A 54431-nucleotide genomic window follows, 5' to 3' on the forward strand; every position below is an offset into this window, starting at 1 on the left:
GTCAGTAGGCTTTCATCGAATACTGCATACATAAGAAGATCTCACCTCTGAGTACTTAGTACTCGTCGCTGGACAGCAACGGTGGGATCTTCTTCTATTTTTTTGGAGCCAACTCCTGTCCTACAGTAACTTTATACTAGCCTCTTTTTTTATGTCTACACCAGGAACTCCTTCCCAACACCTACTAAAACCTTACACTAACGGGCTCCCTTAGGAGGAGCCCATGGCATGGAGTAGTTTGCCCAGTGCCCGCTTTTCAATGCGGGAAACATAGGACCGGGAGATCCCCAGCTTTCGCCCGATCTGCCGCTGGGTCAGCTTTTCCTGCTGGCCCAGGCCAAAACGGAGTTCCAAAACGGTGCGCTCCCGGGGCGAGAGGCAGTGGAAGTGCTCCGCGAGGCGGTCCCGGTCGATATTGAGCACCACCGCATCCAGCACTTCATCCTGTTCCGAGCTGAGGATATCCATCAAGCTGATCTCGTTGCCTTCCCGGTCTGCCCCGATGGGATCGTAGAGCTTGAGTTCCTGGCGGATACGCCTGGTGGAGCGCAGGTGCATTAAGATCTCGAGTTCACTGACAAACGGCGCTGAACTTGGGCAAAGGCTTCAGGCGTGATGATGGCTGGACAGGGAATCAAAATCCACTCTTCCCGGGGCCGGAGCCTGGTGCGGCCGCTGGAAGTGTCCCATTTGTTCTGGTAAAACTCACCGATGTAGGTGCGGTTGGTGAGGATCTGCCTCACCACCTGCCTGTGCCACTTGGGGGCCCCCCGCTTCGTGGGCACCTTGGCCAAGGTTAAGGCCCGAGCGATACTGGAAATGCCCTTAAATCCAGGGGGTGGATCCAAGAACCAGGAATAAATCCGCCGGACCACCGCGGCCTCCCCCTGGTTGATCACCAGCTGTTCGCTGCGGGGATCGAAGTCGTAACCGTAGATCTGAAAATCCCGCAAAACCCGTCCCTGCCTGGCCTTTTCCCTCCTGCCCCTGCACATCCGCTCGTTGATCTTGGCCTTTTCGAACTCGGAAATCGCCCCCCGCAGGGCATAGAACAAGTTGCCCTCCGGGGTCTTGGCGTAGCTGCCGTGCACAAAGACCAGGCGCACCCCATGGCGGTCCCATTCCTCCGTGAGCAGCAGCTGATGCAGGAGTTTGCGGGAGAGGCGGTCCGGGTCCAGGCAGATCACCTCCCGAATCTCCCCGGCCTCAATGCTTTGCCTCAGCTTTTCCAGGGCAGGCCTATTGAGCGTCTCCCCGGAGATCCCCTCATCGGCGAACACCTGCCACTGCCCCTCTCCGGCAAGTTTTGCGCACTCCCTGATCTGGGCGGCAATGCTGAACCCATGCTTGGCCTGCTCTTCCGTGCTCACACGGGCATAGATTGCCTTCAGGCACCTCACCTCCCTGCCATTGATCTATGTTGCCGGCGGGCCAAGAATGATATAATGAAGGGCGGTAAGGAGGTTGACCATGCACAAACTAAAGTTAGCTATTTTCGATCTCGATGGAGTAATCGTGGACACAGCTAAGTACCACTACCTAGCCTGGAAGCGCCTGGCCAAGGAACTGGGCTTCGATTTTAGCGAGCGGGACAATGAACGCCTCAAGGGTGTAAGCCGGATGCGCTCCCTGGAAATCCTTTTGGAAATCGGCGGCCTAAGGAAAACAGAGGAACAACAACTCCAGCTGGCGGAGAAGAAAAACCGCTGGTACGTGGAATACATCCTGCAGATGGATCAAAGCGAGATTCTCCCCGGAGTCCTCCCCTTTCTCCAGGAACTGAAAGAGAGCGGAGTGAAAATCGCCCTGGGTTCCGCCAGCAAAAACGCCCGTACCATCCTGGAGCGGCTGGAGATCACGTCGTTGTTCGACGCGGTTGTAGATGGGAATCTGGTGACCAAGGCCAAACCAGATCCGGAAGTATTCTTGCTGGGGGCGGAGCTTTTGGGCATTGCCCCGGAGGCAGCCGTGGTTTTTGAGGATGCCCAAGCGGGGGTGGAAGCGGCACTGCGGGCTGGGATGAAAGTGATCGGCGTGGGGGATCCCCAGATGCTGAAGCACGCCCACCATGTTATTTCCGGCTTTGCCAGCTTCGATTTGGCTCAGCTCCGGGAGGTCTTCGCCCAGGCGGATCGGTGATCTGCCGCTTTTTCGCGGGCTGTTGTGCAAACGATTGCCAGGATGCGGAAAGTGGGGTAGAATAAGTTAAAGCCAGCGCGGGAGAGTGATAGTTCTGAGACCACTTCTGGGAATCGACGAATGGAGTGTAAGCGAAGAGGGATTCCATCCAGAGTCCAACAGGTTCATGGAGAGCATCATGAGCTTAGGCAACGGATACATGGGCCTGCGCGGAAACTTCGAGGAAAGCTATTCAGGGGATCACCTCCAGGGAACCTACATCGCCGGCGTTTACTACCCCGACCGCACGGTGGTGGGCTGGTGGAAGGTGGGCTACCCGGAGTACTTCGCCAAGGTGTTGAATGCGGTCAATTTCATCGGCATCGATGTGCAGCTGGACGGCAGGGTGCTGGATCTACATACCTGGCGGCCCAGCAAGTTCCGGCGCACTTTGGACATGTACCGGGGCGAGCTGGTCCGTTCCTTCCAGGTGGAAGATGGGGAAGGGCGGGTCTATTCCGTTGAGGCCCGGCGTTTTGTCAGTAAAGACCGGCGGGAGCTGGCCTGCATCCGCTACAGCCTAACACTGCTGGTTGATCCCCCGGGCCGGGGAGCACAGGTCAAATTCACCCCCTACCTCGAGGGCAATGTGGTCAACGAAGACGCCAATTACGGCGAGGATTTCTGGCAGCGGGTGGAGGAGTTCAGCGGGGAAGACTATCAGCTGGTCACCATGGAAGTGAAAAAATCTGGCTTTGTGGTGGCGGCAGCCAGCACCTTCCGCCTCTACCGGGGCCAGGAGGAAGCGGCTGTGGAGGTCCGCCCCACGGCGCGCCCGCGCTATGCCGGGGCAGAGGCTGAGCTTACGGTGCACTCTGGCGAGACGGTTTCTCTAGAAAAGCTTGTGGCGGTTACCACCAGCCGCGACCATCCCCGGGAGCTGGTCTCCCAGCGGGCCCTGGAGCTGGTGCGCCGCTACTGTTCCCACAACTACCGGGAGCTCTTTGCCCGCCATGCCCAGGCTTGGGCCAAAACCTGGGGGGAAAGCGATATTGTCATTGAGGGGGATCCCGCTGCCCAACAGGGCATCCGCTTCAACATCTTCCACCTGCATCAGACCTACACAGGGGAAGACCCCCGCCTGAACATCGGTCCCAAGGGATTCACGGGGGAAAAGTACGGAGGGGGCACCTACTGGGATACGGAGGCCTACTGCCTGCCCTTCTATTTGGGCACCAGGGAGCCGGAGATCGCCCGGAATCTGCTGCTCTACCGCTACAACCACCTGGAAAAGGCCAAAGAAAACGCCCGCAAGCTGGGGCTCAAGGGCGCCCTCTACCCCATGGTCACCATGAACGGCGAAGAGTGCCACAACGAGTGGGAGATCACCTTTGAGGAAATCCACCGCAACGGCGCCATCGCCTACGCCATCTTCAACTACGTGCGCTACACAGGCGACGGGCAGTATCTGGAGGACTATGGCCTGGAGGTTCTGGTGGAGATCTGCCGCTTCTGGGCCAGCCGGGTGACTTTCCAGCCCAGAAAAGGCGTGTACATGATTTTGGGTGTCACCGGCCCCAACGAATACGAAAACAACGTGAACAACAACTGGTACACCAACCGCATCGCGGTCTGGTGCCTGGAATACACCATGGAAGTCCTGGCGGAGCTGCGCCGGGCCAAACCCGACAGCTACCGCAAGCTGGTGGACAAACTGCAACTCCAGCAGTCTGAGCTGGAACACTGGAGCGATATTGCCGCCCGCATGTACTATCCCTACGTGGAAGAGCTGGGGGTGTTTGAGCAGCAGGATGGATTCATGGATAAGGAGCTTCTCACCGTGGCGGATCTTTCCCCGGAGGATCTGCCCCTGAACCAGAACTGGTCCTGGGACCGCATCCTACGCTCCTGCTTCATCAAGCAGGCCGATGTGCTGCAGGGCCTGTTCTTCCTGGGGCATCTGTATGATCTGGAGACAAAAAAGCGCAACTTCGATTTCTATGAACCCATGACGGTTCACGAATCGTCGCTGTCGCCCTGCGTCCATGCTATCATCGCCGCGGAGATTGGCTACCACGACAAGGCCTACGAGCTTTACCTGCGCACCGCGCGCCTAGATTTGGACAACTACAACAAGGACACCGATGACGGTCTGCATATCACCAGCATGGCTGGCACCTGGATGGCCATTGTGTACGGATTCGCCGGCCTGCGCATAGAAAACGACCGCCTCACGCTGCGGCCGTTCCTACCCGGTCGCTGGAAGAGCTATTCCTTCGGCCTGCTCTTCCGGGGCCACCGCCTGAAGGTACAGGTCACCCCCTCCGAGGTGGTGATCAGCCAGGAGGGCGGCGCCCGCTGCGACCTGGTGGTCCACGGCCAGCCCTACGGGGTGGAGGCGGATGGGCAGATCAGCATTCCCCATTGACAGTGAATTCTCATTTTCAATGCACCTGGCCGCATAGGTAGCTAGGCGGGTGTTTTTGCCGGGATCAAAAGTGTTGATGGCCTTGATGAGGCCGATCACACCAATGGAGATTAGATCTTCCGTGTCTTCACCGGTGTTGTCGAACTTCTTTACCACATGCGCCACGAGACGAAGGTTCCGCTCGATGAGAATGTTGCGGGCACCTTCGTCTCCTGCTTCTTTTTTCAGGAGCAGTTCCCGTTCCTCTTCCGGCCGGAGGGGCTTGGGAAAGGCGCTCCCGCTGGTAATGAATCCCGTTAAGAAACCAATTCCTTCCACGAGCAGCGAGCCAAAGGCGCTGATCAGTGAGGAAAACAAAGCTGGTGCCCCCCTTCTCCCTGCACTCAAGCCTTATATTCTATGAGCACCCCGGGAGAAGTGTGCCTGTTCCGCCACTTAGGACGCCAGGTATTTCTTCAAAGGTCCGTGGAGAAGCAGGCAGAGGGCGGCACTGACTGCCCCCTGGAGCAGATCGCCGGGCAGTGAGGCCAGGGCCGGTCCCCAGCCGTAGATGATGCTGCCCGCGAGGAAATAGCCCAAAACCATCAGGGCCGCGGCGGGGCCCACTGCCCAGGCGGCCTTCTCCCAGCGCCCAATGAGCCAGCCCGCGGCCAGCCCCTCCAGGCCTTTGATCAGCAGTGTCCAGGGGGCCCAAAACCCGTAGCCCAGCAGAAGATCCGCGAGGGCTGAACCAAGGCCGCCGGCTGCCAGCCCTGTGAGCGGACCGAAGAGCACACCGGAGAGCAGCACCACGGTGTCGCCGATGTTGACATAGCCCTTCACCCCCGGCAGGGGAATGTTCACTACCATAGTCACCACAGCCACTACCCCCACTAAAAGGGCAGTTAGAACCATCTTTCTCGCCTGCATGCAGCAAACTTCCTTTCTCCTTGGCTTCCCCTCAAAAAGAAGAAGGAGTCAAAGCGCCTCGACTCCTCCGCATTCTCAGTTGAGCGGTTTGCCCTTGAGCCTGAAAATCTCTTCCTTGAGCATGTTGTTTTCCAAGAGCAAGGCGTGGTAGCCCCACTCCAGCTCCTTTTTGGCCTGGACCAGCTCCTGGTTGTTCCTGGCGATACTGTGCAGCTTCGTTTCGTAGTCATGCACCAGCCGGGATAGCTCCAGGTGCTCCCGCTCCAGCCGAGCCAGCTTCTCCTGCAGCGCCGTGGGCTGGTCGCCCCGCTTGAAGGATTCTAAGCCTGCCCGCCAGATCATGAGCACCGCTCGCCAAAGCGACGGTGCCTTGGTTATTCTCTTCAAATCTCTCACCGATAGCCCCCTTGCTTGGGCAGTGGGTTACGCTTGGAGCAGATGATCGATCTCATGGTTCACCCAGCTGCGCAGGTCTGTACAGACGGAATAATAGTTCCAGGTGTTTTCCGCGCGCCTCTCCACCAACCCAGCCCTGTGCAGCCGCTTGAGATGATAGGAAACCGTAGGTTGGTTAACGCCGAGCACTTCAGCCAACTGCCCGACACACATTTCCTGCCCCTGAAGCAAGAGGAGTATCTGCAGTCGAATCGGGTCCGCGAGCACATGAAAGCGCTGCGCGCATGTTTTGATCCGCTCCATCACCCGACCCCCTTGTGAAAGATTTCATAATATCATTCTATCTCACTTGGGGCTGCAGATCAAGCAGGCCCCAGGGGGCCGGGTAAGTATTTATCTCACCCGTTGTTCTATTTTCTTCAGCAGGTGCACCGCGCGGGCCTGCTCAGCCAGTTTCCTGGAGAGGTGGTAGCAGTGCTCCGCCAGCTCTTCCTCCCCACTGCTTTTATATTCATCGCCCAACTTCAGCAGGTTCTTGATCTTCTTGCGCGATTCTTGAGGCAGTCTGTATAAAATCTCTGCCTTCCAAAGCTTCCACCGTTTCGGCGGGTCAATTTCCATGCGGAACTTCACACTCCATTGAGACAATTTTTAAACATATAATAGCACAAAACCGCCGCACCTTCAACGGGGCCCCTCGGTGCGAAATTCGCAAGAGGGCAGAGCTCAGCGGCTGCCGCCGGCCAGGTAGAAGCGATAGGCTCTGCTGGCCCAGTACACCGTGACTGTGTACAAGGGCACGGTGAGCAGCCTGGCCACAAGCCGCATGCCCAGAAGTTCAAAGAACCCCCCACCAAACATCTGGGACAGCCACAGCGTGTTGAGGAGCACACCCGTGATGAGATCTGTGAGCAGTACGATCAGGCCCACCTGCAGGACCGTGAGCTCATTGCGCTTGCTGTGCAGCAGCAGCCCGGGAATCAGCCCGGTGAGGCCCATGCTTAAGGTCAACCCAGGATGGTAGGGCCCCCCAAAAGAATTGATCAAAAAGCCCACCAAATCCGCGGCCACGCCGGCCAAAGCTCCCCCCGCCGGTCCGAAGAGGACACCTGCCAGCATGATGGGCGCCTCCCCAAAGCTCAGGCGCAGGGCATTGGCGCCGGCAATGGGAACAATCACCCCAAAAAAGCGGGTGAGCACAATGGACACCGCCGTGAGCACGCCCACATTTGCCGCTAACTTCGCGTCCAGCTTCATTGCTGCCGCCTCCTAGTTGCCGGCCACGGCCAGCCCGCTGATGATCAGGGAAGGTGAACCCACATTGCCCCTCACACTGGGTACTTCAAACTCCAGGTCAGACCCGATAGCCTCTACGGATTCCAGCAGCTTAAAGAAGTTGCCGGCGATGGTAATCTGATCCACGGGCCGGACGATTCTCCCGCCCTCCACCAGGTAGCCGAAGGCGCCCAGGGAAAAGTCGCCGGAAACGGGATTGGCACCGGAGTGGGTTCCCTGCACATCAATGATGATTAGGCCATCATCCAGGCTCTCCACTAGCTCAGGATAAGCATATTCCCCCGGTTCAATGAAGAAGTTGGTGGGAGCAATACCCACGGGCGATTTAAAGGAGGGCCGGGAGGCGTTGCCGGTAGAGTCCACCCCATCTTTGCGGGCCGTTTTCAGGTTGTGCAGGAAAGTGGTTAAGCGGCCAGCTTCAATCACCCGTTTGGTGCGGGCTGCCACCCCTTCGCCGTCAAAGGGAGCAGATCCGGCACCGTTTTCCAGCAGAGGGTCATCAACTAAGGTGATCAGGGGACTGGCGATGGTCTGGCCCAACTTGCCCTTGAGAAGCGAAAGCCCCTTTTGCACCGATTCGGCGGAGAAAACAGGGACGAAAGTGGCCAGAAGCTCCCGGGCCACATCCCGCCGCAGCAAGACCCGATAGCTGCCCGAGGACACGCTGGAAGCCCCCAAGAGGGATACCGCTTCCTCCACCGCTTCCCTGGCCATCTTATCAGCCTGGAACGTGGACCAATCCCGGTCAAACAGGACTTTATACCCCGTTTTGACCTGGCCGTTTTGGCGCACCACAGCACTGAGGTAGCTGAATACCCCATTGCTTCTGTACCCCTGTTCCAGGCCCCTGGTGTTGGCGATATAGACCTCGGTCTGCCCGCAGCCTGTCACGGCGTTGGACACTTTGAACACCCGTTCGTCCGCGGCCAAAGCGGTTTTTTCCAGCTCCAGGCAGAAGGCCATCATCTCCTCTGGAGAGAGGCGGTCCAGATCTTCATTGTAACACACAACCTGGGGATAACTCGCTGAACCCTCGTGGAAAACCACTTCGTCGGCGGATTCGATGATCTGGGCATTGGCCTTGACCCCCTGGACTAGGAAGTCCACGGAATCCTCATCCAGTTTTTCCACATAGGCATAGCCCACTTTGCCCCCGAAGCGGGCCCGCAGGCCCACACCCTGCTCTACGCTGACCCGGTAATCATCCACCTGACCATCAAACACCCGCACGTTCACACTGCGGGAACGGGTGGCGTAGACTTCCAGTTCCTCCAGGCCGTTGGCCTTCCCAGCCGCGAAGACACGTTCCTTAAACTCCCGAAAATCCATCAGTTGGCCTCCTTCCGTCCGCCTACAGTCATCTCTGTTACCCTGATGGTGGGCTGACCCACATCTGCGGGGATGGAGCCGCTCACCGAACCGCACATACCCTGGCCCGTGGCCAAGTTGGAGGCCACCATGTCGATCTTCTGCAGGATCTCCGAACCCCTGCCGATGAGGGTGGCTCCCCGCACAGGTTCGGCGATCTTGCCGCCCCGCACCATGTAGCCCTCCGCCACCGCGAAGTTGAACTCACCGGTGGCTGGGTTCACTGAACCGCCGCCCATGCGCTTAGCGTACAAGCCGTATTCGGTGTTGGCGATGATCTCCTCGCGGGTGGATTCACCGGCACAGATAAAGGTATTGGTCATGCGGGAGGTGGGGGCGAATTTATACGACTGCCTCCGGGCATTGCCGGTGGGTTCCATACCCATGCGGCGGGCGTTGAGGCGATCGATCATATACCCTTTGAGTATGCCCTTCTCGATGAGCACATTTCTTCTGGTTTTGGTACCCTCATCGTCGATGTTCTGGGACCCCCAGGCGTTGGGGATGGTGCCGTCATCCACCGCGGTCACCAGCTCGCTGGCGATCTTTTCCCCGAGCTTGCCGCTGAACTCGGAAACCCCCTTGGCCACGCTGGTGGCTTCCAGGCTGTGGCCGCAGGCCTCGTGGAAAATGACCCCGCCAAACTCGTTGTCGATGATCACCGGATACTTCCCACCCGGCGCGTAATCGGCATTGACCATGGTCACCGCGCTGTGGGCAGCATCCCGGGCGATTTCCTCCACATCGATGCGTTCAAATAGTTCAAAGCCCATGTGCCGGCCGGGGCCGCGGAAAGCCGACTGTTTTTCCTCGCCCCGGGTGGCCACCGCGTTGATGGACAGCCGGGTCCGCACCCTGCGGTCCTCCGCGAGTAGGCCCTCGGAATTGGCAATGAGCACATTCTGATCCACATCCAGGTAGTGCACCACAACCTGCGTGATCTGCTCATGGAAGCCCGCCGCGGCCAGGTGGGCCTTCTTCATCACCTCAACCTTGTCACGGTGGGGAACCTGCCTGGGCTCCAGGCGCACCGGGTTGAACCTATCCACGGCCATCCGGGCCAGGACCACCGTCTTGCCCTGGGGAACCCCAGGCAGCGCCGCCGCGGCCTCCCTGGCCGTTTTCATCAAGCTCTCCCGCCTCAGGTCATTGGTGTAGGCATAGACCGAGCGCAGACCTTGGAAAATGCGAATCCCTACCCCGTGGTCCCTTCCGCTCACTGCCTCTTCCACCGCACCGTCCAGCATGCGGATCTGGGTGTTGAAAGTGTCTTCCATGAAAATCTCGGCAAAATCACCGCCGGTGGATAGGGCGGCCAACAGCACGTCCGTGATTACGCTTTCCGAAAGCAAGCAAAACCCTCCCAGTTCTGTGATATAATTGTGACGCTAGATTACTTGAGAGAGGATGTCGTTCATGTCGCCAAGTGACATCATCTGGAGATTAGCGGAACGCCTGACTGAACTTCAGGCCCTGTGCGAAGAAAGCATCGGGCAGCTGCATCCCAAGAAGAACCTGGATCTAATCTCCAGCATCGAAGAATGCGAGCGGCTTTGCCGCACCCAGCTCAATATTCTCAACCGCGTGGCCAAGCGCTACTAGCCCAGGCTGCAGACTGGGCAGGTAGACCAGGTGACTGCCGCAGGAGCAGTCCGAGGAACCGAGGCCTGGTGCAGGTAGAGCCGCTCCGGGCAAACGCAGTAGCTGCTCCGCGCAGCGGCATTCCCCTTCTTTCGGGGCCCCGGGAAACACGACAAAACCCAGCAGCTCCGCAGCGGCGCGAAAATAGTCGATGTGCCAGTGCAGCTTCTTAGCTGCCCGGCGGTGCCTGGCGATGCGCTGCTGGAGGTGGCGCTGGGCGCTCCCGCTGTAGGCATAGACACCTGGGGGAAAGGAAAAGGTCCCCAGTTTGCCAACCGTGAGGGAAACCCGGCGCGGCAGATACAGCCAGAGCACATAGACACCGCTGTTCACCATGCTGCAGCCCCTTTCCACCTGCTCTAGTTTAATTCTCGCTGATGCAGGTTTTTCCTTTAGCAACCAGAAATAATACAGTTAAACCTGGAGGATAGGAGGGAAATTGGTGGATGTAAAAGACGTTTTTCGCAGCTTGAGCGAAGCACCAGGTGTATCAGGCTACGAGTTCGGGCTGTTGGAACTGATCAAGCAGGGCTGTCCCTGGGCGGACGAGGCTCGCACCGATAAACTAGGCAATCTGATCTTGCTCAAAAGGGGCCAGGGACCAGAACCCAGGCCCAAAGTGATGCTAGCCGCCCACATGGACGAAATTGGGTTAATCATCACCAAAATTGAGAAGGAAGGCTTCCTGCGCTTCAGTACTGTTGGCGGTTTTGACCAGCGGGTGCTGCTGGCCCAGGAAGTTGTAATCCACGGCAGGAAAGGAACACTCACGGGTATCATCGGCGCAAAGCCGCCCCATATCCAGGCGCCGGGGGAACAGGGCAAGGCGGTGAAGATGGAAGATCTGTTCATCGACGCCGGTTTTGCCAGCGCAGAAGAGGCTAAGCGCCAGGTGCGGGTGGGCGATCTGGTCACCCTGAAGCGCCGGGTTTCCCAGCTTGCGGGCTCCTTCCTCTCCGGCAAAGCTTTTGACGATCGGGCGGGAGTAGCCGCCATTTTAGAATGCTTCCAGGTCCTGTCCACCGTCACGCACCAGGCGGATGTGTACGGTGTGGCCACCGTGCAGGAAGAGGTTGGCCTGCGGGGGGCAGTGACCAGCACCTACGGTATTGTCCCCGATATCGGGATTGCCATAGATGTGGGCTTCGGTGATTCCCCGGGGCTGAGCGAAGAGGAAACCATCAAGCTGTCCAAAGGACCGGGCATTGCCATCGGACCCCATGTTCATCCCAAGCTGCATGCCCGCATGGTGGAAACGGCCAAGGAATGGAACATCAGCTATTCCCTGGACCCCTCGCCCTATCCAGGAGGAACCGATGCCTACGCCATGCAGGTGGCTCGCAGCGGAGTAGCCACTATTTTACTGTCTATTCCCCTGCGTTATATGCACACCCCCGTGGAAACCCTGGATTACCGGGACATCCAGGCTACAGGGCGCTTAATGGCCATGTTCATTGCCGGCCTCGATCATGAATTTGTGGAGGGATTGACATGCTTTTAGCCCGCCTAACCCAAGCCAACGGCGCGCCTGGGCAGGAAGACGAGGTACGGGACCTGATCCGTGCCGCAATCGAACCCCATGTCCAGATCGTGAAAACAGATGCCCTGGGCAACCTCTTGGCCATTAAAAACCCCGATGCTCCCGGACCCAAGGTGATGCTGGCCGCGCACATGGACGAAGTGGCCTTGATGGTTGTGGGGATTGACGGGGACGGCTATCTGAAGTTCCGCCCCATCGGCGGAGTTGATCCCAGGGTTCTAGTGGCCAAAACGGTAGTGGTGGGCAGGAAAAAAGTGCCGGGCGTGATCGGCAGCAAGCCCATCCACCTGCAGAGGCCCGAAGAAAGGGAAAAGGCCTTTACCATCAGGGAAATGGTCATTGATATTGGCGCCAAGAACAGAGAAGAGGCGGAGAAACTGGTGCAGCTTGGGGAAATCGCCTATTTCACCACCGAATACGAAGAGCTGGGCGAAAACAGGGTGAAGGCCAAAGCCCTGGACGACCGGGTGGGCTGCGCCCTGCTCATCCGCCTGCTGCAGGAAGAGGTCTCCTTCCCCTTGATTGCCGCCTTTACCGTTCAAGAAGAAGTGGGCCTGCGGGGTGCCGGCGTGGCCGCCTACCAAGTGGAACCTGATCTGGCCCTGGTTCTGGAGGGGACCACAGCCTCCGATGTGCCGGGGACGGACGACCATAAACAGGCCACTGCCCTAGGGGAGGGACCGGCCATCTCGGTTATGGACCGCTCGGTGATCCCGAACCCCGAACTCGTCCAGGAGCTCTTGGCCCTGGCCGCGGAAAAGGGAATCAAAGTGCAGGTCCGCCGCAGCACCGCCGGGGGCACAGATGCCGGCCAGATTCAGCTGTCCCGGGCCGGGGTAAAAGTTGCGGTGATCTCCGTACCCTGCCGCTACATCCACTCTCCGGCGGCAGTGATGTGCAAAGACGATTTTGAAGGAGCATACCAGCTGGTTAAGCATTATCTAGCACGGCTTGAAGAAAGGGCGGGATTGAGTTGAAAGCCATCATTGAGCAGCTAACACAGGCCTTCGGCCCTTCGGGGTATGAGAGGGAAGTTACAGACTTGATTCGAGAGCTGGTCAAAGACCACGTGGATGAACTCCGCACAGATGTTTTAGGCAACCTCATTGCCATCAAGCACGGCTCCTCCGACGGCAAGAAAATCATGTTCGCGGCCCATACCGATGAAATCGGGATTGTGGTCACCTACATCGACGAGGACGGATTCCTGCGCTTCTCCCCCATCGGCGGAGTGGGCATCACAACCCTCGTGGGCAACCGGGTCCGCTTTGCCAACGGAACCATGGGCGTCATCTACCAAGAGGGCAAGACCGAGTGGAAAGAGCTGACCCTGGACAAACTGTACATCGATATTGGCGCAGCAACGAAAGAAGAAGCTCTGGAGAAGGTGAGCATCGGGGAGTTCGGCATCTTCCACCGGGAGTTCGCCGACCTGGGGAACCGCCTGGTGGCCAAAAGCATGGATGACCGCATTGGCTGCGCGGTACTGGTGGAAGCCCTGAGAAGGATCGAAAAACCCAAACACACCCTGTACTGCGTGTTCACCACCCAGGAAGAAGTGGGCCTGAGGGGCGCCCGCACCGCGGCCTTTGGCCTTGACCCTGACCTGGGCATCGCCCTGGACGTGACCCTCACCGGCGATACCCCTGAGGCCAGGCACATGGCCGTCAGCTTGGGCAAGGGGGCCGCGATCAAGGTCAAGGATTCCTCCCTCATTGCCCATCCCAGGGTTAAAGACCTCCTGGTGGACCTGTGCGAAGCAGGAGGGATCCCCTACCAGATGGAAGTACTGGAACGGGGCGGCACCGACGCGGGGGCCATCCACCTGACCAAGGAAGGGGTCCCTTCGGGAACCATCTCCATCCCCACCCGCTATGTGCACTCGCCCTCGGAAATGGTGGATCTGGGAGATGTCCAGGCCTGTGTAGATCTGGTTGTGGCCCTGGCCGGGGCAGACCTGGACGGCGTGATCTAATCCAGGGCACCAAAAAAGAGCTGCTTGCTGCAGGCAGCTCTTTTTTTGATCACCATCCCTCAAATCAAAGATCCAGATCCCGCCTGACATAACCCCAAGCGCCGGCGGCACAGAGGAGTACCGCCAATCCCAGCAAAAGCAGGGCCGTCTGAACCTCAAAGGGCTCCACGGGCAGCTGGGGATTCCAACCAAAGGGCGAGAGCTTGACCGCCCACTGGGGCAGGTTGATCAAGACGCCGAAATAGACGGCGAATACGGAATAGGCCACATAAGCCCAGAGCAGGACGGTGAAGCGCGGACAGAAGCCCACAATCACCACCGCCGCGCCCAGCATGACCAGCATGCCGGGGAGCTGTGCCAAGCTGGCCACAAGGACTGAGGTTAAGGGCGGCCCCTCCCCCAGCACCGCCTGGACAGCTAAGCCCAAGCCCAGGCCCGAAGCCAGCATGGCCAGGGCGCTCACCAAAACGCCCAGGAGCAGAAAACCCAAAAGCAGATTCAGGCGGGAGACCGGCAGGGCCAGAAGGCTTTCCAGGCGGCCTGCTTTTTCTTCTTTGACCAACCGCACCACAGGGAGGAGGGCGGGAATTACCGCCAGCATAGCCGTGACGTCAATCACCATACTCAAAAACTGCTCCGTCAAGGAATAGCCCTGGACCGAGGGGAGGATTTCCCGCAGGAATTCGTTCCCCGCCAGAAACTCTTCCAGATCAGCGAAGACCGAACCGTAGGAGGCGCCCAGGAGAAGCAGGGCACAAAGCCAGCTGATGATGGCGCTGCGCTGCAGGCGGAGGGCCAACCCGAAGGGGCTGCGCAAGAGCCTGGAAGCCCGCTGCCTGCCGGCCCGGGCCCGGAGATAACCGGAGCCCAGGTCCCGTCCCCAGTTCAAGCGGAAGGCACCGGTCCACAGAACCCCAGCGGCGGCCAGCATGATCCCCACAGGCCACCAGTAATTGGCCACATACACTTGGGTGCGCAGGATCAAACCCAAGGGAGTGGCTAAAGACAACCATTCCCGGCCCAGATCACCCAGGCCCCTCAGTACATAGAGCAGGCCCAGGACTGATAGGGAAAGAATTAGGTTGGCCCGGGAAGTCTCTGCCAGCTGGGCAAAGAGAGCGGTCAAACCCGCAAAAAAGAAACCGGTGGTGCCCACCGCGGTGCCGAAGAGCAGAGAGCCCGCGAGATCCACTGACTCCACCCCCGGGACCCACAGGGCGAGCCCGGTGGCCAGGGCCAGACCTGCATTTTGCATCAGTGCCAGAACCAACGGGGCGGCCAGACTGCTCAAGGAGCCCACGGGCAGGGAGAGCAGCAGCTCGTGCCGGCCATCTTCTTCCGAGCTTCTGGTGAGGGCCTGTACCACCAGGATATTCATGATGGCCGCAAGCATGGCCGCAAAGAGCAGCATCTCGTGGCCCACCATGGCGCCGATGGTGTAGTTGTCCAGGCCCCAGCCCGGTCCCAGCATGAAGGTCATGGCCGGGTTGCGCATGGTCTGGGCCATGGCGGCGCGCTCTGCCGGGCTTTTGTAGATCTGGGCATACGAGACCACAACCAGGAAGTTGAGGAGCACGATGGCCAACGCCCACAGCACCACCTGACGCCGCTCCTGGCGCCAGAAAAACCTGCTTAAGGTCAAGGTGCCCGCAAAGTTGCGCTTCATCGCCGGGTCTCCCCTTCGTAATGGCGGATGAATAGATCCTCCAAGGTGGGCGGGGCGCACTCCAGCCGCACAATCTCAAACCTGCTCAGATGGGCCATCACCGCGCCCAGTTCCTCGGCTTCCACCGAGAAGTACGTAACTCCACCCCGCTCCTGAAGGTCATGGACGCCGCTGAACTGCTCCAGGCCCTCCAGGGGCCTTTTGGTCTGCACAGCAACGTGTGTGCTGGTCAGATGCCTCAGCTCGACCAGGGTGCCGCTTTCGATAATCACGCCGTCCCGGATAATGCTGACCCGGTCGCAGACCTTTTCCACTTCGGAGAGAATATGGCTGGAAAGGAGCACGCTCCGTCCCTGGGCCCTCAACTCCTGCAGGCAGTCCTGGAACACCTGCTCCATAAGGGGGTCCAGGCCTGAAGTGGGCTCATCCAGGATCAGCAGTTCCGCCCCGCTGGACAGGGCGGCAATGAGGGCAACCTTCTGCCGGTTTCCCTTGGAATAGGTGCCGCATTTGCGGCTGGGATCGAGGTCAAACCGCTCCAGGAGCTCCCCGCGGAGGCGCTCGTTTCCTGGCCCCCTAAGGCGCGCCAAAAGATCCAAGACCTCACCGCCTGTGAGGTTGGGCCACAGCTGCACTTCCCCGGGCACATAGGCCACCTGCCGGTGGATCTCCACCGCATCTTTCCAGGCATCTCTGCCGAAAACCGTTGCTGTACCGGCAGTGGGCTTGAGCAAACCCAGCAGGATGCGCATGGTGGTCGTCTTTCCCGCGCCGTTGGGGCCGATAAAGCCGTGGATCTCCCCCCTCCGCACAGCTAAGTTCACACCCTTGAGGGCAGAGATGTCTCCAAAGTTCTTCTTCAGCTCCACCGTCTCCAAAACGGTCACAGCCGGACCTCCCTTCGTAAAAAAGTGCCCTCTTGATCCAAAAGGGCACCGGGTTCACTGCAAGACTTTGCTTTAGACTAGAGCAGGCTCTTAACTCTTTCCACCTGGTTGGTGATGATGCCGTCGATGCGGCACAGTTTCATCCGCTCAACATCTGCCTCTTCATCCACTGTCCAGACGTTGACCATCATCCCGTTTTGCTGAGCCGCGGTGACAATTTCGGGAATAACGGCGTGATGATAGGGATGGAGCACCGTGGCCCCGATGCTCTTGGCATAGACCCAGGGGTTTACCAGGGCCGCTGTGTAGAGGATCGCGGTGCGGGCCTGGGGCTTCAAACCCACCAGGTGAGCCAGGGCATAGTGGTTAAACGAGGATATAATAGTGCGTTCCCAGAAGTCATAGCGATCCAGCAGCTGCACCAGTTGTTCGTTGAGTTGCTCAAAGCCCAACCCAGTCTTGACCTCGATGTTGAGCAGGACATCTTTGTCCTTCAGCAGCTCCAGAACCTTCTTCAAGGTGGGGATTTTTTCACCTGCAAACTCGGGGGCAAACCAGGAACCGGCATCTAGAGCCTGCAGTTCCGCCAGGGTAAAGGCCCCTACAGGGCCCTTGCCATCTGTGGTCCGGTTCACCGTGTCATCGTGGATCACCACGATTTCCCCGTCACCGGTGAGGTGCACGTCAAGTTCAATTCCGTCCGTCCCGGCCGCGAGGGCCAACTCGAATGCTGCCATGGTGTTCTCCGGGGCTTTCGCCGAGTAGCCCCGATGTGCTATTACGATCACGCTTATCATCTCCCGCCTTTTAGTGCTTCCAGATCTATCCTGCCGGCGAAAACCTTGGTGGCCGGCCCGGACATAGAGACATGATTGCCTGCACTCCACTCAATGGTGAGCTCGCCGCCGGGGAGCACAACCTCCACCGGTGACTGGACGAAGCCTTCCCTGATGGACACCACCGCGGCTGCACACGCGCCGGTTCCGCAGGCCAGGGTGGGCCCTGCCCCCCGCTCCCACACCCGCACTTTCAGCCGGTTGGCACTCACAACCTGGACGAACTCGATGTTGGCCTTCTGGGGCCACACCGGGTGGTTTTCCAGGGTTGGGCCCCACATGGCCAGGTTGACCTCATCTACGTCGTCCACAAAGACCACCGCGTGGGGATTGCCCATGGAAACAGGGTGGCAGATCCATTCCCGCCCAGAGGCCGCAAGGGACAGCGGCCCCTCCAAATCTGGCTCACCCATATCCACCCTGTACAGTCCACCACTGGCCACAATCTCCTTCACCCCGGCCAAAGTGCCGATGCGCAGCGCAGGTCCTTCCGCCAAAGCCTGGTCCAGCAGATAGTGGGCCATGCAGCGGACGGCATTGCCGCACATTTCAGCCTCGGAACCATCGGCGTTAAAGATGCGCATGGTGAACAGCCCAGCCTCTTTGGTGATCAGCACAAGGCCGTCTGCTCCGATCCCAAAGTGGCGGTGACAGAGCAATCTTGCTAGCTCTTCGCCTTCCGGTAGCAGTTTTCCTCCAAAGTCTTCCATGAAAATGAAGTCATTGCCCAGGCCGTGGTATTTGCTAAAAGCATATTCCACCCTTCTCCCTCCCCACTACAGCAGATGAAAGGCGACCTTGTTAATGGCAGCCTCAATATCCCGCAAGTCTTCTTCGGTAACCAGGTGATTGAGGTGAATTTGAACGGCCCGGCTCAACAGGGCTAAGGTCTGGGGGCAGGTCTCGGGGGAATAGTCCACGCTGCTCCCCTCCGCCAAACTCCAGGGATAACTTCTACCCCAGGGATCCCGCTTGGCCATGAGGAACTCCCAGTTCACGTAGATATGCTGATCGCGGGCCCTGCGGTCCCAGACCTGGAAGGCCGGGATGCCTTCTGCGGTGAGAGCCTGCGCGGTTAGCCTCGCCTTTTCCTCGTCTGCCACGTAAAAGATCAGGCTGACTCCCAGATCACGCTCTGTGCCGAACACGGGGGAAAGTTCGATCTTCTCCTGGTTGCGGAGCCGTTCCACCAGTTTGCGCTTGTTCTCCCGGGTAGCGCGTACAAGATCTGGCATTTTCTCCAGCTGGCCCAGGGAAAGGGCTGCCTGCAGCTCGGTGAGGCGGTAATTCTGGCCGGGGAAGGCGGGTATCTTTCGTTCCAGGAAACGGAACTGATAGCCGGCCCCATCGTGGTACAAAACCGCCCGCTGCCACAGCTCCTCGGAGTTGGTAACCAGCATGCCCCCCTCCCCCGCGGCAATGACTTTGGATTGCTGCAGGCTGAAGCAGCCCACATGGCCCAAAGAGCCCAAGGGACGGCCGCGGTAAGTGCCTCCATTGGCCTGGGCCACATCCTCAATAACCATGAGGTTGTGCTTTTGGGCCACGGCCAGAATCTCATCCATGGCCGCGGAAATCCCCCGCATGTGCACCACAATGACCGCCTTGGTGCGGGAAGTGATCTTGGCCTCGAGATCCTGGGGATCCAAGGTCAAACTGGAATCCACCTCCGCCAAAACAGGTACAGCGCCCACTACAGCCACCGCGGCAGCGGTGGCCACCCAGGTATAGGCGGGGATGATCACTTCATGACCCGGTCCCACGCCCACGGCGATCAGCGCGCAGATCAGGGCCGAAGTGCCCGAATTGACCGCCAGGGCATAGTCGGTACCCACAAAGCGCTTGTACTCCTCTTCCAGGGCCGCGGCCTCAGATGTTTCCAGACCGTCGGGGAGGTAACGGAAGATGCGCTTTTTCTCCAACACCTGAAGAACCCTGGCCTTCTCTTCGGCTCCCAAGGCCTCACTGCCCATATATTTGGACACCCACGGCTTGGTCCTAACGGGAGGACCTCCGTGGATCGCCAGTTTCTCCACGCTCACCACTCCCATCCTCATCACTTCTAACTGTTCTGGAGGTCTGCCCCGATTCCTCTTGGAAGGAAAAAACCGGGCAGAACCCCGGCTTTTATTATACTCCATTTTCTTTAGGCTGTCTCTTTTTTCCGCAGGGCCCGCACCCGCTCCCACACAGCTGGATCCAAGGGCCGGTCAAAGGCCCGAAATCCCGCCAGGGTAAAGCCCAGCTTCTTGGCGAGGCCGCGCATCAGCTCCAGGTGCTCCAGGCTGAGGTCAGCCCCTATGCTCATGTGCTCGTAGCGCCCCTCCAGGGCCAGCATCATGGTTTCAGACATGCAGGCAAAGGCCGTACCCTTTTCAAAACCGAAATTCCAGCCCAGATCGGGGCTGCCGGGCAGGGCAATCACTCCGCCATCGATTACCAAGACATCGGGGCGCTCCTCCAGCACCTCCTTACTCACGTTGCTGGGTCTGGACATGTCACAGACCACCGCACCCCGCTTGAGCACATCGGGGGTGATCAGCGCTTCCAGGCTGCTGGTGGCCGCCAGAATCAGATCGGCCCGGGGCAGGTGCGCCCGGCTGTCCACAGTCAAGGTCAAGGGAGCGCCGCTGGCCAGCACTTCCCGGGCAAACTCCACCCACACGCTCAAGGGCGCATCTTCCGCCGGTACAGAGTCCAGCTGCGCCGCAAAGGCGCCCAAGCTGCCCGGGGCCAATTGGCGGCCGGAACCGGCAAGGGTGCGCAGGTGCTGGATGATCTCCACCGCCACCTTGAGCATGCGGTATTCGCTTTTTTCCGGACGGGCAGGGTTGCCGATCAGGATCAGGTTCTGCACCTGCTCACTCAGGAGAATGGCCAAGGCCTTACCGATGGCCCCACCGGCCCCCACCACCGCCCCGGTGGCGGTGGCCATTTCCAGTCCAACCTCTTTGGCAGCTGAAACGGCCGCTTCCACACCGGAAACCACTGTGTAACTGTTGCCGGTGGTCAGGGCCACATCGGTGTAGGGCAGGAGCTGCCTACCCCCCATGGTCACAACGGAGGTGTAGGCCCCCAGTCCCACAAGGCGCGCCCCCCGCTCCACGGCTAAGTCAATGGCAGCCAGGATCTCCCGTCTGGACTGTTCCTTATCCATGGCCAAGAGCTGGGCGGCGGTTTTGGGCACGCAGATGAAATCGCCGTAGGCACTGCGGCCGCAGTTGTCCACCACCCTTGTGCTGGCCACCACAAAAGGTTCCACCAGATCATTCCAGCGGGAGCTGAGATCCTCCAGCTGTTCAGCTGTTAAGTCCGCCAAGCTGGCGTCGAATTCAGAGTAATTGTCCAAATCCACGGGGTGCACCAAGAAGGCGAAGCGGCCATCGCCCGGTTGGGGACGGGCCTCCTCCACCGTTTGGGGCTGAGCCGCACCGTTCAAAGCAGCCGGGCGGCTGTAGCCGATGAGGTGACCCAAAAAGGCAGCGGTGTTTCTAGAGGCGAGAAGTCCGCAAGCCCGTTCCACCGCCTGCACCACCCGTTCGATCTCCGTCTCGCCCATGGTCAGGGGGGGCTCGATGCGGATCACACTGGCACCGTTAAGGGTGGGGGCCACCCGCACCCGCTCCACGTTCAAAAGGTAAGAGGCCACCATGGGGGTGAGCAGCTCCTGCTCGGCCATAACCCCCAGCAGGCTGTGGGGATAGGGATCCCGGGAATTGACAAACTCGATGCCCAGCATAAAGCCGCGCCCGCGGATGGCCTTCACCACCTGCGGGTACTTGGCCGCGACCCGCTCTAGGCCAGCCTTGAGCTTGGCCCCTTTTTCCCGGACGGACCGCAGGAGGGCACCATCGTCTTTGGTCAAGAGCTCCAGGACGGCCAGGCCCACCCGGGCGCCCAGGGAGTTGCCGGCAAAGGTGGAGGAGTGCTTCAGGCCGAAATCCTCTGTGTAGACCTCTGCCCGGCAGAGCACCGCTCCGATGGGAATAAGGCCTCCGCCCAGGGCCTTGGCCAACACCATCACATCGGGCGTAACCCCTTCTTCGGCGCAGGCAAAGAGCGCGCCGGTACGCCCCAAACCAGTTTGGATTTCATCGAAGATGGTCAGTACCCCATGGCGGGCACAAAGCTCCTGTACCTGCTTCAGGTAGCCCTGGGGCGGCTCCACAATGCCCCCTTCTCCCTGAATGGGCTCCACGATAAAGGCTGCCGTATCCCCGGCGTGTTCTGCTAGATAGCTTTCCAGGGCCTCCAGATCCCCGTAGGGAATGTGGCGAAAGCCCGGAACCGGAGCCCCGAAGGCGCTTTGGTAGTTTTCATTGCCGGTTGCCGACAGGGCGCCCAGCGTTTTGCCGTGGAAGCTGTTTCTGGTGGAGAGGATCACAGGTTTGCCCGTTTTGGCCCGCACCAGTTTGAAGGCGGCCTCCACAGCCTCGGCCCCGCTGTTGGCAAAGGTGACATACTGAAATCCGCTGGGGGCGAGGGCAATCAAGCGGGCGGCCAGCTCCCCCGCGGCTTCCAGAAGGGAGGGCTGGATGAAGCTGGGCTCCTGACGCGCCTCCAGTTCATGCAGGGCCCGCCAGATCTCGGGAGGGTTGTAGCCAAAGGGCAGCGCGCCGTAGGCGGCAATGCAGTCAAGGTACTCCTGCCCCGTATGGTCATAGAGGTAAGGGCCTTGGCCCCGCTGAAAACGCTTATCCAGACCGATATCCTGGAGCAGTTTTCCCAGGTGCGGATTGACAAATTCTATGTACGGATGCATCCTTGTACCTCCCCGGAGTATTGAGCACACTTTGTGCACAATGCTAATTATACCAACTCTAGGCAGGGATTTCAATGAAAAAGTTAAACATTAGGAGAGGAGGGCCCCTACGGGGAGCGCCCCGCGGGAAATCACTAGGGGGGTACAGGATGAGAAGAAGCCTGGCAGTACTGCTTTTGTGCCTGCTGCTCTCGGCGACAGCAGCAGCTAGCATTCACGTTTTTTACCTGCCGGAGAGCGGTTTTCTGCGGGTATCGGGGGAAGTGATTCTCAAACCGGAGACCGCATCCCAGTCACTGCTCCTCTTCCCTGAGGCCCACGTCACCGAATTCTGGGCCGACAGTCTGGTGGAATACAGCGTGGAAAGATCTGCCCACGGCACCGCGGTGATCTTTGCCCTGCGGGAGCTGGGTCCCCAAACAATCACCTTCTCCTACGAGGGGTTGGTGGAACCGCAGCTGCACGAGGCGGTGCTGGGGCGGGACCAGCTCTGGCTGCCGGAGTTCACAGCGCCAGTGGAGGAATGGACGGTGGTGCTGCAGCTCCCAGAAGAATGGGAAGTGGCTGCGGGAGAAGTGGTGCAACTTGATGCCGAAGGTACCTTCCAGCTGATCCATTTGGCGCCCTCAGCCGGGTATCCCACCGTGAAGCTGCTTAGCAGAGCCGCTGCCCTGGAGGAGCTGGCCCAGAACGGCGAAGCCGCTGCAGAACCGGTTGAGGAGGAAGAAGCAGAGGCGGAACTTCCCACGGAAAGTCCCCGCCCCACGGGGATCGCCTCCCGGATCCAACTGCAGATCAACAGGTTCACCAGGGCTTTGAACCAGCGCAGCCTGACTGAACTGAGCGAGCTGCTCAGCCCAGCGCTGCAGGAAAAAGGGCTGGCCCAGTATCTAGCCAGCCTGCCCATGTATTTCGGCACAGTTACCAGTGAAGTTGTCCAGGTGCCCGAGGATCCCAGCGGCACCTATGTGGTAGTCTTTTCCACCGAGCGCGGCCCCCGCTATACAGCAGCCATGGCCTGGCAGGAGACCGCCGGTTTCCTGCAGATGTACCACTTCCACCTCACGCCCGCGGCACCGGATGTGCCCCAGGAAATCCGGGATTCCTGCGCGCAGTTTGTGCAGGATCTCCAGGCTGCCCTGGCCGACCAAGACCGGAGTGCGCTGGAGGCCCTCTTCGCGCCCGATCTGCGCCAGGATCCAGCGGCAACCGCGGACCTGCTGTTCGCTCTGGCGGAGGGCGCCCAGTGGGAGATAGTCCAGATCAGCCTGGAACCCTTCGCGGTGATTGTGGTGGTACCCACGGGTTCCACCAGCCTACTGCTGCAGCTGGATCTAACCCCCGGCCTCTACCACTGGCTGCTCAAGGGACTGCAAATTGTGCCCCTGCCTTAGCGTTTGGACACGATGTACGACATGGCAAAGGCCAAAACTAACCTAGGCACCAACAGCAGCAAAAGCGGTGCCCCCAGGACCAGGAAGATGATGGTATCTTCCACCAGGGCATGGGCTATGGCCATGAAGGTGCCGATAACCTTTGCCTCCCTGGCGCTCACCTGCCCGGTGCGCACATGGTTGATGATCAGGCCCGAGCCGTAGGTCAAGCCGAAGAGCATGGCCACCACCAGCGGAAAAACGCCCTCCTCGCCAACGCCAATGCGCCTAAAGGGCTTAGCCGCGTAGTGGTTCAGCTTCTGCAGCCAGCCGTTGCCCTGGGCGATCTCCAGAACGATCATCAAAGGAACAACTATCAGTCCGATGGTGATAACTCCCCTGACTCCCTGCACAAATCCTTCCCACAGCACCGTCACGACAGCACCACCCCCAAGAGCCAGCCCACCGCCAGCGAGCAGCCGAGGCGGATGAAGAAAATATAGCTTAAGGGGCTGCCCGCCTTTTTGCTGATGGGCAGCTCCACCAGCAGCGAATGGCAGAAGGTGAGCATCACCGCGCAGATGGTGATCTCCTGCCAGCTGAGGGTGAGGGCCATGATGCTGCCCGCCGCGGCGTAGAGGTTGATGAAATAGCCGCTAAAAAGCACCACAGCAGCATCTCCCGACAGCCCAAACCAGCTCAGATAGGGGGCAAAAAGCGCAGTGATGCTCTCCAAAAGGCCGCTGGCCTTAAAAAGAGCCACCACCACCGCCGTGGGCACCACCACTTTAGCCAGTTCCCAGGTGGTCTCTAGCCCCGCTTTAGCACCCCTTTGAATCATGTTCGCTGTGATCTGCATTCCTTGCCACTTCTCCTTCCCGCATCCTTTTCCACAAAGACAGCATTTCCTTAGGCAGTGGACAGGTGAACACGCACTGCCCCCCAGTGCGGGGATGGATGAACTCCACCCGCCAGGAGTGGAGGGCCTGCCCCGGCAGCTCCGGCAGGGCCTCACCGTAGAGGGGATCTCCCACCACGGGGTAGCCTAGATGGGAAAAGTGCACCCGGATCTGGTGGGTGCGCCCGCTTCCCAAGCGCGCCCGCACCAAAGTTGCCTCCTGGCCCCGGCGCAGCACCTGGTACACCGTCCTGGCCGCCTTACCCTGGGGGTCCGCCGTCCGCTTGACCCCGTGGTCCTGCATCCGGGCGATGGGTGCCTCAATGACACCCTGATCTTCCCGGAGCTGGCCCCGGACCAGCGCCAGGTATTCCCTAACCAGCTCCCGCCGGCGCAGCTGCTGCACGAGCCCATGGTGGGTATAGGGTTCTTTGGCCACCAGGATCAGTCCGGAGGTGTCCTTATCCAAACGGTGGACCAAACGCACCTTGGTCTTCAGGCCCAGAACCTGCCAGTAATGGGCGATGGCATTGGCCAGCGTGCCTTCTTGATAGCTCCCGGTGGGGTGGGCCGCCATCCCCGGGGGTTTGTTCACCACCAAGAGATAATCATCTTCATAGACGATGTCTAAAGGGAGCGCCTCCGGCTGCAGCTCCGTAGCCTCATCGAAAAAGACGATCTGGATCTGATCCCCGGCCCGGACCCTTCTGCTCAAGTAATCCCTCTGGCCGTTGAGGAAGATCCCGCCGCCCTTCTTCATGCGCCTGAGCAGGCCCCGGGTGAGCCCCAGCCGGCCGCAGACGATATCCCTAACCATGAGCCCCTCTTCCTGCTCCTCTACAATGGCCGTAAGCACATAGGGATGGTCTAGCATGCCGCCCCTCCCCTGCTCCGCAGCCTCTGGATGGTCAGGGCCGCCGTGAAAAAGAGGGTTGCCACCAAGACCACCGTGGCCCCCGGCGGTGCACCGAAGAAATAGGAGATGTACAGGCCCAGGAAGGAAGAGACCAAACCAAACAGTGCCGCCAGCAGTATCTGCAGCTTAAGCCGCTTGGTGACGAGCCCCGCGGTGGCCGCGGGCGTGATCAAGAGGGCCACAACCAGCACAACTCCCACCGCTTGGATGGAAATGACTATGGCCACGGCAGTCAGGGCCAGCAGCAGGCTCTGGAACAGCACCACGGGAAAACCAGCGGCTTCAGCCCCCAGGGGGTCAAAGGAAGCCAGTACCAGCTGGGGGAAAAACAACACTAAGACCACCACAAGCAGCAGGGCAAAGGCGGCAATTAGGACAATCTCCCTGGCTTGGATGGCCAGCACCGAGCCGAGGAGCAGACTGTTCAGATCGCCCATGAAGCCGGGGCTTGTGGACAGAAGCACAATGCCCAAAGCAAAGACACCGGTGAAGAGAATGGCCAGGGCCGTATCGTTCCTCACATTGGAAACCCGGGTCAAAACCACAACCCCCAGGGAAGTTACAAGAGCAAAGAACAGGGCACTGACGTGGATGCTGATGCCTAAAAGCAGTCCCACGGCGATGCCGGTGAAGGCGGTGTGGGCAATGGCATCACCCATGAAGGCCAGACCCTTGAGCACCACAAAGGTACCGATGGCTGCCGCCACGACGGCCACAAGTCCCACGCCCACAAAGGCCCGCACCATAAACCCGTACTGCAAAGGCTCCAGCAAGAGTTCAAGATTCATGCAGCATAACCTCCCCACCCTCACCCACTTTGGGAAAGTGCCTGGCGAACAGCTCCACCATGATCTCCTCCGTCAAAACTTGAGCGGGGGTACCCACCGCCAGCACCCTGCCGTTGAGGGCCAAAACTTGATCAAAGCACTCGGTCAAGCAGTCCAGGTCATGGGTGGCGGCAATGATGGTCTTGCCAGCTTTCCTCAGCTCCACCAAAAGATCCGCCAGCTCGTGCTGGGCTTGGGCATCAAGGCCCGTTGTGGGTTCGTCCAAGAGGATCAGGTCTGCCTCCTGAACCAGTGCCCGGGCTAGAAATACCCGCTGCCGCTGCCCCCCGCTGAGGGCGCCGATCTGCACCTTCTCCAGGCCTCCCAGACCGAAGAACTCCAGGGCTGAACGGCTGGCGGCATAGTCTTCCCGGCGCAGCCGGCCCCAGAGGCCCTTTCTCACCAGCCGTCCCTGGAGCACCACTTCCAGGACAGTGATGGGAAAAGCCCAATCCACCTCTTCCCCCTGGGGCAGGTAGGCTGCCCTTTTACGCCCCTCCTCTGGGCTCTGCCCAAGCAGGGTCAGGGCGTCGTAGCTCACAGGTTTGAGCAGGCCCACGGCGGTTTTGAGCAGGGTGGATTTACCGCCGCCGTTGGGGCCGATAATGGCCGCTAAAGTCCCCCGGGGCACCTGCCAGGACACATCGCGCAAAACGATGCGCTCCTGGTAGCCTGCGGTCAGGTTCTGGATATCCAGGGCTAACTCCGCTGCTTGCACCTTCATCTCCAGGCCTCCACTAACGTCTGTAAATTGTACGCCATCATCTGCAGATAGGTGGGCACCTCACTGGTGAGGCTGTCGCTGTAGAGCACATGGACCGCGGCCCCCGCTTCCCGGGCCAGGGCCTGCATGTAGCGGGTGCCGCTGCTGATCTGCGGTTCGGTGAACACCACAGGCCTATCCAGCCTGCCCAAAAGCTCCACCAACCGCCCTAGATCCCGGGGATTGGGCTCTGCCTCCGGGTTTTCCACCAGGAATTCCACCACGGCAAAGCCGTAGCGCTCAGCCAGATGGCCAAAAGCGTTGTGGTAAGTGATGATCACCCTGCTTTCTGCAGGGATGGTCTCCAGCTCAGCCCGGAACCTCTCGTCCAGGGCCCAGAGCTCCTGGATGTACGCCTGGGCGCGCCCGGCAAAAAAGTCGCCCAGCTCCGGCCGCAGCTCCGTTAAGGCCGCGGCGATCCTTTCCACATAGGCTACGGCATTGGGCACGCTGAGCCACAGATGGGGATCGGCTGTATGCCCGTGACCGTGACCGTGATCGTGGTGATCCACATCAGGGACCAGCCCCTCCGAGAGCTGGAGCAGGGGGATCCCTGGCCGGGCAGCGCTTTTCACCAAGGGCAGCAGCCAATCATCGAAACCTGCCCCGTTGGCCACCACCAACTCGGCCCTGGCCACCAAACCCGCCTCCCGGGGCGAGGGTTCCCAGGTATGGGGATCCGCCCCCAGGGGTACCAGAGAACTTACGGTCACCGCCTCTCCCCCCACCTGCTCCACGAAATCCTGCAGGATGGAAAAGGTGGCCACCACCTGCACGGGCCGGGCCGCGAGGAGAGGAGTGCTCCCCCAAAACAGTCCCCAGATCAGAACAGCCAACAGCACGCCGCGGACGTTTCGCTGCACACAATCACCCACCTTTCCAAAACGAGAGCAGCCTACCTAGGGGGGCTGCTCTGCAGCACAACACCTTCCGCCTGCAGCCAGCAGCTGCCCAAAGCCGCGGGCAGCAGGCAGGACTGGCCCGCCGCCAGCTCGGAGACGGAACCTTGACACCTAATCTCCGCCCTCCCCCCTAGAGCAGTTAAAACCTGGAACCTATCTTCCAGCTCAAGGAGAAGCCCTTGGGGTTTGTCCAGCACGGCGAAGTGAAAATAACGGGAGCAGCGGGCCAGCTGGTAGCCTCCATCAAGGGCTCGGGGCGAAAAATCGATCACATCCAGCGCCTCTTGGATATGGAGCTCGCGGGATTGCCCTTGGGCATCGACGCGGTCCCAATCGTAGACCCGGTAGGTGGTATCGGAATTCTGCTGGATCTCCGCGACCAGGCAGCCTGCCCCCAAAGCATGCACCAGTCCCGCGGAGACGGGGTAGATCTCACCTGGCCGGACAGGGACCTTGTTTAGGCAGGCTAAGATGGCCTGGCCCCCCTCCTCAATGGCCTGGGCGAACTGACCTTTGGTCACGCCGGGCTTCAGACCCCAGACGATCCAGGCACCGGGCTCGCTGTGCACTATATACCACAACTCGGTTTTGCCCCACGGCTCGCCCTGCGCCTGGGCATAGTCATCGTGGGGATGGACCTGCACCGAAAGGTCATCCTGGGCGTCGATGAGCTTAAACAAAAGGGGAAACCTCCCCGAGGCGGGAACAGCGCTGCCCAGCAGCTCTTCACCATATTCTTCCATCAATTCCACCAGGTTCTTGCCCGCCAAAGGCCCCCGTTCCACCACGCTGGTGCCGTGGGGATGTGCGGCCACATCCCAGCTTTCGCCGACGGATCCGGGAGGCAGGGCCCGTCCCAGGATCTGTTCCAGCCGCCTGCCTCCCCAGATCTTCTCTTTGTAGATGGGGTGAAACGTCAAAGGATAAAGTTCAGGTCTCATGGAATGCCTCCTACTTCAACCGCTGCTCCAGCTGTTTCCTGGCCTCCTCAAAGCCCGGCTTGCCCAGGAGGGCAAACATATTCCGCTTGTACATCTCCACGCCGGGCTGATCGAAAGGATTGACCCCCAAAAGGTAACCGCTCAGGGCACAAGCCTTTTCGAAGAAGTAAATCAGTGCCCCGAGGTAGAAGGGGCTCAGCTCGGGTACATCCACCACCAGGTTGGGCACTCCCCCGTCGGTATGGGCCAAGAGCGTGCCCTGAAAAGCCTTCCGGTTGATTTCAGCAAGGGTTCTGCCCGCCAGGTAGTTGAGTCCGTCCCGGTCGCCGGGATCATGGGGTACCTCCAGCCCTGCCCCTGTTTCCACCCAGATGGTGGTGGCAAAGAGGCTGCGGGCACCGTCCTGCATAAACTGGCCCAGGGAATGGAGATCGGTTGTGAAGTTGACGCTGGCTGGGTAGATGCCCTTGTGGTCCTTGCCCTCGCTTTCGCCAAACAGCTGTTTCCACCATTCGCTGAAATAGTGGAGGGAAGGTTCGTAGTTCACCAAAACCTCGATGCTCTTCCCTTTGCGCTGGAGAATGCTGCGCAGGGCCGCATACTGGTAGGCACCGTTTTCACTGAGCTCCGGCCGGCTGAACCAGCCCCGGGCCGCGGCCGCACCCTCCAAGAGCGCCTCGATGTCAATGCCGGCTGCGGCGATGGGCAGGAGCCCCACCGGCGTCAAAACGGAAAACCTGCCCCCAACATCGTCGGGTATAACAAAGCTGGTGTAACCTTCCGCTTCCGCCATGGCCCGCAGGGCACCTTTGGAGCTGTCGGTGGTGACGTAGATCCTCTCCCTGGCCCCTGCCGCCCCATATTTCTTCTCCAAAAGCTCCCGGAAAAGGCGGAAGGCGATGGCAGGCTCCGTGGTGGTGCCGGATTTGGAGATCACGTTCACGGAAATGTCCAGGTCGGCCACGAGCTCCAGCAGATCCTCAAGGTACTTCCCGCTGATGTTCTGCCCCGCAAAGAAAATCTGGGGCCACTGGCGGACCTCGCTCCTCAGCACGTTGTAAAAGGAGTGGGATAGCGCGGAAATCACGGCCCGGGCTCCCAGATAAGAACCGCCGATGCCGATCACGATCAGGGCCTGGCTCTGCTGCTGGATCCGTTGGGCGGCCTCCTTCAGGCGGGCCAGTTCCCCACGATCAAACTTGGCCGGAAGATCGAGCCAGCCCAAAAAACTGCTCCCGGCACCTGACCCCTCGTGCAGCTGCCTGTGGGCCAGGGCCACCGCAGGTGCCAGGTGCTCTAGTTCATCTGGGCGCACAAAGGGCCCCGCGTAACTGTGGTTAAAAAGAAGTTCTCGCACTTCTAGAATCCTTCCCTTCTCAAAGCTCTTTCCCTTTCTACTCAATACGACACTGCGGGTGAGGTACCTTCCCTGCCATCCCACTTTGTGGTAGACTAAAACCGGAGGTGAAACAACTTGGATGTGGCAATAATCGCAGCCATGGAAGAAGAAGTGGCACAGCTGCGCGCCCAGCTGTCCCAGGCACAGGAAGTGGCAGCGTTCTTTGTGGATCTGCCCATTTACCGGGGCCAGCTGCTGGGTCTGGATGCGGTGCTCGCGCGCTGCGGCATTGGAAAAGTCAACGCCGCCTTGGCGACTCAATACACCATAGATCATTTCAAACCCCGGGTGATTCTAACCTGCGGGGTAGCGGGGGCCATCAGCCCCGAGGTGCGTATTGGCGATGTGGTCATCTCCACGGGAGCTCAGCAGCATGATGTGGATGCCCGGGGGTTTGGCTATGAGCGGGGAGTAATCCCGCGGCTGGCCACAAGCCTCTTCCCCGCGGATCCCGATCTGGTGGAATTGGCAGCGGAAGCAGCCGTGGAAAAGCTGGGGGCTCAGCGGGTACATCAGGGCCTGGTGGTCTCAGGCGATCTCTTTGTCCATTCCCGGGAGCAGAGGGAGGAAATCCTCCGGTTTTTCCCCGGGGCCCTGTGCACAGACATGGAAGCCGCGGCCATCGCCCAGGTGGCAGCGGCAAACGGCATACCCTACCTCAGCTTGCAGGCCATGTCTGATCAAGCTGATGAAGAGGCGGGCCAGGCCTTCTACCAAACCCTAGATGAAGTTCTGGCGGGCTTGAACCAAGTCGTGCTAGGGCTGCTGCAGCGGCTGAGGGCCCAGCTCTGACTGCTCAGCATGGCGCCACTCCCAGAAATGCAGGATGGCCTGGCTGAGCCTTTGGGCCAGTGCCGAGCGGAACTGGGGATCGCCAAGTTTGGCGAGGTCAGCTGGATTGGACATGAACCCCACTTCCACCAGGACAACGGGGGGCCTGGCCTTTAAAAGCAGGAGCGTGCTGCGGGGTATGGGTGCCCGCTCATTGAGCACCTGCACCTTGGCCAGCTCTTCCAGCACCAGCTGGGCGTAGCGCTCACCCAGGTAGCTGTCTTTCATGAAAAACACGATGGCCCCAGCTTCGCTGGAATCCTTAGCCGCATTGGCGTGCACGCTCATGCCCACCTGGGCCTGGTTCATGAGCTTAAAACGGCCCAGGAGATCCCGGCGGTGGCGGGTGCCTTCACTCACCAGGTGGCTCACATCGCGATCAGAATCCCGGGTGAGCCCCACCTTCAGGCCCCTGCTTTCCAGGATTGCGGCCATCTGCAGCACGATGTCCAGCACATAGTCTTTTTCATAGAGCTCACCTGCCCCAATGGCCCCTGGGTCGATGCCGCCGTGCCCCGCATCCAGCATCACATCATAGACGATCTCTTGATGCAGGAGGCTCAAGGCGTGTAGACCCAAGGGATAGTTGTGGTAAAGGGCCAGCAGGATCACCACACCTAAGGCGGCTAGAATACACCAGCCCACACCCTTGGGCAGGATGAGAATGTACAAACGGGACATGCTTGGGCCCCCTTTCCTTCCCATGTATATTCTGGAAAGGGTTGCCCTAGCAGAGTATCGACTCTAGAAAGGAAGTGAAAGGGATGAAGAGAGTACTGTGTTTGGCGCTGATTTTGGTCCTCCTGTTCAGCAGTCTTGCCGCCGCGGCTAAGCTTCCCGGGGAAATCTTGGAAGAAGCCGCCGCCGTCCTGAAAGAGATGACCCAGCAGCCAGACTCTGAACAGCTCCAGAGCATGCTGCGCACCGCCCACGGAGTCGCCATCTTCCCGTCGGTTATCAAGGCGGGGCTGGGCGTGGGCGGCAGATACGGCGAAGGGGTAGTGCTTAGGCGCGATGAGTCCACAGGCAAGTGGTACGGCCCCTATTTCGTAGAAATGATGGGCCTCTCCTATGGACTGCAGATCGGTTTGCAGAACATCTCCCTGGTTTTGGTGGTGGCCACGGAAGAAGGCATCAAAAGCCTGCAGGAGGGGCGGATCACCTTAGGCGGCAACATCTCCCTGGCCGCGGGACCCGTGGGCCGCTCTGCGGAGGCGGGCACCGACATCCAGCTGAAAGCGGCCATGTACAGCTACTCCATGAGCCGCGGCGTTTTTGCTGGCGCTTCTTTGGAAGGTTCCACCATCAACAACAACGCCAGTGCCAACCGGGTGTACTGGGATGGGGACATGACTCCCCGCCAGATGCTCAACCAGGAAGCTAAAGGGGAGGCGATCCAAGCGCTCCTGGATGAGCTGAACCGCATCAGCACAGAAGCACCGGAAGGATGAGGCCATGAACGAGATTAAAGTAGAGAGCTTTTCCCTGGACCACACCAAGGTTCAGGCACCGTATGTCCGGCAGGCGGAGATCTTCCACACCCCCAAGGGTGATGTCATCACGAAGTACGATCTCCGCTTCACCCAGCCCAATCAGGAGATTATGTCCACCGGCGCGGTGCACGCGCTGGAGCACTTCCTGGCGGGATTCCTCCGGGCAGAACTGCAGGGGGTGATCGACCTTTCCCCCATGGGCTGCCGCACGGGGTTCTACCTGATCAAACTGGGCCAGGCCAGTGAAGCTGAGGTTGCCCAGGCCCTGATTCGCGCCTTGGGGAAAGTGCTGGAAGCAGAGACAGTCCCGGCCCGCAGCCCCGTGCAGTGCGGCAACTACCGGGACCTCTCCCTGTTCGGCGCCAAGGAATACGCCAGGGCGGTGAAAGAAAGGCTGGCAGAAAGATACCAAGCGGCGAAGAGCTAGCCGCGCTAAAGGGGAACCCAAGCTCAGGCCCGGGTTCCCCTTTTTTGATCGCTTGCTACTTCTTCTGCAGTTTGGCCCAGGTATCCTTCAGGGGTACCGTGCGGTTGAAAACCAGCCGCTCCGCCGTGGAATCGAGGTCGGCGCAGAAATACCCGAGCCGCTCGAACTGGAACTTGTCGCCGGGCTGAACATCCTTCAGGCTCAACTCAACCCGGGCATCGCTGAGAACCTCCAGGGAGTTGGGATTGAGGTTCTCAAAGAGATCGCCCTCGTTGGGATCCTCCTTGTTGAACAGGTGATCGTAGAGGCGCACCTCCGCGGGCAGGGAATGCTCCGCCGCCACCCAGTGCAGCGTGGCCTTCACCTTGCGCCCATCCGGAGCGGATCCGCCCTTGGTCTCGGGATCGTAAACGGCCCGCAGTTCCACCACATTCCCGGCCTCATCGAGGATCACGTCGGTACACTTGATGAAATAGGCGAAGCGCAGGCGTACCTCCCGGCCCGGAGCCAAGCGGTAGAACTTCTTCGGCGGATCGAGCATAAAGTCATCCCGTTCGATAAAGATCTCCCGAGCAAAGGGAACCAAACGGGTGCCCGCTTTCGGATCATTGGGGTTGTTCACCGCTTCCAGGTACTCCACCTGGCCCTCTGGGTAGTTTTCAATCACCACCTTCAGGGGACGCAGCACCGCCATGGCCCGGGGTGCCTTTTGGTTGAGATCATCCCGCAGGCAGTGCTCCAGCAGGGCGTAATCTACGATGCTGTTGGCCTTGGCCACACCGATGCGCTCGCAGAAATCCCGGATGGCTTCAGGTGTGTAGCCCCGGCGGCGCAGGCCGGCCAGGGTGGGCATCCGGGGATCGTCCCAGCCCCGCACAATGCCCTTTTCCACCAGCTGCAGCAGTTTGCGCTTGCTCATCACGGTATAACTCAAGTTCAAGCGGGCAAACTCGATCTGCTGGGGATGGGGTTTGGGATAAACCTGTTCCAGGATCCACTCGTAGAGCGGCCTGTTGTTCTCGAACTCCAGCGTGCAGATGGAATGGGTAATGCCCTCGATGGCATCGGACAGACAGTGGGTAAAATCATACATGGGATAAATCACCCACTGGTCACCTGTGCGGTGGTGGGGCACCTTCTTGATGCGGTATAGCACCGGATCCCGCATGACCACGTTGGGCGCGGCCATATCGATCTTGGCCCGGAGCACATGGCTGCCCTCTTCGAACTCGCCGTTTTTCATCCTTTCGAAGAGCTCCAGATTCTCCTCCACGGAGCGGTTGCGGTAAGGGCTTTCTTTGCCCGGTTCGGTCAGGGTACCCCGGTACTCCCGGATCTGCTCCGCGCTGAGCTCACAGACGTAAGCCTTCCCCTGTTTGATCAGCTCCACCGCGAAATCGTAAAGCTGGGGGAAATAATCGGAGGCGTAGTACAGGTGCTCGCCCCAGTCAAAGCCCAGCCAGCGCACGTCCTCCATGATGCTTTCGATGTATTCCACATCTTCTTTCTCCGGGTTGGTATCATCAAAACGCAGGTGGCAGGTGCCGTTGTAATCCTTGGCTAAGCCGAAGTTTAGGCAGATGGACTTGGCATGCCCGATATGCAGGTAGCCATTGGGCTCCGGTGGGAACCTGGTGACCACCTTCTTAACCTTGCCCGAAGCCAGGTCCTCTTCAATAATGCTGCGGATGAAGTTGCTGGGGGTGGTGTTGGTATCCATCGGCATATCCTCTCCTCTAGCTTTCCTCTTATCCACTCTAACATAATCACACCGGCTGTCAAGGTGTTCCATCCCCCGCAGGTCGGGCCCCCCGGACACAGATGCACCGACCGGCGGTGGCGCTACCCATGCGGGCGCTTGCCGCCAAGCCCTCTCCGCGGCAGAAGGCGTGGAGAAAACCAGCGGCAAAGGCATCGCCGGCCCCTGTTGTATCCACAGGCTCCACAGCCGGGGCAGGCACAAAGCCCAACCCCTCCTCCGCCGCCCACAGACAGCCCTGGGCGCCCAGGGTGAGCACCACCCGGGGGTAAAAGCGGAGGAGTTCACGGGCCACCGCCTCCGGTTCCCTGGCCCCGGTGAGGACACGGCCCTCATCCAGATTGGGAAAAAGCACCGCCGCCCCGCGGGTGAGCCGCAGAAACCTTTCTCTACCAAACTCCGCCAAAAGGGCGTAGGAAGCGGGATCCACCGAGAAGGGGATGCCCCGCCGACGCGCCCTGTCCAGAAGCTCTGCTGCCGCTTCGCGCAAAGGCTCGGAACCGAAGAAGGAATAGCCGGTAAGGTGCAGATGGCCTAAGCCGGTGAAAAAGCGTTCAGATAGATCGATGGGCTCAAAGAGGAGGTTGGCCCCCCGGGAGGTGACCATGGTCCTCTCCCCCTGCTCATCCACGAAGAGCAGAATCATCCCGCTGGGACCGGGCTTTTCCACGAGAAAAAGCTCGATTCCCAGGCTGTCGAGCTCCGCAGCCAGCTGGCTGCCCAGTGGATCGCTGCCCACGGCTCCCGCCAAGCGCACCTGACTGCCCAAGCTGGCCAGCCAAGCCGCGACGTTGGCCGCGGAACCCCCTCCCCGGCAGGTGATCTCCCCCGTAACGTCACTGCGGGGCTGCAGGGGCCCGTGGGTTCTGACGGAAATATCTAAGACCAGGTCTCCGAAGACCCCGATCATGGCTGACCCGCCCGGCAGTAGGCCTTGGCCAGCTGCGCGCCGAGCTTGAGGTTGTTCTTCACCAGGGCGATATTGGCCCGCACTGTCTCGCCCCCGCTGATCTCGTGCAGCCGGCGGAGGATAAAGGGAGTCACGTCCTTGCCGGTAATACCCTGGGCGGCACATTCTCCGAGAATCTGCTCCAGCCAGGCGTTGAACCGCTCCCCATCCAAGGCATCCTCCTCGGGAATGGGTGTCACCACAACCATGCCGCCGGGGATGCCCAGCCTTTCTTTGACCCGGAAGGCCTCCACGATCTGCTCCGGCCCATCCAGTCGGTAGTCAACCTTCAGGCCGCTCTCCCTGAGGTAAAAGGCGGGAAAGCTGTCCGTTTGATACCCGATGACGCTGGTGCCCTGGCTTTCCAGAACCTCCAGGGTCTTGGGGAGATCCAGCACCGATTTGGCCCCGGCACAGACTACCATAACACTATACATCGCTAAAGCCTGCAGATCGGCAGATACATCAAAGGTCTGTTCCGCGGCCCGGTGCACCCCTCCGATGCCGCCGGTGACAAAGACTTTGATGCCTGCCCAATGGGCGATCTGCATGGTTGCAGCCACGGTTGTGGCCCCATCCAAACCTAAAGCCGCCAAGAGGGGAACATCCCGCAGACTGGCCTTGGGCACACCGCCGGACTGGGCTAAATAGTGGATCTCCTCTTCGGATAGCCCCACCTTAAGCTGCCCCCCTAAGATGGCGATGGTGGCCGGTACTACCCCCTCCTCCCAAAGCAGCCCTTCCAGCTCCAAGGCCAGCTGGTAGTTTTCTGGATAGGGGAAGCCGTGGGCGATAATGGTGGACTCTAAAGCCACCACCGGCTTGTTTTGCGCTAAAGCGTTACTTACTTCCGGGCTCAACTTGAGCATGGCCGTTCCCCTCCGCCAAAAGAACTTCTAAAGTGGGCTTGATGCCCCAATACTCCTTAAACTCGGCATATTCCCGGGCCGCCTGCCCGCGCTTTTGGTGCCCGCCCCGGAAAGCCCTAATCAACAGGTTCTTGGGCGTGTGCTCCAGGTCAATGAACTCCATGATCTGTACAGCATAGCCCTGCATCTCCAGAAGCTTTCCCCTGGCGGCATCGGTGAGCAGCGCCGCGGTGCGCTCCTTGAGGATGCCGTGCTGCAAAAGCACTGACTGGGTCCCCTTTTGGAGCTGAGTGAAGATTTCGTGCTGGCAGCAGGGGACCGCCAAAATTACCCGAGCGCCCCACCGCACAGCCTGGGCCAGGGCGAAATCGGTGGCCACATCGCAGGCATGCAGAGAAACCACCAGATCCACTTGACCCTCCGCGGCAAAGTCCCGGATATCGGCGCAGACAAACTCCAGGTGCTTGTAGCCGAGCTTTTTGGCCATCTCGCTGCAGAAAGCCACCACATCTTCCTTCAGGTCCAAACCCGTTAGGCGAACGGGCAGCTGCAGCTCCTCCACCAGATAGTGATAGAGGGCAAAGGTAAGATAGGCTCTGCCGCTGCCGAAATCCACCACGTTCAGCACCCCGCCGTCCCGTGGCTGGAGATGGGGCAGGCAGTCCTCCACTATCTCCAAATACTTGTTGAGCTGCCGGAACTTGTGGTAGCGCTTGGCCAAGACCCGTCCGGCGCTGTTCATCACCCCCAGCTCCACCAAGAAGGGATAGGGGGTGCCCTCCTGGAGGATGTAGCGCTTGGGACGGTCGTGGGCCAGGTTCGCCTCTGCCCTACGCTGGGAAGGCGGCTGGCGCAGGATCTTCCCTCCCCCCTTTTTGCCCAGGAGCACCTGGTAATCCGCCTCCTCCGTACAGAGGAGGGCTTGGCGGAAGTCGTCCTGCAGAAGCCCGCAGATCAGCTCGCCGGCCTCCCCGGGCAGGAGATTGCGGTGCTGCACCTTATCCCCCAGGTGGTAAGCAGCTTGGTAGTGTAAGCGGCCCCTTAATTCCAGAGGCCGCAGCGACACCCGTTCATAGGGAATGGATTTGCGGCGCCGCTTGCTCAAGACCGCCCTGAGCAGAGCGCCTCGGGGCAGCAGCTCTCCTAAAAGCTGCGCCAGTTCATCATACTCCTGCATCCTGCCTCACCTGCCTATCCCGCCACCAACTTTTCGATGATGGGTCGGAAGAAGTCCTGCTGTTCATGGATCCAAAGCAGCATGGCCATGTTTTTGTCCGCCAGGGAAGTGCTGCCCAGATCCAGGTAATGGGCGATGAACAAAAGCTGAATCAGGTAGATGATATGGAGGAAGGCAAATCCTTCAGTTCTGGTGAGTGGTTCCACCGAACAATACCCTACGATCAGCTCCCGGACAAAGCCCAACCATTCCCGGCGCCTTTGGGGCCGATCAAACTCCCCGCTCAGCACGGCGGTGGCCAGATAACAAAGGTCAAATAGGCGGATTCCCAGGCGGACCCGGTCGAAATCTAGAATGCCCACAATCCTGCCGTCCCGGAAGATGAGATTCCCGGGATGGAAATCCCTGTGGATGAGCTGCCTGGGCAGGGCTTCGTAGGGGTTCACCAGTTCGCCGCCGATGGCTTCCTTCAGGGGATGCAGGCTGTGGCCGAACTTCAGGGCGGCATGGCTCTGCACCGCGGGCCAGGCGTAGCTGGCCGCTTCCTGAAAGAGATCAAAGACGGGGAAGGAATCGCCCGCGGGGTATTCCGCCAGAACCCGATGCAGCCTTGCCAATGTAGCCCCAGCTTCCCTGGCAAAGGCCGCGGTGTAGCCGCCCAGCTTATCCCCGGGGGTGCCTTCCACAAAGCGGTAGAGCACATAAATCCCCAGCTGGTACTCGGCCCAGGGCGTTTCCTCCTTGGTAAACAGCAGGGGCGAAATGGGCTGTCCTTGGGCCGTGAGCCAGTTGAGCAGGTCGTATTCCTCCCAGACCCGGCTGCGGGCCGTCCTGTGTTTGAGAATGTAGGTTTCCTGCCCCAACTGCACGCGCCAAACCCCATCCTCCACAGAGGTGATGTCCGCCTGCCTGAATTCAGGACCCCACTTCGCTAAAAGCTCCTTCACTCCAGATCCCCCTGTCCGTTCAAATGCCGCGGAGATTCACCTGCTCTGCTGGAGAGCACAAACTCCGTATTGCGCACAATAGTATCGGCTATTTCTTGCACTGCGTTCATAATCCACATATAGGTCTGGGTATTGGGCTCGTAGTTGGCCTCGCCAAAGGCGTGGATCCTCCGCTGCTGCTGCAGCTTATTCACCTGCGCGAATTCCTCCCGGGCACCCCGGGCATAGACGCCATAGGTCCTGCCCCCGTTTTGGTTGATCAAGGAAAAGACGGGAACGTCACTGGGGCCATCGGCGATGTAGATCATGTTCTGGAAGGGAATGCGCCGTTCAGAGCGGGGAATATAGCTGTTTACATCGATCCCTTCCAGTTTGTTGACCCCCTTGTTGATCTCAAAGATGGCCCGGGTTTTGGTGGTGTTGTCGATCACATAGCCAATATCCTGGATCACAATTTCCTCTTCGGGCACTTCCGGGACACCGCCCTTGAGAAAGCCCGGGGGAAGGCGCACCTCCACAAACTCGCAGGCCCAGATGCCGTCCACGTAGTTGGCGATCTTGCTCCCCAAGATCATCTGCCGCAGGCCGGTGCTGACAATATAGTGTTCCACTTTGATATCGTATTTACGATATACAGGATCGTTGGCCACATAGTCCTTCACCGCTTGGAAGAACTCGGGCAGTCCAGGGTAAAACTCCAGTTCACTGCCGAGCTGCCTGAGCAGCTTGTTGTTGAGGCCGCGGAAGATACCTGCCCGCACATAAGATAGGATATGGTTCAGGTAGATGCTGTCCTCGGCCACCATTTCATTGCCTTCCCGGCGGAGATACTTGGGCAGGGCATTGACCTCACGCCAGAAGGCGCGGCCGTCCACGTTGTAGTACCGGAACAGCGGCTCCTGCATATAACCGGGGATCAGGGTCTTGTCAAAATCCCAAATAATGGCAATGTGCGTTTTGGTCACCAGCTCCGCCACCATGGAACCACCCTCCTACCCAAGATCTACTGGGAGCCTGTGCCCCCAGGTGATGGCTGTTTCCTCTACAGTGCAGTTATACGACAGAACGCGAACTCCTGCTTGCTGGGCACGGCGCAGAGCTTGCGCAAAGCGGGGATCGATCTGGGCTGCGGGGCTGAAGGTCTTGGCATCTGCCCTCTGCACCACAAAGAGCACTCCGCCCTGAAACTCCCCCGTGGACTGCAGCTCCGTCAGCTCCTGTACATGCCTTGTCCCCCTCGCGGTGACAGCATCCGGGAAGAGGGCAGTGCCCTCCTGCACCAGCGTGCAGCTCTTCACTTCCAGAAGCAGCTTTTCTCCCCCATCGTTTTCCAGGAGAAAGTCGAAGCGGGAGCCGCCCTGGGTATACTCGCTGCGCAGCACATGCCACTCGGCGAGCTCGGCGATGGCCCCCCGGCGCAGAGCCTCCGCCGCCAGATGGTTAACCAGTGCGGACTGCAGGGAGACTAAAACCGAGCTGGCAGCCTGCACCAAAATCACCGACCACCGCGTTTTCCGGGTGGGCTCTGCTGCCTGGCGCAAATAGAGCCGCGCGTCGGGCACCAGAAGTTCCTTGAGCCTCCCTGGATCGGCCAGATGGGCTGCCACCAGCTCCCCTGAGCTTTCCAGCCGGCAGTGCACCACAAAGCGGTTGGGGCGCTCAACAAAGCGAGCCGGCACCAAGGGACCGAATTCCAGGGAAATACTGCTTAGCACTGACTCACCACCTAGTTGACTGCTGTGCCTAATACAATTCCATACGGAGAAGCGCATTCCTGCGCAGAAGAGGAGAAAGAGCGGGAAATGGCGAAGTGAAACGGCGCTGAGGAGGAGTGCTTATGACCATCAAGGTGCCCCCCGAGGCTCTGCAGGCCTGTGCCATCCTCAAAGAGCACGGCTTCCAGGCCTACCTGGTGGGTGGGGCCGTTCGCGACAGCCTGCTGGGCCTTGAGCCCACGGATTGGGACATTGCCACCGACGCCGTACCGGACCAGGTGGAAGAGCTCTTTCCAGGATCCCTCCCCACCGGCAAGAGGTTTGGTACGGTAACCGTCTTTGTGGCAGGCAGAGGCCTGGAAGTGACCACCATGCGCAGCGACGGACCCTACAGCGACCAAAGGCGGCCCGACTACATCATCTTCACGGACCGCCTGGAACTGGACCTGGCCAGGCGCGATTTCACCATCAACGCCTTGGGGTACGACCCCTTGGCCCGGCGCCTCATCGATCCCTTTCAAGGGCGCAAACATCTGAGGAGAAAGCTGCTGGCTACCGTAGGGGAACCTACCCACCGTTTTCGGGAAGACCCCCTGCGCATGCTGCGCCTTTTGCGTTTCCAAGCCACCTTGGGCTTTAGGATCGAGAAAAAGACCGAACAGGTCCTGCCGAAGCTGGCACCTCTCATAGTTACAGTGAGCCCCGAGAGAATCCTCGCGGAGCTCAATAAGATGCTGCTGGGCAGAGAACTCCTCTCTGCCCTGCAAACCTTTACCATAAGCGGCCTCCTGCAAAAGGTCCTGCCGGAGCTGGCCGCCTGCCGGGGGCTGCCTGCGGGCCCCCAGCATCCCTATGATCTTCTCACCCACTCCTGCACGGCGGCGCATTTCGCCCATCCGGACTTAGCCCTGCGCTGGGCGGCCCTGCTCCACGACCTGGGCAAGCAGCACAGCCTGGGGCGGGATCACGCGGAGCTGAGCGCGGCCATGGCCGGGCAGCTGCTGCGGCGCCTGCGGGCCAGCAGCAGCTTGATCAGCCAAGTGACAGCGCTCATCACGTACCACATGTTTTCGGTGCATCCCCACTCCTCGGACCGGGCCCTCAGGAGATTCCTGGGCCAGGTGGGCCCGGAGCTGGCCTTGGCCTTAGTGAAACTGCGCCAGGCCGATATGGCCGGCATGAACGCTCCGGTTCGGCAGATCATCGCCTTCGGCAAGGAGATGGAAGCCCGCCTCCGGGCTATCCTCCAGGAAGAAAGCGCCCTTTCCCTCAAGGACCTGAAACTAGATGGGCACGACCTGATGGCCGCCCTAGACCTTAAGCCTGGGCCCATCATCGGCGAGATTCTCAATTATCTCCTGGAGCAGGTCTGGGAAAACCCTGATCTCAATGAAACGCAAACCCTCCTGGAGCTGGCCCGAAGGTACCTACGGACTTCTTAATGGATTATGGTTACATTCTGGGCCCGGCCGTTCTTCTCCAGGGAAGTCTCCCCGCTGGGATCAGGCGCCTTGATTTCCGTAAACTCCACGGGCGTACCGGGCTTGAGATGTTTGTCCCGCTGATCCGCGGACAGGTTCGCCCTGGTGAAGAAATAGTCTCCCTTATCACCGCGGATAAAACCGTAATTGCCCATAAAGCGCTTGATTACACCCCTCTGCTTGCGGGGCGCGGCATCTTTGGGAATGACCCGCATCCAGTACACCGGCGGCGTCTTGTTGTTGCTCCGCACCTCAAAGAGATCAGGGTAGGACCGGAGAATATCCAAGAGGTTGGTGTAGTTGTAGCTGCGGGGGTCAAAATCGGAGAACTCCCGGCGGATGGCCTGTCCCAGATGGGCCAAAAGCAGCCAGCCATCGCTGTCCTCCTCACTAGCCTCATAGGCCCGCCGCACAATATCCTCCACCGGCAGGGCCCCCGGTGAGGTCTTGTTTTCTTCCTCCACAGCCGAACTGCCGGAAAAACCCAGGTTTTCCAGGTAGATAAAGCGATTGCAGGAACGCACTAAGATATTCTTGGTGCCCTGGCGGCCGATGCCGCACACATACATACCGTGCTCCCGCAAACGCAGCGCCAAGCTGTAATAGTCGCTGTCGCTGGATACGATGCAAAAAGCATTGACCGGATTCCGGTTGGTGGACACGATCTCAATGGCATCCATGATCAAGGCGCCGTCGGTGGCATTCTGCCCGTAGCGGAACTGCTGGACCGGCCTGACCGGATAGCTCTGCAGCAGCTCCTTCCACCCACCCATGTGGGGTTCGGTCCAGTCGCCGTAGACCCTAGTCAAGATGATCTCGCCGGAGCGGTTGATTTCGGCCAAGATGGGCCCTAAGAACCGCGGGGCGATATTCTCACCATCAATCAAGATGGCAAAACGATGTTCTGACACAAAAACCCTCCTAATAATAGACGTCTAACTTGCGGGCTGGCGCGGCCCGGCCGCCAGCCCCTTAGTGTTAATAGTGGCCCAACATCCCCCAGACCATGGCTCGTTTTTCACACACTTTGTAAACCCCATAGCCCAGGGCAAGGTGCCCTATCCCAATCAAAAACAACAAAACTAGCTTGGCTAAACCGATCTCCAGCAGGCTCTGGCCGCGGATCATAATATCCCGCACCAGGCTGGCGCCGAAGCTCCCCGGCAGAAGGCGCAGCCAAAACGCTTTCTCCGCAGGTACAGCCACCAGGGCAATCAAAACAAACTGCACCATCTGCGTGTAGCTGTCTATGCGCTTAAAGACCAGAGCTAGACCAGCTGCGGCAAAGCCTATGGCCACAGGCCCGAAGAGAGTACCCACCAGAACCGGCAAAAGCCCACCCACATCAATATTGACCACGGCGCCGCTGGTCCAGAGGGCAGCGGTCAAGAGCAGGGCCACCATCACCAGATTGGCTAAAAACGCGGCGGCAACATTGGCCCCCATCACCCAGCCAAAACCGTGGGTGGACATATACAGCTGCTCCAGTGTACCGGTGAGGGATTCATTGCGGACGGTGTTGTACACGTCCTGGTAGCTGGTCATCAAAAAGAACCAGAGCACGTAACCCACCACGAGAGCTTCCAGGGTATCCCCCTCCGTGCCCGCTGGCGCAACCAACCCCTTGTAGCCCCCCAAGATGAGCAGGAAGACCACATACAAAGTGAGCATACCGCCTAGGCTGTTGAAAAGGTAGCGGCGGAAGTAGACATACTGCCTCTTCAGAAATGCCCAAAACAGGATCAGCTTTTTACGCACCGTGCTCGCTCCTTCCCAGGATCTCCAGAAAGACGCGCTCAAAGCTTGTCTGCTTCTGCTCGATGGCGCAGATCACCGTGCTGTTGGCCGCCAGGATGCCAAAAAGTTCATGGAGCACTTGGGCATCCTCCAGGGGAACAGTAAGTGCGATTTTGCCGTTGTTTTCCTCTTCCAAGAGCACCTGGGGTAAGGCCTGGATGGCCTGCTGCTGGGCGGGGGTCAGGCTTTCGCCAATGACGATGCGGCAGACCTTCACCTGAAACAAATCCAGAAGATGATCGATACTGTCGTCGGCCACGATGCGGCCTTCATTGATGATGATCACCCTCTCGCAGGTGTCCTGCACCACATTCATGTCGTGGGAAGTGAGGATCACCGTGCGCCCCTCGTCCTGAACGATCCTTTTCAGCAGCTCCCGTATTTCCAAGGAAGCCTGCACATCCAGGCCTAAGGTGGGTTCATCCAGGAGAACCACACGGCTTTGGGCAATCAACGCGACCGCAGTGGCCAGTTTTTGCTGCATGCCCCTGGACAGCTTCCGGGCCTCGGTGTCAGCCTTGTCGTTCAGCTTGAAAAGATCCAGGTAACGGGCGATCTCGGGCTGAATTTCCCGAGGGCTGCGCCCCTTGAGGGCCGCAAAGAACTCCAGATTCTCCCGGCAGGTTAGCCGCCAGTAGATATTGCGGTTGCCCTCCAAAACCGCGCTCACATCCACTAGAGCCTCAGTGCGCCGACAGACCATGTCCTTGCCGTTGATGAAGATCTGTCCGGCATCGGGCCTGATCAAGCCGCACATCATCTTCACAATGGTGGTTTTGCCGGCGCCGTTGGGGCCCAAAAGCCCCACCAGCTGCCCCTGGGGAACCTGGAAACTAACGCGGTCCACAGCCTTCACCGGCGGCGCTCCCCGGCGGCCGGGATATGTCTTCTCTAGAGATTCGACCCGGACCATACGATCCCCCCGCTCACTCTAGCTCTGGACAACTTCCATATTCTAGCTCCTCCAGTCTTTTCCTCTCTCACCCGGGAGAATCGCTCCCCCGCTGGCGCTCGACGGCCAGGGAGCTGAGGAATCCCTCCCAGTGCAACCGCAGGCTTCCCCCAGGTGCGGTGAATTCTGCCAGGTTGTTGCTCCCCAGAAACTGCAGCCTCTGCCCTCCTGGCGATAGTGCTAGATCGGGAGGAACGATCAGGTTCACCTGCGAGCCCAGGGCGGTGAGGTGCAGATCCAGCGCCCGGTCCACATAGATGGTCACCTGGCTGTTAAGCACGGTGAGCCTCAGGGTTTCCACCGGGATGCCCCGCAGATCGAGGCTCCCCGTGCAGTGGGCCAGCCGCTGTTCCAAGGACCAAGAAACCTTTGGAGAGAGCTCGAGGTCCCAAGCGTTCACCCGCCGGCGGTTAGCCCACCACGGCCGAACCTTTTGCCGCAGCAGAATCTGGGCCAGTTCTCCCTCCGCGCCCTCCATGTTTGCGGCCCCCGATGGGCCTCCGAGTACGCCCCAGTAATGGACGCTGCCATCACCGGGTACCTGGGTTATGGTTCCACCCCCGAAGTAGATCGCAAGCTCTCCCGAACGGACCTGGGGGTAGAGCGCGGAGCTCATGCCCATGGTGGACTGCAGTCCACGGCTTGTTTCCTTGACAGGCATAAAGTGCCCGAAACAGATGTAGGCCAGAACCAAGACTGCCGCCAGACCCCAGACCGGCGTCCTGCCCCGCCTGCGGGCAGACACCCAGTAAAGAAGGGCTGTTCCGCCCAGAAGCACTGCTCCCCCAAGCTCGTACCCTAAGATACTCAGCAGCACGGCCAATCCGCCCAAAACCACCAGGCTGATCAAGCCCATGTGCCCCACTCCTTGTGTATAACGCTCCACCCGGATCTTAGAACCTGGAAAGGGAAAATCCCTCCGCCTTCAGACCAACTCCCTTCCGGCCCCTGACCTATTTTACCAGGCTGGGAAAGCGCTTGGCACAGGACCTAACAAAAACGGGTACAGAACCATCTGTACCCAAGGGAGGAGGCGGGATACCCCGCCTCCGGCAAACCTTTAGTCCAGCCGGGGCCCCGCCGCGCGTACCTCCGGCGCCAAGCCGGCATACTTCGCCTGGAAGTTGGCCTGGAAAGCCTTGGCCAGCTCCCGGGCCTTGGCGTCGTAAGCCGCGGGGTCGTCCCAGGTCTTTTTGGGATCCAGAATCTCGCTGGGTACATCTGGGCAGCTCACGGGTACCTTGAAGCCGAAAATGGGATCCAGGCGCGTTTCCACATGGTCCAGCTCGCCCGAGAGGGCCGCGGTCACCATGCGCCTTGTGTGTTTCAGCGAGATGCGCTGCCCAACGCCATAGGGGCCGCCGGACCAGCCGGTGTTGATCAAAAACACCTTGGCCCCGTGCTTGTTTACCCGCTCTTTCAGCATCTCCGCATACTTCAAGGGGCTAAGCGGCAGGAAAGGCTCGCCGAAGCAGGCGGAAAAGGTCGCCTCTGGCTCTTTGATGCCCCGTTCGGTGCCCGCCAGCTTACTGGTGTAACCGGAGATAAAGTGGTACATAATCTGCTCATCTTCCAAGATGCTGATGGGGGGCAGAACCCCAAAGGCATCGGCGGTGAGGAAAACCACCGCGGTGGGATGGCCCGCGATGCTGGGATCCACCCTGCCGGGGATGTAGTCCAGGGGATAGGCGCACCGGGTGTTTTCCGTGAGGGAGCCGTCGGCGTAATCGGCGATGTGTTCGTGGGGATCCAGGACCACGTTCTCCAAAACCGCGCCGAAGCGGATAGCATCCCAGATCTGCGGCTCATGCTCCCGGGACAAGTTGATGCACTTGGCGTAGCAGCCGCCCTCCAGGTTGAAGATGCCCCCTTCGGACCAGCCGTGCTCATCATCCCCCACCAGCCTGCGCTGGGGATCTGCAGAAAGGGTGGTTTTGCCCGTCCCCGATAACCCGAAAAAGAGGGCGGTGCGACCATCTGCACCCACGTTCGCCGAGCAGTGCATGGACAAAACTCCATCCCTGGGCAGAAGATAGTTCATCACAGTAAAAATGGACTTCTTGATTTCCCCGGCGTAGGCGGTGCCGCCAATGAGCACCACCCGCTCCTTGAAGGAGACGATGACAAAGGCTTCCGAATTGGTGCCATCCCGTTCAGGGACGGCCTGGAGGCCGGGTACAGCAATAACCGTAAACTGGGGCTCATGGCCCTGAAGGGCTTCCCGGGGCGGACGGATAAACAGCTGACGGGCAAAGAGATTCTGCCAGGCGTACTGGTTGATCACCCGCAGAGGCATACTGTGATCGGGGTGGGCGCCCACATACCCATCAAAGACAAACAGCTCATCCCGCTGCTCCAGGAAGTCCAGCACCAGGTCGTAGATCTTGTGGAACTTCTCTTCGCTGAAGGGCACGTTAACCTTGCCCCAGGCCACCGTATCCCGGGTGACTTCATCTTCCACTATGAACTTATCGTTAGGCGAACGTCCGGTGTATTTCCCCGTTGTGGTGGAGAAAGCGCCGGTGGAAGAAAGCCTGCCTTCCCCCCGCCTGAGCGCGGCTTCCACCAACTGAGGTGCCGACAAATTGAAGCGAGTGCTGGGCCGGTTCAATACTGCCGCTAGTCTGGATGTTCTAGCTTCTGTCATTTCTGCATAAACCTCCTTGCTGCATCTTGGTTGGAAACTGCGGTGCTAGTTCCTTCCTCTCCATACCTCTTCCCTATGCGAGCGCGAAAACCTCTCAACACCAATCGATTTCCACCTGGGTCACACTCCAGCGGGGTTCGGCATCAAGGAAGTTCAAAACCAGCTGCAGCTGCCGCTCCACATGCTCGCGGCTTGCGCCCACCATGGCGATTCCGATGGTGGCCCTCTGCCACAGATCCGCTCCGTCCAGCTGGGCGATGGACACGTTAAAGCGGTGCTGAACCTTCTGGATCATACCCTTGACCACCTGCCGTTTATCCTTGAGGGATGTGGCTCCGGGGATGTATACTTCCACTCTCAAGGTACCCACCAGCATGTCAGTTCCTCCTACCACGCTTCTTCGATGGTTCCTCCACCCAGGCAGATGGGGCCCTGGTAAAAGACCACTGCCTGACCGGGGGTAATGGCCCTCTGCCGCCTGTGGAACTCCACGTGCGCGCCGTCCCCGGTAATGTGCACCGTCACCTCTTGATCTGCCTGCCGGTAGCGGAATTTGGCGGTGCAGGTGAAGCGCTCCCCGGGGGGCTCGCCCCGTACCCAGCTCAGGTCCACCGCCCGCAGGGCCCCGCTGTATAGGGCAGGGTGATCCCGACCCTGGGCCACCACCAGAGTATTTGTAGTCAGGTCCTTGCCCACCACAAACCAAGGCTCTCCGGCACCGCCGATCCCCAAGCCCTTGCGCTGCCCCAGGGTATGGTACATGAGCCCATCATGGTAGCCCTTGAGCTCACCGTCTACGCTGCGGATCTCCCCCGGTTGGGCCGGCAGGTAGCGGGAGAGAAACTCCTTGAAGTTCTTCTCCCCGATGAAGCAGATGCCCGTGCTGTCCCTTTTGTGCGCGGTGTGAAGCCCAGCCTGCCTGGCCTTTTCCCGCACTTCCTCTTTGGTCATGTGCCCAATGGGAAACAGAGTTCTGGCCAGCTGCTTCTGGCCCAGGGTGTAGAGGAAGTAGGATTGATCCTTGTTGGCATCCACTCCCCTGAGCAGGGTATACCAACCGTTCTCCCTGCCGATTTGGGCGTAGTGCCCCGTGGCCAAGTAATCCGCCTCCAGATCCAGGGCCTTTTCCAGGAAAGCCTTGAACTTGATCTCCTTGTTGCACAGAATATCGGGATTGGGCGTGCGCCCCCGCTTGTACTCCTCCAGGAAATAGACGAAAACCCGATCCCAGTACTCCTGTTCAAAATTCACTGTATAATACGGAATGCCGATCTGATCGCAGACCCGCCGCACATCATCATAGTCTTCATCCGCTGTGCACAAGCCGCTTTCATCCCGCTCATCCCAGTTCTTCATGAAGATACCTATGACTTCATAGCCTGCTTCTTTCAGCACCAGTGCGGCGACGGAGGAATCCACTCCCCCGGACATTCCCACCACTACACGCGGCACTTCCAACACCTTCCTTAAGCCGTTGCAGCCACAAACTGGCTGTTGTAGAGCTCGGCGTAAAACCCGCCCCGGGCCAAAAGTTCCTCATGGGTCCCCTGCTCCACTATCTCGCCCTCATTGATCACCAAGATGCGGTCGGCATCCAGGATCGTGGAGAGCCTGTGGGCGATGACGAAATTGGTGCGCCCCTCCATCAGCCTGGCCATGGCCCGCTGAATCAAACGCTCAGTGCGGGTGTCCACGGAACTTGTGGCCTCATCCAAAATGAGCACCACCGGGTCAGCCAAGATCGCCCGGGCGATGGTGAGCAGCTGGCGCTGCCCCTGGGAGATGCCTGAAGCATCGCCCCTTAAGATAGTATCATATCCCTGGGGCAGTGTGCGAATAAAGTGATCCACATAGGCTGCCTTGGCCGCCTGCACAATTTCCTCATCGGTCGCGCCCGGCCGGCCGTAGGCAATGTTCTCCTTGATGGTTCCCTCAAACAGCCAGGTGTCCTGGAGCACCATGCCAAACATGGTGCGCAGACTGCCCCGCTTGATTGTCCGCAGATCATGCCCGTCGAAGTAGATCGCCCCGGAGTCCACATCGTAAAAGCGCATGAGCAGGTTGACCAAAGTGGTTTTGCCCGCGCCCGTGGGCCCCACGATGGCAATCAGCTGCCCCGGCTGCACCTCCAGGTTCACGTCCTTGAGCACGGGTTGACCTGGCTCGTAGCCAAAATTCACACCGCTGAGCCTGATTTCTCCCCGGGGGCTCGAAAGGGTCAAGGCCTTTGGGGGATCCGCCGGCTCTTCTTCTTCATCCAAGAGCTCGAAGACCCGTTCCGCCGCGGCCACGGTGGACTGGAGAACATTGGCGATGCTGGCCAGCTCAGTGATGGGCATGCCGAACTGACGGGAGTACTGCAAAAAGGCCTGGACATGGCCTACCGTGAGCGCTCCCTGGGCGGCAAACAGTCCACCGGCTACGGCAATCACCACATAGCCCAGGTTGCCCACAAAGCGGATCAGGGGCATGATGGTACCCGAGACAAACTGCGCCTTCCAGTCCTGCCCATAGAGTTCATCGTTCACCTGGACGAAGGCAGAGGTCACTTCCTGTTCCAAACCATAGGCCTTGACGATGCGGTGCCCGGTAAACGCTTCCTCCACATGGCCGTTGAGCTCACCGAGGATCCGCTGGTGCCGTACGAAATACTTCTGGGAACGGCTGGCAATGAACACGCTGAGCCCCGCACTGAGGGGCAGCATGCCCATGGTGAGCAGGGTGAGTACGGGGCTGATGCTGAGCATCATAGCGGTAACCCCCACCATGGATACCAGGGAAGCCAAAACCTGAATCACGCTCTGTTGGAGGCTCTGGCTGATCACATCCACGTCATTGGTGATGCGGCTTAAGGTATCGCCGTGGGCCGTTGCATCATAGTACTTCAGGGGCAGCCGAGCCAGTTTGCTGCTCACGTCTTCCCGCAGGTTGTACACGGTCTGCTGGGCCACGCTGACCATGACCATCTGCTGCACATAGCCGAAGAGCGTGCTGAACAGGTAGGTGCCGCCCAAAAGCAGCAGGATGCGCCCGATGGCGGCAAAATCCACGCCGACACCCGTACCCTGCAGGCGTCCCATCATCCCTTCAAACAAGATGGTTGTGCCTTGGCCCATGATCCTAGGGCTGAGAATGCTGAAGAGGTTCCCAAGGATGGTGGCGGCCAGCACCACGAGCAGCTTCCACCTATGGGGCCGCAGATAGCCCAAGAGGCGGCGCAGCGTTCCCTTGAAATCCTTGGCTTTTTCCACGGGGCGCCCAATGCCCCGGGGGCCGAAACCGCCCCCGCGGCCCTGGCCCCTTCCCGCTACAGGCCTGGTCATGAAGCAGCCTCCTCTCCGAACTGAGATGCCACAATTTCCTGGTACACCGGGCAGTCCCGCAGCAGCGATTCGTGGGTTCCCTGGCCCACGATCCGCCCGGCATCCAGAACCAGGATCTGGTCCGCGTGCATGATGGTGCTCACCCGCTGGGCCACCACGATCACTGTGGCATCCCGGGCTGCCTTAGCCAGCTCCTGGCGCAGCCGGGCATCGGTCTTGTAATCCAGGGCAGAAAAGGAATCGTCAAGCAGATAGATCTTGGGCCTGCGCACCAGCGCCCTGGCAATGGACAGCCTCTGCTTCTGCCCGCCGGAAAGGTTAGTCCCCCCTTGGGCCACCTCGCTTTGGAAACCCTCTTCCCTTTCGGCAATGAACTCCAGAGCCTGGGCGATCCTGGCTGCCTCGGCCACCTCTTCCTCGCCGGCATCCAGTCTGCCGTTTCTGATGTTGGAGGCGATGGTTCCGGAAAAGAGCACCGCCTGCTGGGGCACATAGCCTATCTGGGCCCGCAGCTCACTTTGGGCCAGGTCCCTGAGGTCCACTCCATCCAGGGTAATCCGGCCCGCATCGGGGTCATGGAAGCGCAGCAGCAGCTCCAAAATGGTGGATTTCCCTGAACCCGTCCCGCCGATGATGGCAGTCACCTGCCCCGGTCGGGCGGTGAAGCTGATGTCGCTCAAAACGGGCTTTTCTGCACCTGGATAGGAAAAGGTAACCCCGGCAAAGCGCACCTCACCCCGGGGGGAGGACAGGGTCCGGGCCTGCGGCGTATCTTGGATGGAGGGTTCAGTGGAAAGCACTTCCACAATCCGCTGGGCAGAGGCGGAAGCCCTGGGCAAGTTCACAAAAATCATGGAGAGCATCATCACGGCCATGAAGGTCTGCATGGTGTACTGCAGGAAGGCCATCAGATCTCCCACCTGCATCAGTCCCGCATCAATGCGCTGGGCGGCAAACCAGATAATCACGATGTTAGTCAGGTTGATGAGCAAGCCCAAAAGGGGCATGAGGGTGATCATGATCCGGCTCACCTTCAGCGCGGTCTGGGTCAGATCTCGGTTCGCCTGGGCAAAGCGGGCCCGTTCATCGTCTTCCCGGTTGAACGCCCGGATTACCCGCACCCCCATGAGCTGTTCCCGCACCACCAAGTTCAGCCGGTCCAGCTTCTCCTGGAGGCCTTTGAACAGGGGCACACCCTTAGACATAACCAAAAAGACCAAAACTGCCATAATGGGGATTAGGCCCAGGAGGATCACGGCCAGCTGGGCATCTTTACGTACCACCATGAGCACGCCCCCCACGGCCATCAGCGGTGCCCGCATGGCCATCCGCATGCTCATGCGGAACATGTTCTGGATCTGCTGCACGTCGTTGGTTGTCCTGGTGATCAGGGACGGGGCGCCGAAATGATCAAAGTCCCGGGGGGAGAACTCCCCCACCCGGCTGAATACCGCCAGGCGCACATCCCTACCGAAGCCTCCCGCCGCCCGGGAGGCCAGGTAGTTGCCTACGATGGAACAGAGAACCCCCGCCAGGGCTACCGCGAGCATCACGGCTCCGGTCCGCCAGATCAGGCTGATATTGCCTAAGGCAATCCCCTCATCCACGATGCGGCTCATAAGGTCGGGCAGCCGCAGGGTGGCCATAACCTCCAGAAAGACCAGGCCAGAAACGACGATCACTGTGGGTAAATACGGCTTGATGTACTGCTTCAGTCTCCACATCTTTTTTGGTTCCTCTCCTCGAAGAAGGTCCGCGCCCGGCGCAGCAGGCGCATGAGCTGTCGCCCATCCTCTTCACCTAAGTAGTCCATGAACTCCCCAAGACAACGGGATGCTTCCTCTTTGGCGCTGCGGACCAGGGCAGAACCCCGCTGAGTGGGCCGCACATAGACCACCCTTCGATCCCCATCACCGCTGAGTCTCTCCACCAAACCCTGCTCCTCCAAGGTGTTCACCAGGGAGGTGATGGTGGGTCGGGTCAGCTTAAGCAGATCCCCCAACTCCGAGGGCTGCAGGCCTGGGCAGTCTTCCCCCACGCGGTGGTGCAGAAGAAAGAGCAGCCGCAGGGCGCTGCCCCCCACAGGTGCCGAACAGCGGAAAAACTCCCGTCCGCAGATCTTCAGGCTCTGTAGGGTTTCCATAAATTCCAGGACAAGATCTCCCTGGGCCACCCCGTTCACTCCCTTATCAGGTAGGATAATAGTTCGCAACACAAATTATTCTATCCCAAAACTACCTCCGGATCAACAAAAAAGCTAGGTTGCCCTAGCTTTTTTGGCATGTTTTTTCCACCATTCTTCCTACTGCACGATCACCCGATGGTAGATCTTTTTGCCTTTGCGGATAATCAGCTCGTTCCCGCTGAAATCCTCCAGGGTTACCACCCGGTCGATGCTTTCCACCCGCTCCTGGCCCAGGGTGATTCCCCCCTGGTCAATCAGGCGTCTGGCTTCGCTGCGGCTGGAAACCAGGGAAGTCTCGGCGAGCAGGGTAACAATATCCATCCCTTCGGCGAAGCGCCCCCGGGGGAGGGTTGTGGAGGGCATGCCCTCGTGGGTGCCGCCCCCGCCAAAGACGGCCCTGGCGGCATCCCGCGCTTTGCGGGCTTCCTCTTCACCGTGGACGAACTTGGTCACCTCAAAGGCCAAAACCTCTTTCGCCTGGTTGATCGCGGAACCTTCCAGGGCGCCTAAGCGGCGCACCTCCTCCATGGGCAGCATGGTCAGCAGGGCCAGTGTTTTCTCCACATCGGCATCATCCACGTTGCGCAGGTACTGGTAGAACTCATAGGGGCTGGTCCGCTCGGCATCCAGCCATACGGTGCCCGCCTCGGTCTTGCCCATCTTGACGCCGGTGGCAGTTGTCAGCAGGGTCAAAGTGAGGCCGTACACCTCTTCCCCTTCCACACGGCGCACCAGTTCACAGCCGCCCAAAATGTTGGACCACTGGTCGTTGCCCCCCAGCTGCAGACGGCAGTTGTAGCGGCGGAACAGCTCCAGGAAGTCGAAGGATTGGATCAAGAGGTAGCTGAATTCCAAGAAGGTCAGCCCCGCCTCCAACCGGGATTTGTACGCTTCCATGGCCAGCATGCGGTTTACCGTAAAGTGCCTGCCGATCTCCCGCACAAAATCCATGAAATTCAGGTCCAGCAGCCAGTCCCCGTTGTTCACCAGGATGGCCGATCCATCCTCGAAGTTGAAGAAACGGGAAAACTGCTCGCGAAACCTTTCCACGTTCTCGGCAATGGTCTCGGGCTTAAGCAGCTGCCGCATTTCCGATTTACCGGAAGGGTCTCCCACCATGGTGGTGCCCCCGCCCACGACCATGATGGGCCGGTGGCCGGCGCGGTAGAGATGAAGCGCGCTCAGGATGGGGATCAAGTGCCCCAGAGTCAGGCTGGGGGCGGTGGCATCAAAGCCGATGTAAAAGGTAACCGGCCCTTTGGCCAAAAGTTCCCGCAGCTCCTCCCGGTGGGTGATCTGTTCCACATACCCTCGCTCTTCCAACACGTCCAGTACGTTGCTCATGACCATCCTCCCTCCCTAAAACAAAAATTCTCTCCATCCTAAGGACGAGAGAACCCGTGGTACCACCTTAATTCACACGCCGGCGGCGCGCCTCTTAGCCATGCTAACGGGTGGCGCCCGGAGCAGTCTCCTGCTCAAGCTCCAGAGTGTAATTCGCCTGGCGGAGCCGGGCCCCGCCACCATGTTCTACAGGCTTCGCACCACCCAGCCTGCTCTCTGAGTACCCATGGTTGGCTACTGCGCTCCTTCATTGCCCCGATCAGTGTTGCCAAAATTCTACCACAGTCAAGGCTGAACCGTCAAGCACCTCTCCCCCTTTTGTTCACTTGGCTCATTGTAGAATGAAATGCAACACGAAGAAATGAATGGAACCACAGCCAGAAACCCTGTATGATGTTGGTAACCAAACTAACACGATACGGAGGGTTTAGCTATGGTTCCTGAACATAAGAATACCACATCTCGTAGCAAGTTTAAACATTTCTCTGCGTTCGAGCGAGGTAAAATCAGTGCCCTCCTAGACCAAGGTCTAACAGTTAGGGCCATCGCCCGGGAACTGGGAAGGCACCCAAGCACCATAGCCAGGGAAATCAAGCGAGGAACAACAACACAGCTGGATACGAATTTAGTGGCACATCAACGCTACTACCCGGAAACCGGCCAAGCAGTCTACGAAAAGAACAGGGCCAACTGT

At 59.7% G+C, this 54431-nt stretch carries 54 protein-coding genes and 1 pseudogene; 11 read left to right on the forward strand and 44 right to left on the reverse strand.

Going from position 1 to position 54431, the window contains the following annotated elements:
• Nucleotides 1–210: 210 nt before the first annotated feature.
• Both ACE4YL_RS03965 and ACE4YL_RS03970 read right to left on the reverse strand, forming a co-directional pair.
• Nucleotides 211–558 carry a sigma-70 family RNA polymerase sigma factor gene (locus ACE4YL_RS03965; protein WP_461358495.1) on the reverse strand — a complete coding sequence of 116 codons (348 nt, stop codon included), beginning with the start codon at nt 556–558 and terminating at the stop codon, nt 211–213.
• The gene (locus tag ACE4YL_RS03970) at nt 558–1400 is read right to left on the reverse strand and encodes a recombinase family protein (protein WP_461358496.1); all 843 of its coding nucleotides are present in this window, start codon (nt 1398–1400) and stop codon (nt 558–560) included. The genes ACE4YL_RS03965 and ACE4YL_RS03970 overlap by 1 nt, the downstream gene beginning before the upstream one ends.
• Before the next feature lie 70 nt (nt 1401–1470).
• On the opposite strand from ACE4YL_RS03970, the gene pgmB reads away from it, so the two are divergent.
• Nucleotides 1471–2139, forward strand: a complete 669-nt coding sequence (gene pgmB / locus ACE4YL_RS03975; protein WP_461358497.1) for a beta-phosphoglucomutase — start codon at nt 1471–1473, stop codon at nt 2137–2139.
• Between the two features lie 85 nt (nt 2140–2224).
• The gene (locus ACE4YL_RS03980; protein ID WP_461360167.1) at nt 2225–4546 is read left to right on the forward strand and encodes a family 65 glycosyl hydrolase domain-containing protein; all 2322 of its coding nucleotides are present in this window, start codon (nt 2225–2227) and stop codon (nt 4544–4546) included.
• Between the two features lie 21 nt (nt 4547–4567).
• On the opposite strand, the pseudogene ACE4YL_RS03985 reads toward ACE4YL_RS03980, so the two are convergent.
• The 9 genes and pseudogenes from ACE4YL_RS03985 to ACE4YL_RS04025 form a co-directional block, all read right to left on the reverse strand.
• Nucleotides 4568–4864: pseudogene (locus ACE4YL_RS03985) on the reverse strand (sigma-70 family RNA polymerase sigma factor); the annotation flags it as partial.
• Between the two features lie 117 nt (nt 4865–4981).
• Nucleotides 4982–5455, reverse strand: coding sequence for an ECF transporter S component (locus tag ACE4YL_RS03990; RefSeq protein WP_461359392.1), 474 nt, complete (start codon nt 5453–5455; stop codon nt 4982–4984).
• A gap of 75 nt (nt 5456–5530) precedes the next feature.
• Complete coding sequence (locus ACE4YL_RS03995; protein WP_461359391.1) at nt 5531–5851, reverse strand: hypothetical protein; 321 nt, start codon at nt 5849–5851, stop codon at nt 5531–5533.
• Between the two features lie 27 nt (nt 5852–5878).
• Nucleotides 5879–6154 (reverse strand): ArsR/SmtB family transcription factor, encoded by a 276-nt coding sequence (locus tag ACE4YL_RS04000; protein WP_461359390.1) that lies wholly within the window; start codon nt 6152–6154, stop codon nt 5879–5881.
• Between the two features lie 90 nt (nt 6155–6244).
• Nucleotides 6245–6484, reverse strand: a complete 240-nt coding sequence (locus ACE4YL_RS04005) for a hypothetical protein (RefSeq protein ID WP_461359389.1) — start codon at nt 6482–6484, stop codon at nt 6245–6247.
• A 93-nt stretch (nt 6485–6577) separates the two neighbouring features.
• A complete protein-coding gene (locus tag ACE4YL_RS04010) occupies nt 6578–7108 on the reverse strand; it encodes a folate family ECF transporter S component (RefSeq protein WP_461359388.1) in 531 nt (176 codons plus the stop codon).
• Between the two features lie 12 nt (nt 7109–7120).
• Entirely contained in the window at nt 7121–8476 is a 1356-nt protein-coding gene (locus ACE4YL_RS04015) for a TldD/PmbA family protein (protein WP_461359387.1), read from the reverse strand.
• Nucleotides 8476–9867, reverse strand: coding sequence for a TldD/PmbA family protein (locus ACE4YL_RS04020; RefSeq protein ID WP_461359386.1), 1392 nt, complete (start codon nt 9865–9867; stop codon nt 8476–8478). The genes ACE4YL_RS04015 and ACE4YL_RS04020 overlap by 1 nt, the downstream gene beginning before the upstream one ends.
• Before the next feature lie 169 nt (nt 9868–10036).
• Entirely contained in the window at nt 10037–10492 is a 456-nt protein-coding gene (locus tag ACE4YL_RS04025) for a GIY-YIG nuclease family protein (RefSeq protein ID WP_461359385.1), read from the reverse strand.
• Between the two features lie 106 nt (nt 10493–10598).
• Between ACE4YL_RS04025 and ACE4YL_RS04030 the strand changes: the two genes are divergently transcribed.
• From ACE4YL_RS04030 to ACE4YL_RS04040, 3 genes are read left to right on the forward strand one after another with little or no spacing between them, the layout of a single operon-like run.
• Nucleotides 10599–11657, forward strand: coding sequence for a M42 family metallopeptidase (locus tag ACE4YL_RS04030; protein WP_461359384.1), 1059 nt, complete (start codon nt 10599–10601; stop codon nt 11655–11657).
• Nucleotides 11648–12673, forward strand: coding sequence for a M42 family metallopeptidase (locus tag ACE4YL_RS04035; protein WP_461359383.1), 1026 nt, complete (start codon nt 11648–11650; stop codon nt 12671–12673). Before ACE4YL_RS04030 ends, ACE4YL_RS04035 begins: the two co-directional genes overlap by 10 nt.
• Nucleotides 12670–13671, forward strand: coding sequence for a M42 family metallopeptidase (locus ACE4YL_RS04040; protein ID WP_461359382.1), 1002 nt, complete (start codon nt 12670–12672; stop codon nt 13669–13671). Before ACE4YL_RS04035 ends, ACE4YL_RS04040 begins: the two co-directional genes overlap by 4 nt.
• 64 nt (nt 13672–13735) lie before the next feature.
• On the opposite strand, the gene ACE4YL_RS04045 is transcribed toward ACE4YL_RS04040, so the two are convergent.
• The 6 genes from ACE4YL_RS04045 to ACE4YL_RS04070 all read right to left on the reverse strand — a co-directional run bounded on the left by ACE4YL_RS04045 (nt 13736) and on the right by ACE4YL_RS04070 (nt 21822).
• On the reverse strand, nt 13736–15337 hold the full coding sequence (locus ACE4YL_RS04045) for an ABC transporter permease (RefSeq protein WP_461360102.1): 1602 nt from the start codon (nt 15335–15337) through the stop codon (nt 13736–13738).
• Nucleotides 15334–16224, reverse strand: a complete 891-nt coding sequence (locus tag ACE4YL_RS04050; RefSeq protein ID WP_461359380.1) for an ABC transporter ATP-binding protein — start codon at nt 16222–16224, stop codon at nt 15334–15336. The genes ACE4YL_RS04045 and ACE4YL_RS04050 overlap by 4 nt, the downstream gene beginning before the upstream one ends.
• A 77-nt stretch (nt 16225–16301) precedes the next feature.
• Entirely contained in the window at nt 16302–17012 is a 711-nt protein-coding gene (locus ACE4YL_RS04055) for a glycerophosphodiester phosphodiesterase (RefSeq protein ID WP_461359379.1), read from the reverse strand.
• Nucleotides 17013–17017: 5 nt separating this feature from the next.
• Nucleotides 17018–17821: a diaminopimelate epimerase gene (gene dapF / locus ACE4YL_RS04060; protein ID WP_461359378.1), complete on the reverse strand. Its 804-nt coding sequence runs from the start codon at nt 17819–17821 to the stop codon at nt 17018–17020.
• 15 nt (nt 17822–17836) lie between these two features.
• Entirely contained in the window at nt 17837–19096 is a 1260-nt protein-coding gene (locus ACE4YL_RS04065) for a DegT/DnrJ/EryC1/StrS family aminotransferase (RefSeq protein ID WP_461359377.1), read from the reverse strand.
• 110 nt (nt 19097–19206) lie between these two features.
• The gene (locus tag ACE4YL_RS04070; protein ID WP_461360103.1) at nt 19207–21822 is read right to left on the reverse strand and encodes an aminotransferase class III-fold pyridoxal phosphate-dependent enzyme; all 2616 of its coding nucleotides are present in this window, start codon (nt 21820–21822) and stop codon (nt 19207–19209) included.
• 149 nt (nt 21823–21971) lie between these two features.
• Between ACE4YL_RS04070 and ACE4YL_RS04075 the strand changes: the two genes are divergently transcribed.
• Complete coding sequence (locus ACE4YL_RS04075; protein WP_461359375.1) at nt 21972–23216, forward strand: hypothetical protein; 1245 nt, start codon at nt 21972–21974, stop codon at nt 23214–23216.
• Here the strand turns inward: ACE4YL_RS04075 and ACE4YL_RS04080 are convergent.
• From ACE4YL_RS04080 to ACE4YL_RS04115, 8 genes are read right to left on the reverse strand one after another with little or no spacing between them, the layout of a single operon-like run.
• Nucleotides 23213–23632, reverse strand: coding sequence for a hypothetical protein (locus ACE4YL_RS04080; protein ID WP_461359374.1), 420 nt, complete (start codon nt 23630–23632; stop codon nt 23213–23215). The genes ACE4YL_RS04075 and ACE4YL_RS04080 overlap by 4 nt on opposite strands.
• A complete protein-coding gene (locus ACE4YL_RS04085) occupies nt 23629–24054 on the reverse strand; it encodes a nucleoside recognition domain-containing protein (RefSeq protein ID WP_461359373.1) in 426 nt (141 codons plus the stop codon). The genes ACE4YL_RS04080 and ACE4YL_RS04085 overlap by 4 nt, the downstream gene beginning before the upstream one ends.
• Complete coding sequence (locus ACE4YL_RS04090; protein ID WP_461360104.1) at nt 24017–24967, reverse strand: RluA family pseudouridine synthase; 951 nt, start codon at nt 24965–24967, stop codon at nt 24017–24019. Before ACE4YL_RS04090 ends, ACE4YL_RS04085 begins: the two co-directional genes overlap by 38 nt.
• The gene (locus tag ACE4YL_RS04095) at nt 24961–25797 is read right to left on the reverse strand and encodes a metal ABC transporter permease (protein WP_461359193.1); all 837 of its coding nucleotides are present in this window, start codon (nt 25795–25797) and stop codon (nt 24961–24963) included. Before ACE4YL_RS04095 ends, ACE4YL_RS04090 begins: the two co-directional genes overlap by 7 nt.
• Nucleotides 25787–26560, reverse strand: a complete 774-nt coding sequence (locus ACE4YL_RS04100) for a metal ABC transporter ATP-binding protein (RefSeq protein ID WP_461360105.1) — start codon at nt 26558–26560, stop codon at nt 25787–25789. Before ACE4YL_RS04100 ends, ACE4YL_RS04095 begins: the two co-directional genes overlap by 11 nt.
• A complete protein-coding gene (locus ACE4YL_RS04105; protein ID WP_461360106.1) occupies nt 26557–27462 on the reverse strand; it encodes a metal ABC transporter substrate-binding protein in 906 nt (301 codons plus the stop codon). Before ACE4YL_RS04105 ends, ACE4YL_RS04100 begins: the two co-directional genes overlap by 4 nt.
• A 32-nt stretch (nt 27463–27494) precedes the next feature.
• Complete coding sequence (locus tag ACE4YL_RS04110; RefSeq protein ID WP_461359190.1) at nt 27495–28442, reverse strand: type I phosphomannose isomerase catalytic subunit; 948 nt, start codon at nt 28440–28442, stop codon at nt 27495–27497.
• A gap of 10 nt (nt 28443–28452) precedes the next feature.
• Nucleotides 28453–29799: a glucose-6-phosphate isomerase gene (locus tag ACE4YL_RS04115; protein WP_461360107.1), complete on the reverse strand. Its 1347-nt coding sequence runs from the start codon at nt 29797–29799 to the stop codon at nt 28453–28455.
• 123 nt (nt 29800–29922) lie between these two features.
• On the opposite strand from ACE4YL_RS04115, the gene ACE4YL_RS04120 reads away from it, so the two are divergent.
• The gene (locus ACE4YL_RS04120) at nt 29923–30633 is read left to right on the forward strand and encodes a 5'-methylthioadenosine/adenosylhomocysteine nucleosidase (protein ID WP_461360121.1); all 711 of its coding nucleotides are present in this window, start codon (nt 29923–29925) and stop codon (nt 30631–30633) included.
• Here ACE4YL_RS04120 and ACE4YL_RS04125 read toward each other — a convergent pair.
• Nucleotides 30598–31353, reverse strand: coding sequence for an N-acetylmuramoyl-L-alanine amidase family protein (locus ACE4YL_RS04125; RefSeq protein ID WP_461359188.1), 756 nt, complete (start codon nt 31351–31353; stop codon nt 30598–30600). The genes ACE4YL_RS04120 and ACE4YL_RS04125 overlap by 36 nt on opposite strands.
• Before the next feature lie 83 nt (nt 31354–31436).
• Here ACE4YL_RS04125 and ACE4YL_RS04130 point away from each other — a divergent pair, with 83 nt between their 5' ends.
• Nucleotides 31437–32123 carry a lipid-binding SYLF domain-containing protein gene (locus tag ACE4YL_RS04130; RefSeq protein ID WP_461359187.1) on the forward strand — a complete coding sequence of 229 codons (687 nt, stop codon included), beginning with the start codon at nt 31437–31439 and terminating at the stop codon, nt 32121–32123.
• A gap of 4 nt (nt 32124–32127) precedes the next feature.
• Nucleotides 32128–32592, forward strand: coding sequence for an S-ribosylhomocysteine lyase (locus ACE4YL_RS04135; protein ID WP_461359186.1), 465 nt, complete (start codon nt 32128–32130; stop codon nt 32590–32592).
• A 55-nt stretch (nt 32593–32647) separates the two neighbouring features.
• On the opposite strand, the gene ACE4YL_RS04140 is transcribed toward ACE4YL_RS04135, so the two are convergent.
• The 7 genes from ACE4YL_RS04140 to sfsA are packed head-to-tail and all read right to left on the reverse strand — an operon-like array spanning nt 32648 to nt 40008.
• Entirely contained in the window at nt 32648–34312 is a 1665-nt protein-coding gene (locus ACE4YL_RS04140; RefSeq protein WP_461359195.1) for a glutamine--tRNA ligase/YqeY domain fusion protein, read from the reverse strand.
• 58 nt (nt 34313–34370) lie between these two features.
• The gene (locus ACE4YL_RS04145; RefSeq protein WP_461359185.1) at nt 34371–35261 is read right to left on the reverse strand and encodes a carbohydrate kinase family protein; all 891 of its coding nucleotides are present in this window, start codon (nt 35259–35261) and stop codon (nt 34371–34373) included.
• The gene (locus ACE4YL_RS04150) at nt 35258–36169 is read right to left on the reverse strand and encodes a pseudouridine-5'-phosphate glycosidase (protein ID WP_461359184.1); all 912 of its coding nucleotides are present in this window, start codon (nt 36167–36169) and stop codon (nt 35258–35260) included. The genes ACE4YL_RS04145 and ACE4YL_RS04150 overlap by 4 nt, the downstream gene beginning before the upstream one ends.
• Nucleotides 36141–37346 carry a class I SAM-dependent methyltransferase gene (locus tag ACE4YL_RS04155; RefSeq protein WP_461369265.1) on the reverse strand — a complete coding sequence of 402 codons (1206 nt, stop codon included), beginning with the start codon at nt 37344–37346 and terminating at the stop codon, nt 36141–36143. The genes ACE4YL_RS04150 and ACE4YL_RS04155 overlap by 29 nt, the downstream gene beginning before the upstream one ends.
• 14 nt (nt 37347–37360) lie before the next feature.
• The gene (locus tag ACE4YL_RS04160) at nt 37361–38293 is read right to left on the reverse strand and encodes a phosphotransferase enzyme family protein (RefSeq protein ID WP_461358597.1); all 933 of its coding nucleotides are present in this window, start codon (nt 38291–38293) and stop codon (nt 37361–37363) included.
• Complete coding sequence (locus ACE4YL_RS04165; protein WP_461360109.1) at nt 38290–39273, reverse strand: HAD family hydrolase; 984 nt, start codon at nt 39271–39273, stop codon at nt 38290–38292. The genes ACE4YL_RS04160 and ACE4YL_RS04165 overlap by 4 nt, the downstream gene beginning before the upstream one ends.
• Before the next feature lie 12 nt (nt 39274–39285).
• A complete protein-coding gene (gene sfsA / locus ACE4YL_RS04170) occupies nt 39286–40008 on the reverse strand; it encodes a DNA/RNA nuclease SfsA (protein WP_461358595.1) in 723 nt (240 codons plus the stop codon).
• Nucleotides 40009–40130: 122 nt separating this feature from the next.
• On the opposite strand from sfsA, the gene ACE4YL_RS04175 reads away from it, so the two are divergent.
• A complete protein-coding gene (locus ACE4YL_RS04175; RefSeq protein WP_461358594.1) occupies nt 40131–41450 on the forward strand; it encodes a CCA tRNA nucleotidyltransferase in 1320 nt (439 codons plus the stop codon).
• On the opposite strand, the gene ACE4YL_RS04180 is transcribed toward ACE4YL_RS04175, so the two are convergent.
• The 11 genes from ACE4YL_RS04180 to tyrS all read right to left on the reverse strand — a co-directional run bounded on the left by ACE4YL_RS04180 (nt 41447) and on the right by tyrS (nt 53737).
• A complete protein-coding gene (locus ACE4YL_RS04180; protein WP_461358593.1) occupies nt 41447–42400 on the reverse strand; it encodes an NYN domain-containing protein in 954 nt (317 codons plus the stop codon). The two genes, ACE4YL_RS04175 and ACE4YL_RS04180, sit on opposite strands and share 4 nt — an antisense overlap.
• 67 nt (nt 42401–42467) lie before the next feature.
• Complete coding sequence (locus tag ACE4YL_RS04185) at nt 42468–43247, reverse strand: hypothetical protein (RefSeq protein WP_461360110.1); 780 nt, start codon at nt 43245–43247, stop codon at nt 42468–42470.
• Nucleotides 43240–44199, reverse strand: a complete 960-nt coding sequence (locus ACE4YL_RS04190; protein WP_461360111.1) for an ABC transporter ATP-binding protein — start codon at nt 44197–44199, stop codon at nt 43240–43242. The genes ACE4YL_RS04185 and ACE4YL_RS04190 overlap by 8 nt, the downstream gene beginning before the upstream one ends.
• Before the next feature lie 67 nt (nt 44200–44266).
• Nucleotides 44267–45094 carry a hypothetical protein gene (locus ACE4YL_RS04195; RefSeq protein ID WP_461360112.1) on the reverse strand — a complete coding sequence of 276 codons (828 nt, stop codon included), beginning with the start codon at nt 45092–45094 and terminating at the stop codon, nt 44267–44269.
• Nucleotides 45095–45298: 204 nt separating this feature from the next.
• Nucleotides 45299–46885 (reverse strand): phosphoenolpyruvate carboxykinase (ATP), encoded by a 1587-nt coding sequence (gene pckA, locus ACE4YL_RS04200; protein WP_461360113.1) that lies wholly within the window; start codon nt 46883–46885, stop codon nt 45299–45301.
• Between the two features lie 94 nt (nt 46886–46979).
• Nucleotides 46980–47261, reverse strand: coding sequence for a DUF503 domain-containing protein (locus ACE4YL_RS04205; protein WP_461360114.1), 282 nt, complete (start codon nt 47259–47261; stop codon nt 46980–46982).
• Between the two features lie 11 nt (nt 47262–47272).
• Nucleotides 47273–48343: a tRNA 2-thiouridine(34) synthase MnmA gene (gene mnmA, locus ACE4YL_RS04210; RefSeq protein ID WP_461360122.1), complete on the reverse strand. Its 1071-nt coding sequence runs from the start codon at nt 48341–48343 to the stop codon at nt 47273–47275.
• Nucleotides 48344–48351: 8 nt separating this feature from the next.
• Complete coding sequence (locus ACE4YL_RS04215) at nt 48352–50208, reverse strand: ABC transporter ATP-binding protein (RefSeq protein WP_461365117.1); 1857 nt, start codon at nt 50206–50208, stop codon at nt 48352–48354.
• The gene (locus ACE4YL_RS04220; protein ID WP_461359764.1) at nt 50205–51932 is read right to left on the reverse strand and encodes an ABC transporter ATP-binding protein; all 1728 of its coding nucleotides are present in this window, start codon (nt 51930–51932) and stop codon (nt 50205–50207) included. The genes ACE4YL_RS04215 and ACE4YL_RS04220 overlap by 4 nt, the downstream gene beginning before the upstream one ends.
• Nucleotides 51920–52381 carry a MarR family winged helix-turn-helix transcriptional regulator gene (locus tag ACE4YL_RS04225; protein WP_461359763.1) on the reverse strand — a complete coding sequence of 154 codons (462 nt, stop codon included), beginning with the start codon at nt 52379–52381 and terminating at the stop codon, nt 51920–51922. Before ACE4YL_RS04225 ends, ACE4YL_RS04220 begins: the two co-directional genes overlap by 13 nt.
• 129 nt (nt 52382–52510) lie before the next feature.
• Nucleotides 52511–53737 (reverse strand): tyrosine--tRNA ligase, encoded by a 1227-nt coding sequence (tyrS, locus tag ACE4YL_RS04230; RefSeq protein WP_461360116.1) that lies wholly within the window; start codon nt 53735–53737, stop codon nt 52511–52513.
• Between the two features lie 433 nt (nt 53738–54170).
• Between tyrS and ACE4YL_RS04235 the strand changes: the two genes are divergently transcribed.
• Nucleotides 54171–54431 (forward strand): helix-turn-helix domain-containing protein (locus ACE4YL_RS04235; protein ID WP_461369266.1); only part of this gene is annotated, 261 nt, incomplete at its 3' end.

It is taken from the genome of Candidatus Darwinibacter acetoxidans (assembly GCF_041936445.1).
Taxonomy (GTDB): Bacteria; Bacillota; Limnochordia; order Darwinibacteriales; family Darwinibacteriaceae; genus DTU010.

Bases quoted from the DNA above. Each gene is read 5' to 3' on its own strand.
- ACE4YL_RS04045 (WP_461360102.1), bottom strand. From the start codon at position 15,337: ATGAAGCGCAACTTTGCGGGCACCTTGACCTTAAGCAGGTTTTTCTGG.
- ACE4YL_RS04220 (WP_461359764.1), bottom strand. From the start codon at position 51,932: ATGTGGAGACTGAAGCAGTACATCAAGCCGTATTTACCCACAGTGATC.
- ACE4YL_RS04190 (WP_461360111.1), bottom strand. From the start codon at position 44,199: ATGGTCCGGGTCGAATCTCTAGAGAAGACATATCCCGGCCGCCGGGGA.
- ACE4YL_RS03990 (WP_461359392.1), bottom strand. From the start codon at position 5,455: ATGCAGGCGAGAAAGATGGTTCTAACTGCCCTTTTAGTGGGGGTAGTG.
- ACE4YL_RS04150 (WP_461359184.1), bottom strand. From the start codon at position 36,169: ATGCTCAAGTTGAGCCCGGAAGTAAGTAACGCTTTAGCGCAAAACAAG.
- pckA (WP_461360113.1), bottom strand. From the start codon at position 46,885: ATGACAGAAGCTAGAACATCCAGACTAGCGGCAGTATTGAACCGGCCC.
- ACE4YL_RS04135 (WP_461359186.1), top strand. From the start codon at position 32,128: ATGAACGAGATTAAAGTAGAGAGCTTTTCCCTGGACCACACCAAGGTT.
- ACE4YL_RS04195 (WP_461360112.1), bottom strand. From the start codon at position 45,094: ATGGGCTTGATCAGCCTGGTGGTTTTGGGCGGATTGGCCGTGCTGCTG.
- ACE4YL_RS04010 (WP_461359388.1), bottom strand. From the start codon at position 7,108: ATGAAGCTGGACGCGAAGTTAGCGGCAAATGTGGGCGTGCTCACGGCG.
- ACE4YL_RS04125 (WP_461359188.1), bottom strand. From the start codon at position 31,353: ATGTCCCGTTTGTACATTCTCATCCTGCCCAAGGGTGTGGGCTGGTGT.
- ACE4YL_RS04175 (WP_461358594.1), top strand. From the start codon at position 40,131: ATGACCATCAAGGTGCCCCCCGAGGCTCTGCAGGCCTGTGCCATCCTC.
- ACE4YL_RS04155 (WP_461369265.1), bottom strand. From the start codon at position 37,346: ATGCAGGAGTATGATGAACTGGCGCAGCTTTTAGGAGAGCTGCTGCCC.
- ACE4YL_RS04085 (WP_461359373.1), bottom strand. From the start codon at position 24,054: ATGCAGATCACAGCGAACATGATTCAAAGGGGTGCTAAAGCGGGGCTA.
- ACE4YL_RS04130 (WP_461359187.1), top strand. From the start codon at position 31,437: ATGAAGAGAGTACTGTGTTTGGCGCTGATTTTGGTCCTCCTGTTCAGC.
- ACE4YL_RS03965 (WP_461358495.1), bottom strand. From the start codon at position 558: ATGCACCTGCGCTCCACCAGGCGTATCCGCCAGGAACTCAAGCTCTAC.
- ACE4YL_RS04215 (WP_461365117.1), bottom strand. From the start codon at position 50,208: ATGACCAGGCCTGTAGCGGGAAGGGGCCAGGGCCGCGGGGGCGGTTTC.
- ACE4YL_RS04145 (WP_461359185.1), bottom strand. From the start codon at position 35,261: ATGATCGGGGTCTTCGGAGACCTGGTCTTAGATATTTCCGTCAGAACC.
- ACE4YL_RS04165 (WP_461360109.1), bottom strand. From the start codon at position 39,273: ATGGTGGCGGAGCTGGTGACCAAAACGCACATTGCCATTATTTGGGAT.
- ACE4YL_RS04140 (WP_461359195.1), bottom strand. From the start codon at position 34,312: ATGGATACCAACACCACCCCCAGCAACTTCATCCGCAGCATTATTGAA.
- ACE4YL_RS04070 (WP_461360103.1), bottom strand. From the start codon at position 21,822: ATGCATCCGTACATAGAATTTGTCAATCCGCACCTGGGAAAACTGCTC.
- ACE4YL_RS04095 (WP_461359193.1), bottom strand. From the start codon at position 25,797: ATGAATCTTGAACTCTTGCTGGAGCCTTTGCAGTACGGGTTTATGGTG.
- pgmB (WP_461358497.1), top strand. From the start codon at position 1,471: ATGCACAAACTAAAGTTAGCTATTTTCGATCTCGATGGAGTAATCGTG.
- ACE4YL_RS04100 (WP_461360105.1), bottom strand. From the start codon at position 26,560: ATGAAGGTGCAAGCAGCGGAGTTAGCCCTGGATATCCAGAACCTGACC.
- ACE4YL_RS04035 (WP_461359383.1), top strand. From the start codon at position 11,648: ATGCTTTTAGCCCGCCTAACCCAAGCCAACGGCGCGCCTGGGCAGGAA.
- ACE4YL_RS04015 (WP_461359387.1), bottom strand. From the start codon at position 8,476: ATGGATTTTCGGGAGTTTAAGGAACGTGTCTTCGCGGCTGGGAAGGCC.
- ACE4YL_RS04205 (WP_461360114.1), bottom strand. From the start codon at position 47,261: ATGCTGGTGGGTACCTTGAGAGTGGAAGTATACATCCCCGGAGCCACA.
- ACE4YL_RS04025 (WP_461359385.1), bottom strand. From the start codon at position 10,492: ATGGTGAACAGCGGTGTCTATGTGCTCTGGCTGTATCTGCCGCGCCGG.
- ACE4YL_RS04075 (WP_461359375.1), top strand. From the start codon at position 21,972: ATGAGAAGAAGCCTGGCAGTACTGCTTTTGTGCCTGCTGCTCTCGGCG.
- tyrS (WP_461360116.1), bottom strand. From the start codon at position 53,737: ATGAGCAACGTACTGGACGTGTTGGAAGAGCGAGGGTATGTGGAACAG.
- ACE4YL_RS04000 (WP_461359390.1), bottom strand. From the start codon at position 6,154: ATGGAGCGGATCAAAACATGCGCGCAGCGCTTTCATGTGCTCGCGGAC.
- ACE4YL_RS04090 (WP_461360104.1), bottom strand. From the start codon at position 24,967: ATGCTAGACCATCCCTATGTGCTTACGGCCATTGTAGAGGAGCAGGAA.
- ACE4YL_RS04110 (WP_461359190.1), bottom strand. From the start codon at position 28,442: ATGAGACCTGAACTTTATCCTTTGACGTTTCACCCCATCTACAAAGAG.